Origin of the sequence: Trebonia kvetii, from assembly GCF_007827045.1 — a bacterium.
Classification (GTDB): Bacteria; Actinomycetota; Actinomycetes; order Streptosporangiales; family Streptosporangiaceae; genus Trebonia; species Trebonia kvetii.
The window spans coordinates 19835-75252 of sequence record NZ_RPFW01000005.1 but is presented as its reverse complement, the minus strand read 5'-3'; the positions used below and the strand labels follow the sequence as shown (position 1 = coordinate 75252).

The following is a 55418-nucleotide window of genomic DNA, read 5'->3' as shown; positions in this document are numbered from 1 at the left end:
CGGGTCCCTGACGCACTCGGGGCACCAGTGGCCCGCGGTGAGGATGAGCCGCGGGCTGCCGTCGAACTCATGTCCATCGGCACAGCGCCACCGGAGAGGCGTGGCGATGTCACCCGGGTTGACCGATTCCGACAGCAGCACGCCGCCGCGGAAGTCGGCGACGTCGGCGTAGTCGTCGCGCGTCCACCGCGCTGGCTCCTTGGACTCGTCGTAACCGTGGTCGAGTAGGCGCGGGGTCCGGTCGGGGCTTGGCGACGCAAAGGACGACCAGTCGCCGATCTGCTCCCACTCCCGCCGCGAGCCGAAGTAGGCGCTGATCTTGTCCTGGTCGTTGTCGCGGATGAACGCCATCGTGCCCCGGGGCTGAAGTGACAGCGGCTTCATGACGAGGTTCTTAACGATCGACGCGGGCACCTTGCCCGCCATGCGGACGCTGAGCGGCGCGCTGCGCACGGCGCGCTCAAGCGCGGACTCGAATGTGTCCTGCCGGAACGGCACCAGGTCCTCAAGGCGGTCGGAATCGGTGTACCACTGTCCGTGGAAGTTCCTTGTAGCGAACCAGTTGCGGTTGTACCACTGGCGTACGTCCTTCACGCCCATAGCCGACGTCATCCTCGTCTGGAGTTCCCAGTTGGTCAGCCGCCAACCCGCGCCGCCGCCGATGTTGTAGATGCCACCCCAGAACTCCTCCGGCACGCCGTCTTCGCAGATATTGGCGAGCAGCCGTGCGGAGTCCGCGTCGGAGACCCATTCCATAACGTCGCCGAGCACAGCGTGCGTGATGATCGCGTCGCGGATTTCCAGCATGCCGGGATGGAAGATCCCTGTCTGGCGCAGCCATACCCAGCGCGGCAGGCCGGCCTCCACGACCGCCTTCTCCGCGGCGACCTTGCTCTGTCCATACTCGTCGTACTGGGACACGCGCAGCGGGTCGCCCACCCGCCCCCAGTGCACGGGCGGCCGTCTGTCGCCGGTCTCGGCGACCGATCCGATCCCGACGAAGCCGACCGCCGCCGGGTCCGGCAGCGCCAGGATCGCCTTGACGATGTTCTTGTTGCTGCCGACGTTCACCTGCCATGCGAGGTCCGGGTGGTCGTCGGCGGCGGGAGAGACCAGTGCGCCCACGTGCAGGACGTAATCGGCGCCGCGCACGCACGATTCGACGGTCGGGTAGTCAGTCAGGTTTCCGTAGACCACCTCTAGATTAGGCATGTCAGCGTATTCGCCGATCACCTTGCGGTCCTTCTCGGACGGCAGCACCAGAGCCACCACCTGGAACCGTTCCGAGCGCCCGGCGAACTCGCGCAGCACGCGGCGTCCCCAGTTCCCTGTCGCCCCGGTTAGGAACACCCGCTTCTTACCGCTCATTGTTTCCCTTCATGCCGGGTCCAGGCACCACATAGTTCCTTTACAAGGATACTAGCGCGCGCTAGTTATCGTCCCGACAAGACTCAACGGAGGCGGTGGCCCGTTGGCGCCCCGTTGATCCGGGCGCGATGCGGAACTTAGAGTTCATCAAGCAATCGCTTGCTAAATCGCATGAACCGGGAGCTTACGGTAAGGCGTGCCTGGGCGTGAGGGACATTGCCGCCGTGGCGGCGGGCAAGGAGGGAGATGCCGATGAGCGGCAACGAGACCGGTCCGCGGGTAGCGGTGGTGACCGGCGCTAGCCGGGGTGCGGGACGTGGGATCGCACTCGCGCTTGGAGATGCAGGGGCTACTGTGGTGGTGACCGGACGGTCGCTGACCCGAGGGGACTCCGAGCTTGGCGGGACCATCGGCGAGACCGCTGCCGAGGTCACCCGCAGGGGCGGACGGGGCATACCGATCGCCTGCGACCACTCGGACGAACGCCAGGTCGCCACGCTGTTCGCCGAGATCAAGGAGGCCCTCGGCGGCATCGACATCCTGGTCAGCAACGCCTTCTCCGTCCCAGACGGCCTTACCAGCCCGGAGCCGTTCTGGGAGAAGCCGCTGAGCCTGCTGTCGATGATGGACGTCGGCCTGCGTTCCACCTACGTAACCGCCTGGTACGCGGCACCGCTGCTCATCGCCAACCCCGGACGGCGGCCGCTCATCGTGCACACTTCGGGATTCGGCGCTGTCAGCTACATGCACGGCCCCGCGTACGGCGCGGTGAAGGCGGGCGTCGACAAGCTGGCGCACGACATGGCCGTCGACTTCCGCCCCTACCAGGTGACCGTTGTCTCCATCTGGATGGGGCTGCTGCGCACCGAGCGCACTCTGCGCAAGATGGCTGAGGACCCTAGTCAGTTCGAGTACTCCGGACAGCTAACCGAGTCTCCGGAGTTCACTGGCCGCGTCATCGCCGCGCTTGACCGCGAGCCGACGAAGCTCGACTACAGCGGCCGTGTCCTCATCGGCGCCGAACTCGGCGAGAAACTCGGGGTCCTGGACGTTGACGGCACGCAGCCGGGGTCGCGGCGCCCCCTGCTTGGCGGGCCGCCCGCTTTCCATTCGGCTGTCGTGCGTTGACATGTCCCCGTCGCCTGCTATGCGCGCGATCCTGGACTTGCCATCGGATCAGTCAGGGGCATGGTAAGTCCCTATGCTGCGCCCTCCGTCGGCGGTCAGGACCTGTCCGGTCAGGCCCCGGACCGGGACGAGATATCTAGGGTGGTCACCTCGCGGCCGAGAATCTTTTGCCCAGGCGGATGTCAGGTCCACCGCTAGCGGCGTTATGCGGTCGTGCGCCGACGGCTCGGCCGCGAGTTGGTTCAGGCGACCGGAGTCCCGGGCAGCGGCGTAGACGGCCGCACCCCGCGACGCGAGCCCGATCGCGATCATCATGCCGATCCCCCGGCTGGCGCCGGTGACCAGCGCCACCCGGCCGTTGAGGCTCGCACCGGCGCCAGCCTCATCTGCCCCACCGCTCACGACGCGGACGCTTTCTGAACCGCAGGCCGCCCGCTAAGGGGCGACCCAGTTGAAGGGGTTCCGCTCCCGTCCCGGCCCGGTGAAGACGTAGTCGAGTTCGACAACCGAGCCGAACATGGCCAGCCCGGTGGCGAACAGGTCGGTGCGGATATGCACCTGGACCGCGTGCCGACCGTAGGCGAAGGCGTCGGCGCCTGAGAAAACCGGGGATTCCGCCATCCGCTTGGCGATCGCGTAATCACCGTCTCCACCGCGCGCCTTAAGCAGCTGGATGCTGTCGACGCGGGCACCGAACGCGGGGTCGGCCGCCGTCTCCGTCCGTATCCGCAGCACCGCCGCCTCAAGCTCTCCTAGCTCCGCGAAGTGCAGGCCAAAGTGAAGGTAGGACTCGGGCCATCGCGACCGGTGGTCAAGGAACGCCTTCAGCGCGGGATGCTCATCGGAGGTACCCGCGCCAAGGGCCTCGCCGATGGCGCGCTCGAGCTCGATCTGCGCCGGCTTCAGCGAGAACAGGAAGATGATGTTGTCGGCCCGGTCCGGGTCGGCGCTGTCCAGCGCAACGATGTACAGCGGCTCGTCGGAAGACTGGTTGGGGTACTCGCTTACCCGGGCGCCGAGAAGGCGGAAGAACCGCGTCGCGATCTCGGCCTCTCCGGGCCTAAAGTGCAGGGCCAGGTGCCCCACGCTGCGCACCGCCTGTGCAGGGACAAGCGAAGCCGACTCGCTGGTCCGCACCGATGCCGTGGATGTCATGGCGTCAACCCCTCGCTCGATTCACTGCCGCATCGCCACTCTCGACTGTAAGCGCGTCAGGACGGCCAATCAAGCGCTTGCTATCTCCAGGGCAGTCAGTTGCCCGCCGCTCCGATTCACCCTATGGTTTCGTCAATCAACCAACCGCTTGCTCAAGAGCGATGGCCGCTAGGAGGTCACCATGAGGTTTGAGGTCGGCATGCCGGGCCGCAACCACATTCCGCCGGTTAACGGCCATGTGCCCGAGGCGCCGGAGTGGGCGACCCGGCTGGCCGCGCCCGACTTCCAGATCATCGCCGAGGTGATCGACAGGCTCGGCTACCACTCCATCTCGACATCCGAGCACCTGGCCATGCCCTATTTCGAGGTCCCCAGGCTCGGCGCCTACTGGCCGGACGCGCTGACGGTCATGGCGTTCCTGGCCGGCGCCACCAGGCGCGTCCGGGTCGGCGTTAGCGTCCTGGTGGTGCCTTACCACCACCCGCTGATCCTCGCCAAGGCATTGTCCACCATGGACGTACTCTCTGGCGGGCGGCTTGAGGTCTCGGTGGGAGTCGGCCACGCGGTCCGCGAGTTCGAGGTGCTCGGCGTCCCTTTCGCGGAGCGCGGCGCGATCACCGACGAGACGCTCGAGGCCATGATCGAGCTCTGGTCGGCTGACGAGCCGACCTACAGCGGCAGGTACTTTCAGATTGACGGCCTTGCCTTCGAGCCGAAGCCGGCGCAAAGCCCGCGGCCGCCCGTCTTCGTCGGTGGCAACTCCAAGCCGGCGCTGCGCCGCGCGGCCCGCTACGACGGCTGGGAACCCAACCCGACCGAGTTCTCCGTCGAGGAGATACCGCCCCTCGCCGATTACGTCCGCGCCCAGCGGCAGCTCGCGGGTAAAGAACCAGACTTCCAGGTCCGCTGGGTGGGCACCCTGCCCGGGCTTGACCGGCCGGTCTTCCGCGAGCTCGCCGGGCCCGGCCTGCGGGCTTACGCCAATCAGATCGCCGAACGAGTGGCCTACCTGGAGAACGTGGGTGTCACCACCGTGTGGGTGCCCGAACCCATTACTCAGTCGATCGGCGAGTACCTCGAATTCATCCACTGGTTCGATGAAGAAGTCATCGCCAGGGCCGGGTGACCAGTGCCGGGACCGCGCCGGGGCTCACACCCGTTCAAAGAACTCCACGAGGTGCCCCTCCGGGTCCTCCACGAACGCGACCCTGATGTTCAACTCGGGCATATCGTAAGGCTCCGTGGTCACCCGGCCGCCGGCCGCCTCGGCGCGGCGGACCACATCGTCGATGCCGGTCACCAGGAACCCGAGGACCACAGAGCCCGTCGGCGGCACCGGCTGGTGACGGTAGTGCAGCAGCACGAGCGTCTGCTCGGTGCCGTCAGTTGAGGTCATGAGGATCTCTTCGAGTGCGCCCTCGCCCTCCTCGACCGCGTAGCGGCTTCTCTCCACCCGCCCGAGGGCGGCCGAATAGAAGGCGTACTCCTTCTCGACGTCGGCGACGCGGATCTTGGTGAACTGGAAACGTGTCGTGCCTGCCACCGCATGTTCCTTCCTGTTGACCCGGCTGAGCCGGCGTGGACGTTTCCCGCGCTGGCCCTGCATCAGAGCGGGCCCGGGCAGGGAACTTCCCGGGTCACCGACGGCGCTTACCCAAAATTACGATGACAGCACGAGCCAGTCAAGCGCTTGCTTGGTGAGGATGGCCCGAGGCGCACCGCCGCCTTCGGCTAGCGCTTCAAACAAGCGCTTGGTAGGCTGCTGGGACAAGCGACCGGCAGCGCTGGCGTGCGGCAGGGCCGCCGTCGACGACCCCGGCATACACTCCCTAGGAGCCCGAATGGTCAACTTCGCAGCGCTCGGGAAGGCGGGCACGCCGTTCCAAGTGCGCATCGAGCGAGGCAAGATCAAGGAGTTCGCGGCCGCCACCCGATCGGAGAACCCCGCCTACTGGGCGGACGAGCATCCGGTTATCCCGCCCACATTCCTCACCACCCAGATGTTCTGGCAGGAATGGGCCGGGCAAGACGCCAGTCCGTGGCAGGCCGTGGAGTTCGACCAACGCCGCGGCATGCACGCGGAGCAGGAGTACGTGTTCCACGGGCCGCCGCCGCGGGCCGGCACGACCCTGACCGCGCGGTCCCGTATCACGGAGATCTACACCAAGCAGGGCCGGCGCGGCGGGACGCTGACGTTCGCGTCAATGGTCACCGAATTCCGCGACGAGTCGGGCCGGCTGGTCGCCGAGGCGAAGCTGACCGGCGTGGAAACCGCCCAGGTACCCGGGGAGGGCGTGTGACGCCACTCGCACCCAAGCCGCTCGTCTTCGGGCCGTTGACCCGGACCGACATTGTCCGGTACCAGGGCGCGTCGGGCGACATGAACCCGCTCCACCACGACGAGCCGTTCGCCCGCGCCGCAGGGTACGAGGCGCCCCTCGCCATCGGCATGCTCGGCGCTGGCTTGCTCGGCACCTACGCGACCGACTGGCTCGGGGCCCCGAACGCGCGCCGGTTCCGCATCCGGTTCCGCGCGCAGGTGTGGCCGGGCGACACCCTGACCTGTTCCGGCCAGGTGGTGAAGGAGTACGACGGGGAAGACGGGCCGCTGGTAGACGTCGAGCTGGCCTGTGCGCGGCAGACCGGCGAGGTCGCCGTGCAGGCGTGGGCGACGTTCGCCCGCGAGCGAGTTCGCGAGGATGCAGTTCACGAGGAGGCCGGGGCATGGACCTGACCTGGTCCGCGCGTGAGGAGGCGTTCCGGGCCGAGGCCAGGGCCTGGCTCGCCGCGAACGTGCCGAACGACTTGGCATCGGGCAACACGCGCGCCGGGTTCGCCGCTCACCTTGAGTGGGAGCGCAAGCTGCACGCGGCGCGCTGGGCGGTCGTGTCCTGGCCGGAGAGGTACGGCGGACGGGACGCCTCGCTGTGGGAGTGGCTGATCTTCGAGGAGGAGTACTACCGAGCGGGCGCACCGCCCCGGGTGACGCAGAACGGCATCTTCCTGCTCGCGCCGACCCTGTTCGAGTTCGGCACGCAGGAGCAGCAGGACCGATTCCTCCCCCGCATGTCCTCGGCCGAAGACCTGTGGTGCCAGGGCTGGTCGGAGCCAGGCGCGGGCAGCGACATCGCGGCGGTGCGCAGCAGCGCGGTACGCGACGTGGACCGCGGCGGCTGGCGGCTGTCCGGGCAGAAGACCTGGACGACACGCGGCGCCTTCTGCACGCACCTGTTCGGGCTGTTCCGCACCGATCCGGCCGCGGAACGACATCGCGGGCTGACGTACTTCCTCGTCCCGCTTGATACCCCGGGCATAACGGTTCGCGGCTTCGCCAGGCTCGATGGCGACGAGGAGTTCGCGGAGGTGTTCTTCGACAACGCGTTCGTCCCCGATGCCAACGTTCTCGGGGCCGTGAACGAGGGATGGCGAGTGGCCATGTCCACCACCGGCTCAGAGCGGGGCCTCACCCTCCGCTCCCCCGGACGCTTCCTGCGCAGTGCCGACCGGCTGCGAGAGTTGTATCAGTCCATGCCATCCCGGGCCCAGCGCGACGGCGTAGTCAGAGCCTGGATAGACGCGCAGGCCTACCAGATGTACACCCTGCAGCAGGTCACCGGCATCACAGAGGGGCAGCGGGTCGGGCCCGAGTCAAGCATGAACAAGCTGTTCTGGTCGGAACTGGACCTCCGGTTGCAGGAGACAGCCCTGGCGCTGCTCGGCGAGGAGGGTGGGCTGGACTCTCCGTGGGCCCGCAGCTTCATGTTCTCGCTGGCCGGGCCGATCTACGCGGGCACGAACGAGGTCCAGCGGAACGTGGTGGCCGAGCGCGTGCTCGGCTTGCCGAGAAAGTAGGCGACTGCGATGCGATTCGGTCTCGATGAGACGGCGCTCGCCCTGCGCGACGCCGCCGCAGGCCTGCTGGCCAGCGAGGTGACTCCGGCAGTGATCAGGGACGGCTGGCCGGGCGGCACCGGCAAGCTGGTCAGCGCCGCCTGGCAGCAGCTGGCCGGGGTGGGCGCCCTCGGCGCTCTGGTTCCCGAAGAACGTGACGGCCTCGGGCTTGACGAGAACAGCCTGGTGCCCCTCCTCGAGGAGGTCGGCCGCAGCGGGCTCCCTGGACCAGCGGCCGAGACGATCGCGGTGGCGGCACCGCTGCTCGCCGAAAATCACCTGGCGGGACTGCTCGCCGGCGAGGTCACGGTGGCCGCCCAGCTCACCGACGGTTCCCTGGTGCCGCACTGTCTGGTGCAACACGGGGCGACCGCGCCGCTGATCGTGTTGCGCGCCGGGGGCGCCCTGCGGCTGTACGAGCGTGGCGAGCTTGAGCTTGAGCCCGTGACGACGGTCGACGGATCGCTCGCCGCCGCGCGCCTCGCTCGGCGGCCCGCCGCGGGCGGTACTCTGCTGTCCGATGATCCCGCCGTGGTGGAGGCCGCATGGCGGCGCGGCGTCCTGGCTACGTCCGCGCTGCTCATCGGCCTCTCCAGCCGGATGCTTGACCTGACCGTCGGCTACGTGAAGCAGCGCGAGCAGTACGGCGTGCCGATCGGCAGCTTCCAGGCGGTCAAGCACGCGCTGGCCAACGCCCTCGTCGCCGTCGAGTTCGCCCGGCCGCTGGCCCTCGCCGCCGCCTGGTACCAGACGGCCGGCGCGGAAGATGCCGCGGCATACGTCAGCGCGGCCAAGGCGGCGGCGTCTGACGCCGCCGCGCTGGTGGCGCGGACGGCCATCCAGTGCCACGGCGCGATCGGCTTCACCATCGAATACGAACTACACCTGTACGCCAAGCGGGCCTGGGCGCTGATCCCCGCCTGGGGCAGCCCGGACTGGCACCGCGGCCGGCTTGCAACATTGCTTGGAGTGTCCGATGACTAATTTTCAGAACCGGGAATGCCCGCAGTATCCCGAACGGGATCGGCTGACTCCCGGCCGCCCGGGCGCTGACGGGAGGCCGGCATGACGGACCGCGTGGTGATCGTCACGGGCGCCGGGCAGGGCCTTGGCCGGGAGCACGCGCTGGCCTTCGGCAGGCACGGTGCGAGGGTCGTCGTCAATGACATCGGCGGGGCGGCGGAAGGCACCGCGAAGGAGATCCGCGCCGCGGGCGGTATCGCTTTCGCGAGCAGCGGCGACGTGAGCGACTGGGGGTACGCGCAGTCCCTGGTCGAGCAGGCCGTGGCGGAGTTCGGCGTGCTGCACGCCCTGGTGAACAATGCCGGGATCAACCGTGACCGGATGCTCGTCAACATGTCCGAGGCCGAGTGGGACACCGTGCTGCGGGTCGACCTCAAGGGCCACTTCGCGCCGATGCGGCACGCGGCCGCCTACTGGCGGGACCTGGCCAAGTCGGGTCAGCGGGTGGCCGCCCGCGTTGTGAACACGAGCTCGGGAGCCGGGCTCATGGGCAGCGTCGGGCAGGGGAATTACGCCGCGGCCAAGGCCGGCATCGCAGCGCTCACAATCAATGCGTCGGCGGAGTGGGCGCGCTATGGCATTACGGTCAACGCCGTCGCGCCGAACGCCCGGACCCCGATGACCGAGGCGGTGTTCGCGGACAAGATGCGCGCACCCGAGTCCGGCTTCGACGCGATGCACCCAGGCAACGTCTCTCCGCTGGTGGTCTGGCTCGCCAGCGAGGAAGCCGGGGATGTCAGCGGGCGCATGTTCGAGGTGGGCGGGGGCGAGATCAGCGTGGCCGACGGCTGGCAGCACGGCCCCAAGGTCGTCAAGGACCGCCGCTGGGAGGTCGCCGAGCTGGGAGCCGCGCTGCGGGAGCTGCTGGCAAGCGCCCCCCGACCTGCCCCCGTCTACGGCGCATGAGACCGGCGGGCCCCGGCGCATCGCTCCGGGGCCCTGCACCCGGGCCCCGTCCGTCACTTTCCGAAGCCCGCGTCTCCGCGAGAATCTACCAAGCAAGCACTTGCTCAATAATTGATCTGGAGTTAGGTTCGTGGCAGTCCCGGCGGTCCGGGCGAGATGACTTCTGAGACCTTGCGGATGCGAAAGGACGAAACTCGATGACATCGACGGCCACGCCAGGGACCGATCTCGGTCCGTCCGAGGTACGTGACAGCCTCGCCAAGGCCGACCTGGCGCTGCTGCTGAACTGCCTGGTGCAGATCACCGGTGACGTGTCGCTGCTTGAGCGGTACGGCCAGGGGACCGTGCAGCGGCCCAACCCGACCCGCAGGCTCATGCCCGACTCCCATATGCCTGCCGACAGCGCGGCCGCGGTCGTGGACCGGCTCACGGCACTGCTCAGCGGTCCCGGCCGTGGCGGGGATGTCGCGATCGCACTACCGGATCCCGGTCTGTTTCGCCGGATGACCGAGCTGGCCGTGGGACAGCAGGTGGCGCCCGAGTTCGTGCCCCTGCTGCTCGAGCAGGCGGGCTTCCAGCTCGATCAGCCGGTGGTCCCCGTCACCCGCCGACCGCCGGAAGACCTCGATATCGTCATCATCGGCTCGGGGATGAGCGGGATCCACGCCGCGATCTCCGCGGCCCGGCGCGGCTTCCGGTACCGCATCTTCGAGCGCGCCGATGACATCGGCGGCACCTGGCGGGTCAACACCTACCCGGGCGTCGCCGTCGACACGCCGAGCCTGTACTACTCGCTGTCCTATGAGCTCAGCCCCGACTGGACCCACTTCTACCCGGCGGGGCCGCAGTACCAGGCGTACATGCAGCGGGTCGTCGACCGCTACCGCCTGCGCGACAACATCACCTTCGGCACCGAGGTGACCGCGCTGGCGTGGGACGACTCCGCCCAGCGCTGGGACGTGTCGGCGCGCGCGGCGGACGGGACCGTGACCGCCACTACCGCGGCGGCCGTCGTCACCGCCGCTGGCTTCCTCAACCGGCCATCGGTTCCCGACATCCCAGGCCGCGCCGGCTTCGCGGGCACGCAGTTCCACACCGCCCACTGGGATCCGGACCTCCCGCTGGCCGGCCGCCGGGTCGCGGTGATCGGCGCGGGGTCGACGGCCGTCCAGATCATCCCGTCGATCATCGACGAGGTCGGCAAGCTGGTCATGTTCCAGCGCCAGCCGCACTGGGTGGTCCCTAAGTACTCCGGCGAATCCGAGGTGCCAGACCCCGTCCGCTGGGCGCTGCGGCATGTCCCCTTCTACCTCCAGTGGGCGCGGCTGAAGGCCTACTGGTTCATGTCCGACAACCTTTACCCGAACATCCGGGCAGACAGGGACTGGATGGCGCGCAACAGCGGCTCCATCTCACCGGGTAACGAGCGGGTCCGGCAGCTGTGCCTCGGCTACATCCACGAGATGTTCGGCCATGACCCTGAGCTCGAGGCGGCAATGACACCGGACTTCCCGCCGATGGGCAAGCGCATCGTCAAGGATCCCGGCGGCTACTACGCCGCCCTCCGCCGCGAGCATGCCCGCGTGGTGACCGACCCGGTCGAACGCATCGTGCCTGAGGGGATCATCACCAAGTCCGGTGAGCTCTTCGAACTCGACGTCATCATCTGGGCCACCGGCTTCACGCTGGACTTCCTGTCCCCGATCGAGATCACCGGGCGCGACGGGCGCACGCTCAACGAGCTGTGGCAAGGCGGCGCACGCCCCTCGTCCTACCTCGGCGGCCTGGTGCCGGGGTTCCCGAACCTGTTCATCATCTGCGGCCCGAACTCCAGTGCCGGCCACGGCGGCGGCCACAACTTCATGACCGAAGCGGTGACGCATTACCACATGGAATGCCTGCAGCTGGTGCTTGAGCGCGGAGGCCGCAGCATCGAGGTCACCCAGGAGGCACACGGCGCTTTCAACGCCGAGGTCGACACCGCGATGGCGGAAACCATCTGGTGCAATTCCCCGAACGCCCACACGTACTACCGCGACAAGGCTGGCCGCCCGGTCCTGCCCTCGCCATGGCGCATGGTCGACTTCTGGACCAGGCTGCGCATCCCCGTCGAAGACCACTTCACCGTCCGATAGGAATGCAGCCCGACCTCTTCAGGGAGCAAGCATGGACAAATACCGGTTCGACGGCCAAGTCGCCGTCGTCACGGATACCACGCCGGCCCCCGCGCCCAGCCGTCGCCAGAAGAAGTGAGCGACAACTTCGCCGAGATCATGGACATCACCAACTTCGTCATCCCGGAAAAGGCCATGGACCCCGCGGTCGGGATGTTCCACGGTCCCGAGTGGGACAGCTTCCTCCGATTCAAGAAGCTCAAGTAAGCAGCCGCCCACGTACCCACGCATGCAGGGTCCAATGGCAGACTTAACGGAAGGGCGGGCTCCATGACCACGGCTTCACCGCAACCGCACTGTGCCACCAGGCACCCCGGCCGCGGGGGGCAGCGCCATGCGTGAGCTGGCCGGACGGGTCGCGGTGGTGACCGGGGCCGCGAACGGCATCGGCCGCGGCCTCGCGACGAGGTTCCTTGGCGAAGGAATGAAGGTTGTCCTGGCCGACAACGACCGCGGCGACCTCGCGCGGGCGGAGAAGGAGCTGGCCGGACTCGGCCCGGTGCTCGGCGTCTGGACCGACGTTGCTGACGTCGAGTCGGTGCGGGCCCTCGCGGATGCCGCGGTCGAGCGGTTCGGTGCCGTGCACGTCCTGTGCAACAATGCCGGGGTCGGCGGCCAGCAGCGCTTCTCGAAGACCCCGCTTGCGACGTGGGAGTGGACGCTCGGGGTCAACCTGTGGGGCGTCATCAACGGCTGCCACGTCTTCCTGCCCGTCCTCGCCGCCCAAGACGAGGCGTACATCATCAACACGGCCTCCATGTCCGGGTTCCTGACCGGCGGTCACCTCATCCCCTACAACGTGTCCAAGGCGGGCGTGGTGTCGCTGTCTGAGGGCCTGGCCGCCGAGTTGGCCGCGGACGCGCCGCACGTGGGCGTCGCGGTGCTCTGTCCCGCGCATGTCTCCACGGCCATCGCGAACGACGAGCGCAACGCGCCCGCCGCGCACGTTCCTCGCTCGCAGGCAGATCCGGAACTTGAGGAACTCAGGGAGGCGGTCGACCGGCAAATCGCCGCCGGCCTGTCCCCTGCCGCAGTCGCCGATCTCGTGATACGCGCGATGGCGGAACGCAAGACGCACATCTTCCCGCATCCTGAATGGCTGGTCCGGTGGACCGAGCGAGTGGAACGAGTCCGGGCACAAGCCGTGCCGATGACAACCTGAGAGTAAACCAAGCGCTTGATTGGTGGCCCCGGGCTCGCTATTGTGGGGCCGAGGCGAACGGACGGCCGGCGTGCTCGCGTCCGCACAGCGAAGGAGACCCCGATGCCGAGTGTCCAGGAAACGCCGTCGCTCCGACGGCTGAATCACGTCGAGCTAGTATACGCGCCAGGTGAGCGGCAGCTAGCAGCACGGGTGTTCGGATTGCTCGGGTGCCGCGTCGAAGACAGAGGCGGCACGTTCCTGACGGCCTACGTCGAGCAGGCCGAGGCCGACATCGCCAACAACGTGATGTACGCGTCAGAGGTCACCGCCGAGCAGTGGGCCTTCGAGCAGGCATTGTCCAGTGCCCTCAAGCAGGCCGGCACGCTCGGCGACACGGCGCGCGGATATCAGGGCCGGCTCTCGAGCGAGCCGCAGCGGTCGTGTCATTTCGGCATCAGGTTCTCCCGGTATAACGCGTACGAGGCCACCCTGGCCAAGATCCGCCGTGTCGACGAGGACGACCCCCAGCTCAAGGGGCGGGTCACCCTTTCCGGCGTGTTCCGGCCCGGCGACCCCGGCGCGTACAGCAAGATCATGATCCAGGCATTCGTCCGGACCGACGTCATCGCCTCCGGGATGCTGTCGCTCGGGCAGCACATCGAGCTGCAGTGGCAGCTCCCGAGAGTCTGACGCGCATAGATGGACGACGAGGAGTTTCGCGCGACCGTCCGCGCCTGGCTCGCTGACAACCTCACCGGTGAGTTCGCCGGGCTGGTCGGCAAGGGGGGCCCAGGGCGAGAGCACGAGTTCGTCACCGAGCGGCTGGCCTGGGAACGCCGCCTGGGCGAGGGCGGCTGGATCGGCCTCGGATGGCCGGTCGAGGACGGCGGCCGCGGCCTGCCATGGAGACAGCAGGTCATCTTCTACGAGGAGTACGCGCGCGCGGGCGCGCCCGGGCGGGTCGGCCACATGGGCGAGCAGCTCCTCGGCCCGACCCTGCTGATTTTCGGGACGCCGGCACAGAAGGCCAGGTTCCTGCCCGGCATCCTGTCCGGCACGCAGATGTGGTGCCAGGGGTACTCCGAGCCCGAGGCGGGCTCCGACCTGGCCTCCGTCCGGACCCGCGCCGAGCTGCGCGACGGGGAATGGCACATCACCGGGCAGAAGGTCTGGACATCGCTGGCGCACGTCGCCGACTGGTGCTTCGTGCTCGCCCGCACGGATCCCGGGGCCGAACGGCACCGGGGACTGTCGTACCTGCTCGTCCCCATGGACCAGCCGGGCGTTGAGATCCGCCCGATCGTGCAGATCACCGGCACCTCGGAGTTTAACGAGGTGTTCTTCGACGGTGCGCGCACCGACGCCGACGCCGTGGTGGGCGCGGCGGGTGACGGCTGGCGCGTCGCGATGGGCACGCTCGGCGTCGAGCGCGGCGTGTCCACGGTGGGCCAGCAGATGGGGTTCCAGCGCGAATTCGAATCCGTCCTCGCGGAAGCACGCGCGAACGGGGCCATCGACGACCCCGAGATCGCCACGCGGATCACCGACGCCTGGATCGGGCTGCAGGTACTGCGCTTCACCGCCCAGGCCACCCTCGGCGGTCCGGCGGGCGTCGCACCTGGAACCGAGGCGAATATCGCCAAGCTGCTGTGGGCGCCCTGGCATCAGCGGCTCGGTGAGCTCGCCGCGGACGTGGCCGGGCCCGACGCCACCGGGGCAGGCCCCGGCTACGAGCTATCGGACGCGCAGCGCCTGTTCCTGCATACACGGGCCGACACCATCTACGGCGGCTCCAACGAAATCCAGCGCAACATCATCGCCGAGCGAGGGCTCGGCCTACCGCGGGGATAGACGGCTGATGTACGAGACTGACTCATCTGAGCAGGCAGCGCTGCGCGAGACCATACGAGACTTCTGCCGCCAGCACGCCGATGCGACCGCGTGGAAACGCCTTACCGGAGAGCTCGGGCTGACCGCCCTTGCCGTCGACGAGCGCTACGACGGCATGGGCGCCACCTTCGCCGAGGTGGCCATCGCGGCGGAGGAACTCGGCCGCGTCCTGCTGCCCGTGCCCTACCTGTCCACCGCACTGGCGGGCGCGGTGCTCTCTGATGGCGACCGGGCGGCGGCGGAGGCCTTCCTGCCTGGCATCGTCTCCGGGGCGATGACCGCCGCCTTCATATTCGGCGGCATCGCGGCGACGGATGGACGGCTGGACGGCACGGCACGGCACGTGCTTGACGGAGCCGCTGCCGGCGTCTTCCTTGTCCGTGTCCAGGACGTTCTATACACGGTCCGGGCGCAGGACACGATCGTGGAGGCGGTTGGCACGCTGGACCAGACGCGCTTCCAGGCGACGGTCACGTTCCAAGGAGCGCCGACCCTGGTTGTCGGGCCGGACGACGGGCGTGCGGAGAACCTGATGCGGGTGCTGATCGCGGCCGAGTCCGCCGCCGCGGCGGTGCACTGCCTGGACTCGACTGTCGCCTACCTCAAGGCGCGCAGGCAGTTCGGCCGTCCGATCGGCTCCTTCCAGGCACTCAAGCACCGCTGCGCTGACCTCGCGGTGGGCGTCGCGTCGGCGCGGGCCGCCGCTCACGCCGCGGTGTCCTCCGCCGTCGCCGGCACAGCGGACCTCGCAGTCATGGCACCGCTCGCCAAGCTGTACTGCACCGACATCTTCTGGCGCGCCGCGGCAGAGATGGTGCAGTTGCATGGCGGCATCGGCTTCACCTGGGAGCATGAGGCGCACCGCTACCTCAAGCGCGCCAAGACGTCGCAGTTGCTGCTTGGCGCTCCCAGCGAGCTGCGCCGGCTGGTCGCCGATGTCGCCGGCCTGCGCTGAGGCCAGGCTCATGGGGTCTGCGCCGGCACCTCATCGGACTGGCTGGCACCTATTCCGGGACGGGCAGCGAAGCCTTGCAGGAATATCGAGGTGATGGCGTCGGCGAGCCGCTCGGTGGAATACCCGGCGTCGGAGTGCTGGCCACGTCCAGACAGCCAGACAGCGTCTCGGATGAGCCGGTGGAATATCCGCGGCGAGATGTCATCCCTGAAGGTGCCGTCGGCGACCCCGCGCTCAATGACCCCGGCCCAGACCCGTTGCACGTCGGCCGCAGCCGCCTGTACCTCTTTGTACTGGGGCGTCTCGCGGAGGTAGCGCAGTTCGTTCTGGTAGATCACTGTCGCGTCTGGCTGCTGCTTGGCGACCCTGAGGGAGGCAAGGACCACGGCTCGCAGTGTCTGCGAGGCGTCCTGTCCCTGGGCCAAGACCTCCCCGTACCTGTCCTGGATGGCGGCAAGGAAACCCATGAGGATCTCTTTGACGATTTCATCCTTAGAGCTGAAGTAGTGGTACAGGCTGCCTGACAGGACGCCTACCGAGTCGGCGATTTCTCGCACCGTGGTCGACCTGATTCCCTTGCGGGCGAACATCTCCGCCGCAGTCGCGACAATGAGTTCGCGGCGGTCCTGAGGCTCTGTCATTCGGAATACCTTCCAGCGAGAGGTTGTGCCGTCTGGAACTGTAGCTGTCGGCAGCTGCTACTGGGTGATGGTCCACCCGCCGTCCATCGTGAGCAATATGCCGTTGACGTACGACGCCAGCGGAGACAGCAGGAAGAGGATGCCCCACGAGATCTCGTCTGGGGACGCCATCCGGTGCAGTGGGATACGGCCGAGGATCCGCTTCCCGAGGTCGCTGTCCGCGTAGCCGGCCATCCGGGCGGTATCGGTCAGTCCAGGGGCAACGGCGTTCGCCCGGACGGCGTCCGCGCGGTAAGCGGCCAGGTGGCGGGTGTACCCCATGATGGCCGCCTTCGTCGCCGGATACCAGTCAGGTGCGCTGCCGATCAGGTTGCCTGCCACCGACGCGACGTTGACCAGAGCGGCCCCGCTTACCGGACCCCTCGCCAGCCACGCGGTCGTCACCCGGCGCATGCTGCCGATCCCGGCCAGCATCGCCTGATCGAAGTCAAGCTCGGCTGCGCTGGCCGGGCCGGCGTTGTTGACCAGGTAGCGCACATTCCCCATCTGCGCCGACGCCGCCAGTGCCGCCTCTACCTGGGCGTCGTCGGTGACGTTGGCGGTTACAGAAACGGCCTTGCCGCCAGCCTGCTGGATGTTGCGGACTGTCGCCGCGGCCCCGTCCGCGTTGACGTCCCAGACCGCCACCGTCAGCCCGACGGCGGCGGCATTGATCGCAGTGGACCGGCCGATCCCGCTCCCTGCCCCCGTCACGATCACCGTTTCACCCGGGGTGAACCCGAGCATCACCTGTCCGGTAGCAGCCATACTGGTCGCCTTTCCCCGCAGCGCTTCTCACATCTATTCTGATAGACTACCAAGCGCTTGGTTGTAATAATGGCACCCACGGCCGGAGAGAACTTGTTTCTAATGCACAACGCGGGATCGGTGTAAAGCCTTGCTTGTTAAGAACGATGACAGCGAGGCCGCTCGCCCCTCGCCCTCAGGCAGTCGGCCTGACCAGGGCGTCAGCCGACGAGACATCATCTTGAGGGAGGCGGCGGCGCTTTTCGCCGCGCAGGGGGTGGCCGCCACCACGGTCCGCCAAATAGCGGACCAGGCAGGCGTGCTCTCAGGCAGTCTTTACCATCACTTCCCCTCCAAGGAAGTGATGGTGCAAGACATCGTCATCGGCTACCTCGACGACCTGCTTGCCCGGTACCAGGGGTTGCGCGAGCGCGACACCGACCCGGTCAAGCGCCTCAGGCAGCTGGTGCTTATCTCGCTCCAGGTGGCCACCGACCAGCCGCACGCCGTCGAGATCTACCAGAACGAAGGTGCTGTGCTGAAGTCCCTCCCGCGCAACGAGTACGTCAGCGGGCTGGCACATGAGATCCACCAATTCTGGGCGGACATCATCACGGCAGGCGTCGACGCGCTCGAACTCCGGTCTGACGTGAGCCCCCGGTTGTTCCACCGCCTGCTCCGCGACGCCGTGTGGCTGTCGCCCCGCTGGTACCGGTCGACGGAAGGGTACCCGCCGGCCAAGCTCGCCGACGACCTGCTCGCCGTCTTCCTCGACGGCTTCACGGCCGGCTGACCGGGGATACGGCCGCCCCAGGAGGAGGCCCTCCACCTTCCGCTCGCGCGATGACTTCTTGAGCAAGCGCTTGGTAGACTGGCCTCGAGGCTGATTTTACTTTCCGGGAAAGCTGAGAATGAGGCACAGAAGATGCGTCTAAAGGGCAAGGTGGCTCTTATCACGGGGGCGGCGAAAAGCCAGGGCAGGAGCCACGCCATCCGCCTCGCCGAGGAGGGGGCGGACATCATTGCCATCGACATCTGCCGCCAGATCGGCTTCGTGCCCTACCCGATGGCCACCGAGGACGACCTTGCCGAGACCGTGGGCGCCGTCGAGGCGCTTGACCGCCGGATAGTAGCGGCGGTAGCGGACGTCCGCGACAGGGCCGCCCTGAAGGATGCCGTGGACAGAGCGGTGGCCGAACTCGGCCAGCTGGACATCGTCTCCGCTAATGCGGCTATCACGAGCGTGCAGAAGTACAGCGACGTCACGGACGAGGTCTGGGACACCACGCTTGATGTCAACCTCAAGGGTGTCTGGAACACCTGCTCCGTCGCAATCCCGCACCTGCTCGCGACGGGCGGCGGATCGATCACGATCACGAGCTCATCGGCGGGCATCCGCGCGCTTCCGTTTTACCTCCCGTATGTGGCGGCGAAGCACGCGCTGGTGGGGCTGGCCCGTACGCTGGCGCTCGAGCTCTCCGACCGCAACATCCGGGTCAACACCATTCACCCGACCGGCGTGGACACGCCCCAAGGGCACTCAGAAGTCCTTCCCGTACTGCTCGACGAGCGCCCCGACCTTAGGCCGCTGTTCATGAACTCGCTGCCCGTCTCGCACGTCCAGCCGGTTGACATCAGCAACGCGCTGCTGTACCTATCATCGGACGACGCCCGCTACGTGACAGGCACCACGCTGGTCGTGGACGCGGGCAGCACGATCAGGTAGCGCGTGCGGAGTAACCCCGCCCCCGTTCTGGATCATCATGAATATCCGGACGGGAGCGAGGTTATCCGGCGAGCTGGACTAGGGCTCGCTCGGGCGCTGGGCCGAGGATGCCTGCTTGCCGAAGTAGGCGTCGCGCAGGATCGTCATGTCGTCCACTTCGCCTGCCTTCGCGGTGAGCACGACCTTCCCGACGTCGAGGACGGCCACGTGGTCGGCGTACCCGATGGCGGCCTCCACCGCCTGCTCAACGAGCAGGATGCCGAGCCCCTGCCCGCGGAGGGCGCCGATGCGGTCCATGACCTCCGCGACGATCACCGGGGCGAGGCCGCCTGACGGCTCGTCGAGCAGCAGCACCGAGGGCTCGGCCATGAGCGCCTGCCCGATCGCCAGCATCTGCTGCTGGCCGCCGGACATGCTGCCCGCCGGCAGCCTGCGCTTCTCCCCCAGCACCGGGAATAGCTCGTAGACGCGCTCGGCCTCCTTGCGCAGGTTCGCACGTCCCTGCTTGCGGACGTAGCCGCCGAGGATCAGGTTCTGCTCGACGGTCAGCCGGCGGAAAACCCGCTTGCCCTCCTGCACGTAGGCCATGCCCATGCGCACCCGCTGGTACGGCGGGACGCGGGTGATGTCCTGCTCACGGAGGCGCACGGTTCCGCTCTGGACTTTGTTCAGCCCGGAAATCGCCCGCAGCGTGGTCGTCTTGCCCGCGCCGTTGCGGCCGAGCAGGGCCGTTAGCTGACCGGGCCAGACCTTGAGCGAGACATCCCAGACGGCACGCAGGTCGCCGTAGCCGGCCGCGATGCCGCTCACCGTGAGCAGCGGGGCGCCGTCAGCCGCAGTTGTCACTGGTCCTCACCTCGATCGCCTGCCAGGCTCGGGTCGCCGGCGATGCTCGCTAGTTCTTCCGCGATCGTGAGCTCCTTCGATTCGCCACTGGTGCCCAGGTACTCGCTGAGCACCCGCGGATTCCGCTCAATCTCGGCCGGCGGTCCCTCGGCGATGACCTCGCCGTGAGCCAGCACCACGATGTGGTCGGCGAGCTCAAGCACCAGCCGGAAGTTGTGCTCCACCAGGATCACGGTCGCGCCCGCGTCCCTGATCCGGGTGAGCAGGGACGCGATCCGGTCGACCTCGTCCTCGTCCAGGCCCGACGCCGTTTCATCCAACAGCAGTAGCCGGGGACCGGCGATCAGCGCCCGTGCGAGCTCGAGCATCCGGCGCATGCCAAGCGGCAGCGCGACCGCCTGGGTGTCGCGCAGGTGCAGCAGGCCGGCCAGCTCAAGCAACCGGTCCGCCTCGGCGAGATCCGCCCGGCGGACCTTGCGGTATCCCGGTGTCCGGAAGATCGCCGACCACGTGGACGCGCGCGATGTCATGTAACGGCCCGAGCTGACGGCCTCGGCGACGGTGATGCCGCCCGGCAGGTTGGGCGTCTGGAAAGTCCGGGAGATGCCGATCCGCGCGCGACGATGCGGCGGAAGCTGGTCAAGCCGGTCCTTGCCCAGGGTGATCTCGCCCTGGTCGGTCCGGTAGAAACCGCAGACCATGTTGAGCAAGGTCGTCTTGCCCGAGCCGTTGGGACCGATGATCGCGGTGACCTTGCCGGGTTCGGCCAGGAGGTTAACGTCCTTGAGCGCCTGGTTGCCGCCGAACAGCTTCGAGACGCCCCGAACCGCCAGCGACGCGCCCGACAGCGGGGTCATCTCCCGCGGGGCCCCAGCCGCCGGCACCGGTGCGGCCCTGACGCCGGCTGCCCTGTCAAGGCGCCGCAGCAGGTCGCGCCCGAGACGGGCGATCCCGCCCCGCAGCAGGACGCCGCCGATGACCAGGAACGCGCCATAGAAGATCAGCGAGTACTGCTGGAACGCGGTGGAGTTGTTGGGTCCCCACTGCATGATGGCCGCGCCGACGGCGGCGCCATACACGCTGGCGGAACCGCCAAGGATGGACGCGGCGAGGACGCTGGTCGCGAGCGTGAAGTTGAACGCGTCCGGAGAGATGTACTGCTCAAGGTTGGCGAACAGGGCGCCGGCCAGGCCGGCCGGGATGGCACCGAGCGCGTAGGCCGCGAGCTTCATGCGGAAGACGGCGATGCCCTGCGAGGTGGCGAGCACCGGGCTCTGCTTGAGCACCTGGAACGCGATGCCGTGCCGCGAGGTCACGATGTTCCGCATCAGGGCGAACCAGAGGACGGCCACGACGATGATGGCCATGTACAGGTCGCCTGAGGACAAGGTGATGCCGAACAGCGTGACGGCCTGGATGCCGCTCAGGCCGTTGGTGCCGCCGGTCTGGCTGCTGAAGATCTCCAGCAGGTCGGGGATGATCAGCACCAGGAAGAAAGAGGTCATCGCAAGCGACCAGCTGTTGAGCCGCAGCCCGGGGATGCCGGTGACCACGCCGACCAGGAGTGCGACGGCACCGGAGACCGCGAGCTGGAGCAGCAGGTCGGTCTGCCCGTGCTCGGACAGGATCCCCGCGGCGTATGCCCCTGCGGCGTACATCGCGGCCTGGCCGAGCGCCAGCTCTCCGGCGTACCCGAGGCTCAGGTTGAGGCCGCTGACCACCAGGGCCAGGATGGCCGCGAGCTCGACCTGCAGGGTGGCCGCGTAGGGGAGCCCGAGCTGCGGCAGGAACAGGATGATGAGCGCGCTCAGGGCCGGCCAGGTCCAGGTCGGCGCCGAGCGCAGCACGCGCCATGTCTTCATGTCACACCACCCGTTCTCGGGTACGCACGAACAGGCCAGCCGGACGGGCGAACAGGACTATCAGCAGCACGGCGAATACGCACAGGTCGCTGTACTGGGTCCCCAGGTAGCGGGACGCGACCGCTTCCACAAGGCCGACGATCACCGCGCCCACCAGCGAGCCCCCCATGGAGCCGAAACCGCCGATCGCGAGGACGACGAACCCCTTGAGCGCCAGCTCGGAGCCGAGCGTCGCGACCGCGAACGTGTAGGGGCCCACTAGCAGGCTCACCAGCCCGGCCACGGCGCCGGCCAGGGCGAAGGTGCCCAGCGCGAGCAAGCGGACGTTCACGCCGCGCAGGATCGCCGCCTCGCGGTCCTCGGCCATGCCGAGCAGCGCGAGTCCCACGGTCAGCCGGCGGCTGAGGTACAGGTAAATGAGGACCAGCACGACAGGAGCGGCCACGAGGCCGACCTCGTAGGGGTATATCCGCCCGCCGAAGACGGAGATCACGTTGGACGATCCCGGAAACGGGACGCTGAGCGGCTGGCTGCCCCAGATGAGCTGGGTTCCCCCGCTGAGCAACGTGGCGACGCCGAGCGTGGTCACCAGGAGCGCGTCCGGCTCGGATACCGGCCGGACGGCGACCCGCTCCTCCACCGTGGCGAGCGCGAGCACCGCCGCCGTCGCGATCAGGGCGACGGCCCAGAGCGGCAGGTGCCAGGTAACCGATGCGTTGTAGGCGACGAACGCGCCCACCATGACCAGTTGGGCCTGCGCGAAGTTGAAAGTCTGCGACGAGACGAAAACGATGTTGTAGCCGATGGCGACTAGGGCGTAGACGGCACCCGAGGCCAGCCCCGACCAGATCAGCGTCATCATCGGTCGGCCCTCCGAAGGAGCGTTCCGCTTGCGGTACCAGTAGGTGCAGTCCGCCGCCTGACCACGGGTCCGGGCCGTGCCGGGAGACCCGGCACGGCCCGGCAGCGCATCATCCGCTGTGCCCGAACTGCCCGTTGACGACGAGCGACGGCGGGATGAAGACGAACTCGCCGGACTGCTGCTGCGGTGAGTGCTCGGCTGCCGTGAACCCGTAGTGGGTCACGATGGCGGTCTGCGCGCTGTCGAGCACGGACGGGTTCACCAGCTCCTTGGCGATCGCTGTCGAATCGACCGAGTTTGCGGCCTTGGCCGCCGCCGCCACCAGCGGGAAGGCGTCGTAGTTGTAGGCGAGGATAAGGGTCGACTTGATGGGGCCGAGTTCTGTCATCGTCTTCACTGCGGTGTTCACCAGTGCGGCGGAGGCCGTGTAGACGGTGCTCTTGAAAACCTGCATCTTCAGGTTCTTGACGAGTGCCGTCCCCTCGTAGCCACTGGGTGCCGGGGTAGAGATGAGACCGGTCGCCGACACCGAGTTGTCCGCGAGGACCGGGATGTTCCAGCCCAGCTGCTGCAGGCTCTTGAGCAGGTAGCCGACGGGTGGGCCGTAGGCGTCCATGACCAGTACGTCGGGCTTGGTCGCCTGGATGGCCTGCAGCTCCGGTGTCATGCTCAGCGCGTTCTCGTCGTACTGCTGGCTGGTGGTGACAGTGAAGCCCGCCGCGATGAACGCGGTTTCCAGCTCGCCTCCGAAGGCGGTGCCGTACGCGTCGCTGCCGTGGATGATGCCGACCTTCTTGTACCCGGCCGCCTTCATCGTGGGGATGAAGCCCTTGACGTAATCGGACGGGCCGGGCGAGAGGTCGAAGTTCAGCGGGAAGTCAGCCGGGTTGGACGAGGTCGTCGTGGGCCCGATATTGAAGGAAAGGATGCCGTTCGCCTTCAGGATCGGCAGCACAGCCGCGGCGACGGTCGAGGGACCGGAATCGAGGTAGAGGTCGGGCTTCTTCCCCGAGTGAACGGCGTTGAGCAGGTCCGTGACTGCCGTGGCCGGGTTTCCCCCGTCGTCGTCCACGGTGACGACGACCTGGTGGCCGTCTATGCCTCCCTCGGCGTTGACCGCATCCGCGCCCGCCTTCGCGGCAAGGACTGAGGTGGAGGCGTTGTCTGCGAGCACGCCCGCGGCGCTGAGGCCGCCAGTGATAAGGACCCGGTACGGCGTGGCCGAGCCTTTGCCGGTCGCCGCGGCGCTTGTCGAGGCCGTCGGGGTGCCTGTGCTCGAGCTACTGCTGCATGCCGCGACACCGACCGAAGCGGCGAGCGCCACCGTGGTGGCGACCAGTCGACGTCTCATGTCTCACTCCTATGGTGTATCAAGCGCTTGCTTGATTCAGCAAGACTAGTGACGCGAGTAGCCAAAGGTCAAGGTGGCGAAACACAGAAATGACATACCTGTGGCATCGCCGTTACAGACTCGTCGCATATTGCTCATGTCTGGTCACTCACCGTCGAGAGCGGTATTTGTCCAGTTCGTGCCGCGCGACGGTGCGGACGTGCACCTCGTCGGGACCCTCCGCTATCCGCAGCGTCCGCGCGGACGCCCACATGCGGGCGAGCAGCAGGTCGTCGGTGACGCCGAGACCGCCGTGTACCTGAATCGCCCGGTCGAGGACCGAACTGGCAACCCTCGGCGCCACTACCTTGATGGCGGCGACCTCAGGCTGAGCCCCCTTGACGCCGCAGGTGTCGATCAGCCAGGCCGTCCGCAGCACGAGCAGCCGGGCCTGATCGACCTCCATCCGCGACTCGGCGATCTGTTGCCTGACCACGCCCTGATCCGACAAGGGCCCGCCGAAGGCATGCCTGCCGAGCGACCGCCTGGTCATCATCTCCAAGGGCCCGCTCGGCCATCCCGACGCAGCGCATCGCGTGGTGGACGCGCCCCGGGCCGAGTCGGGCCTGCGCGATGGCGAACCCATCGCCCTCGCCGCCAAGCAGGTTCGCCGCAGGCACGCAGACGTTGGCGTAAGTGATCTCGCAGTGCCCGTTCTGGTCGTGGAACCCGAAGACGGGAAGCGCCCGGACGATTTCCACCCCCGCGGTGCCCACCGGGACGAGGATCATCGACTGCTGGCGGTGCGCGGGCGCGTCCGGGTTGGTCTTGCCCATGACGATGAGCAGCTCGCACCGGGGGTCTGCGGCGCCCGTGGTCCACCATTTCCTGCCGTTGATGACGTAGGCGTCGACATCACGCACGATCGACGTCTTGATGTTGCGCGCGTCTGAGGAGGCGACATCGGGCTCGGTCATGGAGAAGCCCGAGCGGATACGGCCGTCGAGGAGCGGGTCGAGCCAGAGCCTCCGCTGCTCCTCGGTGCCGAACAGATGCAGGAGCTCCATGTTTCCCGTGTCCGGCGCGGCGCAGTTCATCGCCTGCGGTGCCAGGTACGGCGAGCGCCCGGTTAGCTCGGCCAGCTGCGCGTACTCGACGTTGGTAAGTCCCGAGACCGCCGGCAGGAACAGGTTCCACAGCCCCAGTGAGCGCGCGGTCCGCGTCAGCCTCTCCAGTACGGGCGGAACGCTGTGGTCGCCCGGACCTGCCGCTTGCCGGTAAGCCGTGTATTCCGCCTCAGCGGGATACACGTGCTCTTCCATGAATTGCAGGAGCCGCTCGCGCAAATCCCGCGCCGCCGCCGACAGCGAAAGGTCCATGACTCCTTCTCAGGTTGGTTCTCCTGGCTCGGGACCTGCGCACCGAGTTCTCGCGACGGACGCGGCGGCGCGAATGGCCGGACTCGACGTCACGGCGTCATTGAGCCACACTTTCAACTATAAGCAAGCGCTTGATAAGGGGAGGTGCAATGCGATGCACCCACGCCTGTCCGTGCACACGGTGGGTTTCGGCAACCGGTCCGCCGTGGAGATCTTCCGGCTTCTCGCAGCCGCCGGGCTGTGCCGTGCCGGAGTAACCCTGGGCCAGCTTGAGCTTGGTGGTATCGCGCGGAGCATCGAGGCCGCCCGCGAGGCGAACGTCCGGGTCGTCGACATCGCCGCGCCGGCCGCGTTCGACCTGCAGGCTCCCTCCACCTGGGCCGCCAGCCAGAGCCGTCTGCGTGCGTGCGCGGACGCAGCCGCCGGCATCGGGCGTTATCCCGATCGCCCGGCAGCTCAGGTGGCTGCGGGAAGCGGGTTACTCAGGGCCGATCGAACTGGAACTGCTTGGCCCGCGGATCGAGGCCGAAGGCGTGGTTGAAGCCTGCGGGCGCGGTCTGGCAGCCATCGAGGCATTGATCTAACAAGCGCTTGATAGGTAATGTGACCCGGAAATCAGCTAAGCAGAAGGTGGTGGGTCCGATGGGTGCGCTTGACGGGCGCGTGGTCGTCATTACGGGAGCTGGCCGCGGTCTCGGCCGGGAGTACGCGCTCCTCGCGGCGGCCGAGGGGGCCTCGGTGGTCGTCAACGACAACGGCTGTGCCGCGGACGGCAGCGGCTTCGACCCGGCCTGTGCCGAGATCGTGACCGCGGAGATCGTCGCTGCTGGCGGCAGTGCGACAGCCTCGGCGGCCGACGTGCGGGACCGCGCGGGGGCTGGGGCGCTGCTTGAGCAGGCCCTCGGCACCTACGGATCCGTCCACGGGCTTGTCACGAACGCGGGCGTGCTGCGTGACCGCATGTTCGCCAACATGTCCGACGACGAGTGGGATGACGTGATCGCCGGTCAACTGCGGTCAACCTTCAGCCCGCTGAGCGTGTTCGTCCGGCACTGGCGGGACCGCAGCAAGGCAGGCGCCGCCGATCAGCCGTCCATCGTGACGGTCTCATCGACGTCGGGGCTGCTTGGCGCGGCGGGGCAGTCGAACTACGGTGCGGCCAAGGCGGCTATCGCCGCGCTTTCGAGCATCCTTGCCGGCGAGGTGAAGCGGTACGGCATCCGCGTGAACACCCTGGTGCCGGCCGCCCGGACCCGGATGACCGAGGAGGCGCCTGGGGTGAAGGACATGGTCGCCGCGCCGGTGGACGGGTCGTTCGATGTCTACCATCCCTCCAACGTCGCCCCGCTCGCCATCTGGCTGCTCTCTGCCTCGAACCAGTTCTCCGGGCGGACTTTCTTCGCGAAAGGTGCCGAGGTCCGCGAGTTCGTGCCCTGGCACTATGGCCGGGTCATCGACAACGGCGCCGCCCGCTGGACGGTGGCGGAACTCGACAAGCGGATGACCGAACTGGCCTTACAGGCAAGCCGCCAGGGGGCGCGCGTGCGACGCCACCGACGCCGCCTGGCGAGCGTAGCTGTCCAGGGGACGGGCGAGCCGCTGGCGCTTGCGGGACGCGCGCGCCCAGACGCCCTCGATGATGCAGGCAAGCTTCCACCATGCGAAGGCGACGAAGAAGGCGAAGTCGGTGTCCGCGGGCAGTCCGGAGGCTGTCAGGTAGGCGGCGGCCATCTCGGCCCGGCTGGGGAAGCCAGGAACAAGGGTCAGCGGGTCGTTGAGCGCGGTGACCTCGTCGCCTGGTTCCGCCCAGTACGCGAGCAGCACGCCCAGGTCGGCAAGGGGGTCGCCGAGCGCGCAGATTTCCCAGTCCACCAAGCCAATTACGCCGCCATCCAGGTCGAGGACGCAGTTGTCGAGCCGGAAGTCTCCGTGCACAACGGACGCGCGCCGCTGCGGTGGCACGTGCGCGGACAAGATTGCGTGCGCCTCATCGATGTCCGGCGTGGGCCGGCGTCGGTCGGCGTCAACCTGGCGTCGCCACCGGCGGAGCTGACGTGCCACGTAGTCTTCCCTGGGCCCGAGGTCGCCAAGGCCGATCGTGTCGGGATCGAGGCTATGCAGCCTGGCGAGGGTCCGCGCCAGGTTCTGGCCGGCGGCCCGGCGCGCCGCCGGGTGAAGTGAGCTCGCGTCCTGTGCGCCATGGCAGTGCATGCCGTCGAGGTACCGCATGACGAAGAACGGCGTGCCGATGACGCCCGCGTCCGCTGGCTGGCGGAGTCCGCCAGCAGCACGGTGATGTTCGAGTTCCCGCCCGCGAGAACAGTGGAGGTGAAGGGCGGGCGGATGCCGGGCACCCGGCCGCTAGCCACTTGGTGAGCCGCTCGCCTGCCTGGTCGTCGAGCCACCCGGGGTGCAGGTCACGCCGTCGCTCACCGGCTTCCCTCGGCGTAGCTACCCGCCACCGCCGACGCATGGTCGGGGTCGGCGGCGGGATCGAGCGGCAGGAACTTGACGATGGGGATGTCCACGCCGGCCCGCCGGTAGGCGTGCAGCGCGGCGGCGCACTGCGCGGGTGTACCGTGCACGATCAGGTCATCGACCACCTCGTCGGGCACGGCGGCGGCGGCGCCTTTCCTGTCACCCGCGTCCCACAACTGCCACATGGGCGACAGCGCCGCCTCGCGGCCAAGCCAGCGCTGGAAGGCGGCATAGCCGGGGACGGTCAGGTATCCGGCTATCAGCCGCCGCGCCGCTGCCCTGACCACCTGGGAGTCCTCGGAGCAGCAGACGAACACGCGTGCCGCGACAAGCGGGCGGTCCCCGACGACCTGCTTCACCGTATGCACGTCGGAGGCGCCGAGCCAGTTCAGGACCACGCCGTCTCCCTCGGCCGCCGCGACCCTGAGCATGCCGGGGCGCAGCGCCGCGATCAGCAGTGGCGGTACCCGTTCTGGGGGCTGCTCAAGCCGGAACCGTCGCACGGCGAAGGTGTCGTATTCCTCGTCCACCAGGTCACCCGCGAGCGCGGCGCGCAGGAACCGCGCGGTATCGCGTACGCGTTCAACCGGCCGCTCGTACGTCGCGGCGTTCCAGTCCCTAGCCAGCACGGGCGAGGAGGCGCCGATGCCGAGCAGGAAGCGGCCGGGGGCAAGGCATGACAAAGCGGCGGCGCTCATCGCGAGCATTGCCGGGCCGCGGGCGAACGCCGAGGCGACGGCCGTCCCAAGCCAGGCTGACGGAACGGCGCTTGCTGCGGCGGCGAGCGGGGTGAACGCGTCGAACCGGGACGTCTCGGCGGTCCAGAAGTCCGTATAGCCCTTCGCGGACAAGACCGCCAGCTCATCGGCCGGGTCAATTCCGCTCTTCAGCGGAATGGTGAGCCCGAGCCGCGCGACCGCCCCTTCTCGCATGCGTCTCCAATCAAGCGCTCCGGGATCGCCCCCGTCGGGTACTGGACCAGCGAGGGAGGGGCGCCGCGGCGGAAGATGCCCGCGGCGGCCTCCCCGGCGGTGCGCAAAGCTTGCCTACTTCATCGTCTTGATGGTCTGACCGCCCAGCGGGTCGCCGCCTACTTCCGCGTTGTGCGCGTGGGCGACGTGGTGCAGACCGAAAACCGAGTCCATCCCGGTCTGCAGACCCATGATGTCCTCCACCTGGTTCACCGCCTTCTTGGTCAGGGCCAGCCCGAGGCGGGGCATCTGGGCGATCCGCGCGGCCAGCGCCATCGTCTCTGTCTCCAGTTCTGCCCTGGGCACCACCCTGTTCACCATGCCCAGCTGAAGGGCGCGGTCGGCGTAAACACGGTCACCGGTGAAGAGAAACTCCTTGGCGAAGCGCGGGCCCATCACGAACGGGTGCGCGAAGTACTCGACGCCAGGGATCCCCATTTTGACCACCGGGTCGGCGAAGAAAGCGTCATCGGCAGCGACGATGAGGTCGCAGCACCAGGCCAGCATGAGCGCGCCGGCGATGCAGGCGCCCTGCACCATCGCGATGGTCGGCTTAGGGAGTTCCCGCCACCGCCGGCACATGCCAAGGTAGACCTCGGACTCGCGCGCGTAGCGGCTCTCCGCCCCCTCTTTGCCGACGTGATCCCACCACAGGCCGGCATGGCGGTCGAACGACTCGTGCATGTCCCGGCCGGGCGTCCCGATGTCATGGCCGGCCGAGAAGTGCTTTCCCGCTCCGGCCAGCACGATCACCCTGACCTCGTCGTCGTCCGCAGCCCGGTAGAAGGCGGCGTCAAGCGCATAGGTCATCTTCGAGTTCTGGGCGTTGCGGTACTCGGGCCGGTTCAGCGTGACCACTGCGACGGCCCCGTCCTTGCGGTAGAGCACTACCGGGTTCTCGGCTGCCGCGATGTCGCCCTGCTGGCTATTCGCTGTGCTGGTCATCGTGCTGCTCCTCAGGAACCGTGCTTGCCGTCGGCGACGAACGCGTCCCTGGCCCGGTCGCCGGCGCCGGCCAGGTTGAGCTCGAAGGTAAAGCCCTGCTCGTAGCGGTAGCTGCGGTTGACGTCCCACAGGTCGATCCCGTTCAGCGACTCCTTGGCACGCCGGATCACAAGCGGGTCCTTCGCAGCGATCTGCTCGGCGAACTCAAGAGCCGTCTCGCGGAGCTTGTCACGTGGCACAACCGCATGGACCGATCCGAAATGGTGCAGTTCGGCAGCGGTCGCCGTGGCCGAGGTGTAAACCATGGCGCGCATCTTGTGCTGCGGGACGAGCCGTGACAGGTGGGTGGCCGCGCCAAGAGCGCCCCTGTCGACCTCGGGCAGTCCGAATGTGGCGTCCTCGGACGCGATGATCACATCGCTGTTGCCGACGAGCCCAATGCCGCCCCCGAGGCAAAACCCGTGCACAGCCGCGATCACCGGGACGGAGCACTCATAGATCGCCTTGAACGCCTCGTAACAGCCCCGGTTGACCCCGAGAAGGGCGGCGAAGCCCTCGGTGCGCTGAATTTCCTTGATGTCCACGCCGGCGTTGTAGCCGCGCCCTTCGGCGCGCAGAATGACCGCGCGCACGTCGGGGCTGGCTCCGGCCTCGTCGACCCGCCTGGCAACATCGAACCACCCCGCCACCGGCAGCGCGTTGACCGGCGGATTGTTCATGATGATCTCGGCGATGCCGTTTCCTGCCAGCTCCGTGCGCACCATGGGCACGGGTTGCTCAGCGTTCATGAGGACACCTCGCTGGCGCTCGGAGTGCGCATTCGCGGACGGACTGTACTTGCTGGTTCACTCGCATGCTCGCTCACAATGCGCTCCTTATGTCTTGGCGTTGTCTCAAGCGTGCTGGCTGCTCACCGACACGACCTCGCCGGTCATGTAGGAGGAGTAGTCGCTGGCCAGGAATACCATCACGTTGGCGACCTCCCACGGCTCGGCGGGACGGCCGAAGGCCTCCCGCGAGACCAGCCGGGCCAGGTTCTCTTCGGTGGTGACCTTGGACAGGAACGGGTGCATGACAATGCTCGGGGACACCGCGTTGATCCGGATGCCGTATTGTGCCACGTCCATGGCAGCACACCGCGTCAGCGCCATGACGCCTGCTTTCGCCGCGGCGTAGTGCGCCTGGCCCGCCTGTGCACGCCAGCCGAGCACGGACGCGTTGTTGACGATGACCCCGCCGCGGCGCGGGACCATGTGCCGCAGGACGGCCCGTGTGGCGCGGAAGGTGGCGGTCAGCGTGACGTCAAGTACCGTGCTCCACTGGTCGTCGGTCATGTCGAGGATGCTCACCTCGCCGCCGAGCCCGACGTTGTTGACCAGCACGTCGATCCCGCCGAGTTCGGCGTCGACGGTATCGATGAGGTGGTCGACCTGCTCCTGGACGGTCCCGTCGCAGGGCACGGCGAGAGGAAGCTTCCCCGTCTGCTCTTCGAAGCTTCTGGCCGCCTCGCCGAGCCGGCGCTCGTGCCGGTCGCTGATGGCAACTATGGCGCCCTCGGCCGCGCAGCGCAGCGCCGTGGTGAACCCGATGCCAGTGCCGGCGGCCGCAGTCACCAGCACCGTCTTGCCGGCCAGCAGTTGATGCCCGTCATCCGGCCCGGCCGGCCCTGACCTAGCTGGCAATGCGCTCATCGCGGGCCTCCGAGCCGGGCGAGGACCTCATTGGCTTCTCGCACGATGCGCTCGATCAGCTCGGCGCAGCTCGGGATGTCGTCGATGAGCCCGACGACCTGCCCCGAGGCACTGACGCCGATGTCGGTCCTGCCGTTGAGCAAGACCGAACGGTACAGGACGGGTGCGTTCGCGGCCATGATGACCTGAGTCCAGGGCAGGTCATGCTCCTTCTTCATCTCGATGCCCTCGCGGATCATGTCCGGCCAGGACGTGCCGGAGATCTGGTGGAACAGCACAGCGCTGCGGATGGCGCGGGCTACCCGCCGCGGCGCGCTCGTCGCCTGAAGCCTGCCGATCTGGCCTGCGTTCAGCAGCCGCTGGGGAACTCCGTCGATCTCGCTGGTGACCACGGTGTCCGTCACCTTCTTGGTCAGGTACAGCTCCTTGACCGCCGGGGCGACCGGCGACTCCCTGGTCAGCAGGAATCTGGTGCCCATGGCGATGCCCGCCGCCCCGTAGGCGAGGGCGGCGACCAGGCCGCGGCCGTCGAAGAAGCCGCCAGCGCCGATGACCGCGATGTCGACAGCCCCGGCCACCTGAGGCAGCAGCAGGCTGGTCGGTACCACGCCGGTGTGCCCGCCGCCCTCCGCGCCCTGGACGACGACCGCGTCTGCCCCCCAGGCCTTGACCTTCTCCGCGTGCCTGACGGCACCGATCGACGGCACCACGACAAGGCCGCCGTCCTTGCACCTCGCGATAAGGTCCTGCCGCGGCGCCAGGGCGAACGACGCCACCTTGACCCCGCACCTGATCAGCAGGTCAATCCGCTTCTCAACGTCGGGCTGGTTAGCGCGGACGTTGACGCCGAACGGCTTGTCCGTCAGCGACTGGACGGTGGCGATGGCCTCGGCCAGTTCCTCGTACGACATCAGGCCGCTGCCGATGATTCCCAGGCCGCCCGCCGCGGAGGTCGCGGCTGTCAACCGAGCGTCGGAGACGTACCCCATCCCCGTCTGGACGATCGGGTAGTCGATGCCGAACAGCTGGGTGATCCTGGTCTTTAGCGCGGGGTGCGGCGCGATCGTGGTCGTCATGCGGGCACCTCCTGGTAACGCAGGCCCTTCGGGTCGATGACTTCCCTGATCAAGCGCAGCTCCTCGGCGCTCGGCTCACGCGTGGTCGGCACGTGGTCGCCGATCACGAGACCGAACCCGGTCGCCGCGACAACCTCATCGACGCTGACCCCGGCGTGGACCGAAAGGAGCCGCATCTGCCGGGTCCCGGGTTCCCAGTCGAATGTGGCCAGGTTAGACACCACCCGGCGGAGCTGCATGTACCGGGTGGCCGCGGCTCCTGCCTTTGCCCCGTTGTCCCACCCTACGCCGGCGACCATATCCACCCTGGGGGTGAAGACGCGTGCCGAGTGCCTGGGCACCCAGTAGCTCGTAGGATGCGAGACCGAGTTCCCGGGGGCGCCGCGGACGCCAAGCAGCTGTGCCTTGGGTCTGGCATGGCTGCCGATCGCGGAGATGTTGGCGTTGCCGTGGGCGTCGATCTGGCTCGGCGTCATCATGACGTGCCGGTCACCTCGCCAGACGATGTCGAAGACGGCCCTGTAGGGCAGCCAGCTCTCCACGGTGCCGGGGGCGGGGGTACCGACCGGCCACGTGCCCTCCACGATGTGGGCTTCGCCGTCGGTGACGAGGAGCAGCGGCTCGAACGTGTGCCTTGCCAGCCGCACCGCGATGGTGGGAATCAGGCCAATGGGGGCGGCGAGGATCTCGCCGTCGCCGCGGAACGCCTCGGCGCAGGCGATGACGCACGCCTCGGCACGGTCAGCGGCCAGATCGGTAGCCGGCATCACGCCTCCTTCCCCGCGGCGAACGCGGCGACCTCACGCTGGTAACCGGCCTCACCGCTGGCAAGAAAACGCTCTGTGAACGCGGCCCATTTGCCTGGGTCCCCCGCCGCCTCCACGTACATGCGCTGGAATGCCTCGTCGCGGTCGTAGTCGGGTACGCAGGAGGTGAAGTGCGCGCCGTTCGGCGCCTCGACGACCCCGGTAACCAGCATGCGGGAGATCCGGACCGTGACCGGGTGGGCGGCCTTCGTCAGCTCCTCGGTGGGCACGATCTGCTCACACGACACGTAGGCGCGCTCGGAGGCGGCGCAGAAGAGGTCATCGAAATACGGGTCAGGCCCGAGGAACTGGGCGTTGCCCTTCTCATCGGCCCGGTTCATGTGTACGAGCGCGGCGTCAAGCTTCAGCGGCGGCATGGCGATGAACTCCTCGCCCCCGTAGGGGTCCAGGACAGTGCGCAGGCCGGGGTTGGTGTCGGCGACCAGCGAGCCGAGGCCGACCCTGGTGGGCACGAACGGCAGCCGGGTCGCCGCCGCGTAGAGGCCAAGCTGGACCATGCCCTCGTCGTATTCGGCAACTTCGATGCTGCCCTGCTGCCGGGCGGCGCGGAAAAGCGGGTCAAGCGGGATGCTGTCGAGCGAGACGAAGCCGAACACCAGCTTCTTCACCTTGCCGCCGGCGCACAGCAGCCCAATGTCGGGACCGCCGTAGCTGACCACGGTCAGATCAGTCAGATCAGATCGCAGAATCGCGCGGACCAGGGACATTGGCTTGCGTCGCGATCCCCATCCGCCAATGCCGATGGTCATGCCCGACCGGAGCTGACCGACTACCTCTTCCTCGGTCATCCTTTTCCCCGCCACACTCGCCTCCTATCAATCAAGCGCTTGCTCGGTAAATGTCAGGATGGAGCGTAACACGTTTCCGCCAAGCCGTCACCCGGTCGTGGCCGCGCCACCTCACCGCGGCCACGACCGGGATCCCTCATGACCGGCCAGGTCGCGGTACTCGCGCAGCGGCACGGCTCGCTCCCGGCGGACGCCCAGCTGCCTCGGGCCCGGGGGCAGTGCGTACAGCGGGTCCGTCTCCTTCAGCGAGGCCAGGCTCCGGGCGGCGAGCTCCTGGTAGACCATGGGACCGTTCGACTGCCAGGCGATCTCGGCGTCCCTCAGGGCGCGGACTTCTTTGGCTGGCGAGCCGAGCGCCAGGTAGCCGTCCCTGACCGTCGTGTCGGCCGGCACGAAGCTGTGCGCGCCCACGAGCGCATGTGCCCCGATGCGCGCGCCGTCCATGACCGTCGCTCCGATCCCGATCAGGGCGCCATGGCCGATCTGGCAGCCGTGCAGCGTTGCCCGGTGCCCAATGTGGCCGCTTGGGCCGACGCTGGTCTCCCGGCCGGGAAAGCAGTGCAGCACGCAGCCGTCCTGCACGTTGGCGCCGGCGGCGACCGTAATGCGGCCCATGTCGCCGCGCAGCGAGGCGCCCGGCCCGATGTAGCACCCTGCCCCGATCACGACGTCGCCGATCAGGACTGCCGTGGGGTGAACGAACGCCGTCGGGTCGACGACAGGGATGACGCCGTCGATGGCATAGGCGGGCACGTCAGCTGAGCCGCTCGACGACCATGGCCATCCCCTGGCCGCCTGCGGCGCACATAGTCACGACGCCGACCTGCGCGTCCCTGAACTTCAGGCCGTTGATCAGGGTTGTGGTCATCCGTGCGCCGGTTTGCCCGAAGGGGTGCCCGAGGGCGATGGCCCCTCCGTGCACGTTTACCCTCGCCGGGTCAATCTTCAGCTCGTCAATGCTCGGCAGGACCTGCGCCGCGAAGGCCTCGTTGATTTCCCACAGGTCGATATCCGCCGCGGACATTCCCGCGTTGGCGAGGGCCCGGCGCGATGCCTCGACCGGGCCCATGCCCATGATCTCGGGCGATATGGCGGACACTCCGGTGGCGACGATCCGGGCCAGTGGCGTGACGCCCAGTTCGGCGGCGCGGGTGTCGGACATGATGACGAGTGCCGCCGCTCCGTCGTTGAGCGGGCAGCAGTTGCCCGCGGTGACTGTCCCGTTCGGCCGGAACACCGGCTTGAGTCCCGCGAGGGACTGGGCCGTCACGTTGGGCCGCGGTCCGTCGTCGGTGCTGACCACGGTGCCATCGGGCAGTTCGAGGGGGGTGACGTCGAGGGCGAAGAACCCGCAGGCGATCGCCTGCTGTACATTTTGCTGGCTGCGAGCAGCGAACTCGTCCTGGCGGGCGCGACTGACATTCTTGAGGGCGGCGACGTTCTCTGCCGTCTGACCCATGGCGATGTAGACATCGGGCAGCCGGCCGGCGTCCCTGGGATCGGCCCACTCCGTTTCATGGCGGACTGCGCGCGCCTCGGTGACCCGCATGGCCGGCGTGAAAATGGGGTTCTTCGTCTCCGGCATCCCGTCGGACTTGCCGTGCTCGAAGCGGGACACGGACTCGGCGCCCGCCGAGATCAGCACGTGCGCCTCGCCGGCCCTGATCGCGTGCATGGCCATCCGGCTGGTCTGCACGCTTGAGGCGCAGTAACGCTGGCTCACGGTGCCCGGTACGTCGTCCAGGCCAAGCATCACCGCCACGACGCGGGCCATGCCGTACCCCGCCTCGCCGGCCGGCTGCGCACAGCCGAGCATGATGTCGTCGATCGTGTGCGGGTCAAGCGCAGGCACTTTGGCCAAGGCCGCGCGGATCATCGCCGCCGCCATGTCGTCGGCGCGCATCCCGCGCAGCGACCCTTTTACTGCCCGTCCGATCGGCGAACGGGCGGTGGCTACTATGACGGCCTCAGCCATCGGTCCTCCTCGCGGCTGCCTGTGAGGGGCGGGGCAGCGTACCGCCTTGGCCCGGCTCGCCGGCCGGCGCCATGTCGGCGGCGGGGACCATGAGCCGGAACTTCTGCACCTTGCCGAGCGCGGTGCGCGGCAAGGCGTGGACGACCGTGACCCCGCGGGGCACCTTGAAGTTGGCGATCCTGGCGCGGGCGAACGAGATCACCTCGTCCGGCTCTGGCGAGCAGCCCGGCCGGGGCACCACGAACGCGTGCCCTACCTCGCCGAGCCTTGTGTCTGGCACACCGATCACGACCGCCTCGGCGATCATCGGATGGGTGGCGAGAAGTTGCTCAACCTCGACCGGGTAAACGTTGAAGCCACCGGTCTGGAACACTTCCTTGATTCTGCCGGTGAGAGTGAGGTATCCGTCCTCATCCAAATGGCCCACGTCGCCGGTGTGCAGCCAGCCGGCAGCGTCGATCGCCTCCGCCGTCGCTGCCGGATCCTCGAAGTACCCGAGCATGACGTTGTACCCGCGGATCACGATCTCCCCGTCCTCGCCCGCTGGAAGCGGCCGGCCCTGCTTGTCGACGATGGCCAACTCAGTCCCGGGGATCGCCTTCCCCACGGTGGTCGACATCTTCTCGATGCTGGAGTCCGGGGGGCACGTGGTGGCGGTTCCCGCAACCTCGGTGAGGCCATAGGGACTCTGGACGGTCTCCACGTTCGGCAGTTCCGCCCGGACCCGGTAGAACAAGGCCTCGGGCACGGTGGCGGCGCCGGCGATCACGATGCGCAGCGCACTGAGGTCGAAGTCGGGAAAGCGAGGGTCGTCCAGTATCGAGTGGTAGAGGGTGGGCGGGCCGGGCAGCACGGTAATGCGCTCGGCCTGCGCGACCTGAAGGGTTGCCTCGACATCGAACACCGCGAGAGGGAACATAGTCGCTCGTTTCAGCACGCAGGCGAGCATGCCCGCCCGGTAGCCAAAGCTGTGGAAGAACGGGTTGATGATCAGGTACCGGTCTCCCGCCCGCAGCCCAACGCCGTCCGCCCACGCAAGCGATGTGCGGACGGACGCCTCGTGGCTGGTCATGACCCCCTTGGGGACGCCGCTCGTTCCTGAGGTGAAGACGAGGTCGCACAGCGTTCCCGGGGCCAGGGCGTCAATGCGCTTGTCTACTTCCTGCGGCCCGGCCAGGGCGGCGCCCTCAAGGAACTTCTCGTAGGGCAGAGCCACCGGGTCGTCGTCGGGGCGCAGCGTGACAACCGAACGCAGGAAAGGGAGACCAGGCAACGGAACCGCTCCGGCCCCCGTACCTGATTGGCCGCTGTCCGCAGGGCCCGCTTCCTGGCCGGCTTCGCGCAGCATGCCAAGGTAGTCGTTGCCGAGGAACCCGTTGTCCACGACAAGCAGTACGGCCCGCGCCTTGGCGAGCAGATAGCGTGCCTCGGCGCCCTTGTAACGGGTGTTGACGGGCACCAGCACTGCCCCCGCCGCCAGCACGCCGAGGGCGTCAATGATCCAGGTCGCGGAATTCGGCGCCCAAAGCGCGACCGCCTCTCCCTGTTTCACCCCTGCCGCGATCAGGGCGCGGGCAAATTCCTCCGACCGGGAGCCCAGGTCCGCGTACGTCAGCCGGACGCCGCCGTCCACCACTGCCTCCACGCCGGGGCTATCGGCAGCTGCCGCCCGCACACACAGCGGCACCACAAGCGGGACCGGCGACGCATCCATGTCCTGAGCCTCCTCGCGCCTGGAACTGCGGTCGTCCTCAGCATAACCTACCAACCAAGCGCTTGATAGCGCAGCTGTGACGCCGGTGAATACAACACTTCGGCGGTTCCGCCCGACCGCCGCGCGCCGCTAGGCGCCGCCCGGGCTCGCGGCCGCCGTCTTGCCCGCGGCACCGAGAGGCAATCAGGGATTTACCCGCATTTATCTCTCCGCCCGCGGCGGGCAGATATCTGTCTGGTAAACTAGCAAGCGCTTGGATAAAGATCGCCACAAACGCAGCGTCGCGACGAGCTAGGAACGGGGAACGGTCATCATGACGCGAGGTAGCGGCGGTATTAAACGGTCGGGTCAGCGGGGCCAGCCGGGCATTATCCGCGAGCCGGCGCAGCAGGGCATCAGCCGACGGGACGTTATCCTCACGCAGGCGGCGGCCCTCTTTGCCGACCAGGGCGTGACGGCCACCACTGTGCGGCAGATAGCCGAAGCGGCCGGCGTTCTTTCTGGCAGTCTCTACCATCACTTCCAGTCAAAGGAAGAGATAGCCCAAGAGGTCGTGATCACTTACCTGGATGACTTGCGTGGCCGCTATCGCGCTCTCGGCCAGCGCGACCTCGACCCGCTTGGGCGACTGCGATCGCTCGTCCTGGTATCACTCGAGGCCGTGGCCGAATACCCCTACGCGGTCGCGATCTACCAGAACGAGGCGGCAGTCCTTCGCTCCATTCCCCGCCGGGCGCACATCACGGCGGTGGCCGCTGAAATCGACCAGTTCTGGACCAGCGTGATTACGGCAGGCGTGGATTCAGGGCACATCCGCTCCGACGTGGGCCCGAGACTGCTCCGCCGCCTGCTGCGAGATGCGGTATGGGTATCGCCTCGCTGGTACCGGCCGTCGCCGGCCTGCCCGCCTGCCATGCTCGCGGACGACTTGCTCAGGGTCTTCCTTGAGGGCTGCTCCGCCAGGGACCCGCGGCGCCTGACCTCCCGGGTGGCTGACGGCTGACCGGGTACCCGTCCGGGCATGTAACCTCCGTGTCGCTGTCACGCTTGCCCTAGCCTGCCAACCAAGCGCTTGATAGAGTTGCAAGCGCTTAGGTGACGAATGGACAGTGAGGACATGGGCATGGCAGAGGCATATCTGGTGGAAGCCGTGCGAACACCGGTAACGCGCAGGGGAGGCGCACTGGCCGGGGTGCACAGTGCTGATCTTGGCGCGCACGCGATCAGCGCTCTGGTGCAGCGCTCGGGCGTCGACCCCGCCGCCGTCGAGGACGTGATCTTGGGCTGCACCGAGACGATCGGCTCGCAGGCCGGCGACATCGCGCGCACCTGCTGGCTGGCGGCCGGCCTGCCAGACCATGTCCCCGGGGTTACCGTTGACCGCCAGTGCGGTTCCTCTCAGCAGGCGGTGCACTTCGCGGCACAGGCGGTGATGTCAGGGACCGCCGACGTCATCGTGGCCGGCGGCGTGCAGAACATGAGTTCCATCCCCATCTCCGCCGCGATGACGCTGGGCGAGCAGTTCGGCTTCCCCGACCCGTTCTCCGGGTCGGTCGGCTGGCGCAACCGGTACGGCGACGTGCCAGTGACGCAGTTCCGCTCGGCCGAGATGATCGCCCGCAAGTGGGATGCCACCCGGCTGGACATGGAGGAGTTCGCGCTGCGCAGTCATCAGCGGGCCGTCGCCGCGATCGACGCGGGGTACTTCGACCGGGAGATCGCCCCGCTCGGGGACGCCACCGACGACACGTGCCCGCGGCGTGACACGTCCCTGGAAAAGATGGCCGCGCTGCCCGTCCTTCCCGCGCTTGAACCGGACGGCCTGATCACCGCGGCCGTCTCCAGCCAGATCTGCGACGCCTCGGCTGCCCTGCTGGTGATGTCCGAGCGCGGCGTCCGCGATCACGGCGTCACGCCGAGGGCGCGCATTCACCACATCTCGGTGCGCGGCGCCGACCCGGTGTGGATGCTTACCGCGCCGATTCCCGCCACCGCGCACGCGCTGGCGAAGACCGGGCTGACGATCGATGACATCGACCTAGTCGAGATCAATGAAGCGTTCGCCTCGGTCGTGCTCGCCTGGCTGGCGGAGACCGGCGCGGACACGGCGCGGGTCAATGTCAGCGGCGGCGCCATCGCCCTCGGGCACCCGATCGGTGCGACCGGTGCCCGGCTGATGACCACGCTGCTGCACAACCTGGAGCGGACCGGCGGCAGGTACGGGCTGCAGGTGATGTGCGAGGGCGGCGGCCAGGCCAACGTCACCATCATCGAGCGCCTGTAATGAGCCCACTCGACGGAAAGGCCGCCATCGTCACCGGCGGTACCAAAGGAATCGGTGCCGTCATCGCCGCGCGACTGCTCGGCGCCGGCGCATCGGTCGTCGTCTGCGGCCGCAGCGAGCCGGAAAGACTCCCGTCGGCCGGAACGGCCACGGCGGAGTTCATCAAGGCGGACGTCCGAGAACCGGACCAGGCGGCCGCGCTCGTCAACTACGCGGCCGAGCGGTTCGGCCGGCTCGACATCGCCGTCAACAACGCCGGCGGGTCGCCCAATGCGGACGCCGCGACCATGTCACCCCGTTTCGCCGCCAAGATCATCGCGCTGAACCTGCTCGCTCCTTTCTACGTGGCACAGGCCGCCAACACGGTGATGCAGCGCCAGTCCGGGGGCGGCGTCATCATCAACATCGGCTCGGTGGTCGCTGCCAGCCCCGCGCCAGGCGTCGCCGCGTACGCGGCGGCCAAGGGCGGCCTGACTGTGCTGACCCGCGCCCTGGCTCTCGAGTTCGGCCCCAGGGTGCGGGTCAACCAGGTCACGGTTGGGCTGGTGCAGACCGAGATGTCCGACGACTACTACGGGGACGACGAGGGCCAGCGCGCCGTCGCCGGGCTCATCCCAGCCGGACGGATGGCCGCTCCTGCCGATATCGCGGACGCGTGCCTGCTGCTCACCTCCCCCCTGGCCGGCTATATCAGCGGAGCTGAGCTTAGGGTCGACGGCGGCGGCGAGGTGCCCGGCCGCTTCGCGGTCGCCCACCCCTGGGCCGCCGGGCAGCCAGAATAGGAGCTCTCTTGGTTGAGGACTTTACCGGCCACAAAGGCACGGCCATTGTCACCGGCGGCTCAGGCGGCATCGGCGCGGCCATCTGCCGACGGCTCGCGGCGGCCGGCTCAGCGGTGGCGTTCACCTTCTGTCGTTGCCGTGACCACCGCGGCGACGCGGCGCCACCCTGCTCGTGACGGCTTGTCCACCGGCGCGAAGGGAGCGGTGGAAGCCCTCGCGCGCGCGTTCGCCGTTGAGGAGGGACGCTACGGCGTCCGGGTCAACTGCGTGGGCCCCGGCATGCTCACCGACGGCATGTCAGCCGAGCTCATGAGCAGCGGCCAGCTCGACCAGCGCGCCTTTGAGGTCACCCTGCGCAACATCCCGCTGCGGATGTTCGGCGACTCAACGGACATCGCGGAGGCCGTCTGCTTTCTGGCTTCCAACCGAGCACGCTTCATCACGGGACAGAAGCTCGACGTGGACGGCGGGTACGCGGCGTGATCGCCGACGACGGGGCGAGGCTTGCGGACCGCCAGCAGATTCACGACCTGATCGTGACCTACTGCCGGGGAATCGACCGGCTGCAGCTTGATCTGGTCCGCGGCGTCTATCACCCCGGCGCGGTCGATCACCACACCGGCTTTGACGGGCCCGTTGAGGAGTACCTGCCCTGGCTGCGGCCCATGCTTGAGAAGTACGACGGGACGATGCACGTCGTGGCGAACCACTTCGTCGAATTCGCTGGCCCGCGCGCGGTCTCGGAGACATACGGGTTCGCGGTGCACTGGGGCAGTCCCCCCGACGATCCGCGGGTCAACTTCACGAGCGGGTTCCGCTACGTCGACCTGCTGGACTGCCGGGACGGCCGGTGGGGCATCATCGAGCGGCACGCCGTGCGGGAATGGACGCACTCCGACGTGCAACTGCTGATGTCTCCGGAAGACCGCGGGCCACGTGGTGCCCGCACTCCAGACGACGTTGTCTTCAAGCAGCTTGCCCGCATCCGTTCGGGATCACCGGAATCTTCTTCCGGAACGAGCGCGACGTAAGTCAGGCCTCGTTCGGCAGGTTCGTGAAGCCCTTGCCGTCCGCCCGGCCGTACCAGCCGCTGGCCGCGAGCGTCCCCCCGTCGACGGTGATCGTGTGGCCGGTGACGAATCCGGCGGCGGGTGAGGCGAGGAACTCGACCACGGCCGCGCAGTCGTCGGGGTCACCGAACCGGCCCAGCGGTACCCAGCTCCGCACTGACTCCTCCGGCCGGCCCCGCAGCATCGCCGCCCGCGGCGTCTGCTCGGTGTTGATCAGGTCGGGGCCAATGGCGTTGACGCGGACGCCGTGCTGCCCCACCTCGACTGCGAGCGAGCGGGTGAACGCCACGACCCCGGCCTTGAACGCCGAGTACACGGCATGGCCGGGGATGCCGCGGAACGCTTCCACCGTGGACACGTTCACGATTGAGCCCGCCTGGCGGGCGATCATCAGCGGGAGCAGCGCGTGCGTCAGCCGGAAGACATGGAGCAGGTTGAGCTCGTACATCTGCTGCCAGTTGGCGGGCGAACTGGCGGTGAAGGTGCGGGTCGCCGGCCTGAAGTCGCCGACGTTGTTGACAAGCAGGTCGATCCGCCCGCCGCGGGCATCCGTGATCAGCCCGCGGATCTCTTCGCCGACCCGCCGTTCGTGCGCGGCGCCGACCACGAGCGCGCACTGGCCGCCCTCCTGCCTGATCCGGGCGGCCGTCCGCGCACCGGCGGGTCCCTCGATGTCGTTGACGATGATGTACCAGCCGTCACGGGCGAGGCGGCGGCATATCGCGGCGCCGATTCCGGCACCGCCCCCGGTGACCACGCCTGTCTGGACAGGCGCGCTCCCGCTTTCAGGCACGGTTCGCCATCCGGGTGAGCGGCGCGATGCCGAGACGCTCGGCGCACGCGGACATCTCGTCCTTGACCCGCTCGAGATCTGCCGTCGGCGTCGGTGACAAGAGAATCCGGTGCGCCCCGAGCTCGGCGAGATCCGCCGCGCGGCTGCCGGTGATACGCCCGACGTGATGACCGAGGGTGATTTCCAGGAGGCCGGGATCCCGCCCGGCGCGCTCGGCGGTGGAGCGCATCAGCGCGATGCGGTTCATCAGGTCGGCCTTGGGCAGGCCGAGCGGCTGGAAGCCGTCGCCGCGCAGCCCGGCCCGGCGCGCTGCCGCGGGCGAGTGGCCGCCGATGTGCACGGGCACGCCCGAGGCCCGCGCTGGCTTGGGAAACGACAGCGCGCCGGCAAAGGCGAAGAACTCGCCCTTATGGGTACCGCCACCCGGCGCGGACCCCGCCCACAGCGCTCGCATGGCGTCGATCGATTCGTCAGCCCTGCGGCCGCGGGAGGCGAAGTCGATGCCGCATGCTTCCGTTTCCTCGCTCATCCAGCCGACGCCAACGCACAGCCGGACACGGCCACCGGACAGCCGGTCCAGGGTCGCTACCCGCTTGGCCAGGATGACGGGATGGTGGTGCGGCAGGATGAGGACGCCGGTGGCCAGGCCGAGAACGTTTGTGCGGGCGGCGATGAACGCGAGCAGATCGATCGGATCCGGAATATCGCAATCCTCCGCGAGCTCGAACCTCCCGGACGGATCGTACGGGTACCTGCTCTTGTAGTCGGCGATGACGACCGGATGATCGACCGCGACGATGGACTCGAAACCGCAGGCCTCGACGTGGCGGGCGAACTCGGTTATCCACTGCGGGTCGGCGGTAACGTTCGCCCCGACCGGTGCCAGTACCGCGTACTTCACTCCACCTCCGGCGTTCCCTGGGAGGCCGCTGAGCGGGCGACCTGACCTGACCATCATGGCCCGGCACCGTCAATTGATCAAGCGCTTGATAGATCCAGCGCAGGGCCGCTCAATCCGTGACTCAGCTGGCGCACACGGGAACCAGGAGCCCCACAAGGCCCACCCACGCTTGACCCTCTTGTCCCGGGCCCGTACGGTTAATTTCGAGCAAGCGCTTGTTTGAGGAGTGTGGGTGCGTTATCGGACAATCGGCAATGACGCCACCGGGCGGGCCGAGGTCAGCGTCATCGGCATGGGCTGCCTCGCCCTCGAGAACCGGCCCGGCCACCTTGAGCGCGCCGAGCCGACGGTGCGCGCCGCGCTTGCGGCGGGCATCACGCTGTTCGACACGGGCAACAGCTACGGCAACGCCGTGCACGGCAGCGCGGCATTCGGGGTGAACGAGGCGCTCGTCGGCGAACTGCTCGGCCGGCTGGGGGTTGCGGCCAAGGTATTCGTGGCCACCAAGACCGGCCACATCCGCACCCCCGAGGGCGGCTGGGACCTCGACGGCTCGGCCGGGTACATCCGCAAGTCGGTCGACGGCAGCCTGCGCCGGCTCGGCGTGGAGCAGATCGACCTCTACCAGCACCACCGGCCCGATCCCAAGGTGGACTACGCGGAGAGCATGGGCGCGCTGCGCGAGGTGTTCGAGGCGGGCAAGGCGCGGATGATCGGGATCTCCAACGCGAACCCGGCGCAGATACTCCTGGCCCGCGAGGTCCTCGGGGATGCCCTCGTGGCGGTGCAGAACGAGTACTCGCCCGCGTTCCGCACCAGTGAGCCGGAACTAGCCCTTTGCGAGAGGCTAGGGCTCAGCTTCCTGGCTTTCAGCCCGCTGGGTGGCATGGGCGCGGCCAGGCGTCTCGGGCAAGCGCACGAAAGCTTCGGCGCGGTGGCGGCCGACCTCGGCGTGAGTCCGCAGCAGGTTTGCCTCGCCTGGCTGCGCACCCGTTCCACCGAATTGATCCCGATCCCTGGCGCCAGCAGGCCGGAGTCAATCGCCGACTCCGCGCTGGCGGCCGAACTCGAACTGCCCGCCGAATACCTGCAGCGACTGCCTTAGGGTGTGCCATGACACTGACGCCAACGTTGAAATCACGCATCCGCCTCACCGACCATGTCGCCTTCACCGTGCCGGACCTGGAGGAAGCGGTCGCGTTCTTCACCGACGTCCTCGGGGCTACCGAGCTGTACCGGTTCGCCCGGGCGGACGATCCGCGGCTCATGGTGGAAGACATCGGGGTGCACCCGCAGGCGGCGCTCAGCGCGGCCATGCTGCGGCTAACGGACGAGATCCGCGTCGAACTGTTTCAGTGGCGTGCCCCCGACCAGAACCCGGCGATGCCCCAGCCATCCGATATCGGCGGCCATCACCTCTGCCTGGTCGTGGACGACCTGGACGCCGCGGCCGACGAACTGCGCGGCCATCCGGACGTACGGGTGTACGGGAACGGGGGCAAGCAGACCGTGGGCCCTCGCGCAGGAGGCCGCTGGATCTACTTCCGCACCAAGTGGGGCCTGCAGATCGAGCTGGTAGCGGACCCGCCACGGCGAGGACCACAGTAACCGAGGCACAGGAGGTCGGTAGCGATGTCATTCCAGTCATCGGAGCACGACGAGCTGGCGCAACTGCGGGCACGGCTGCGAGAGCTTGAGGACAGGGCCGCCATCACACAGCTTGTCGCCGAGTACGGGCCGGCCGTGGATTCCGGAGATGCCGCCGCGGCGGCGGCGCTCTGGACCGACGACGGCTGCTACGAGACGGATCCCTCGCCGCTCATCGGCGCGCGCGCGATCGCGGACATGGTCGATGGCCCGCTACACCAGGCCATCATCGGCGGCGGGGCCGGTCACATCCTGGGACCGGTGGCCGTCACGGTCAGCGGAGACACGGCCGTCGCGGTCGGGTACTCGCTGCTGGTTCGGTACTCCGCGGAGGATGGCGCCTTCTCCGTGTTCCGCTGCTCGGCAAACCGCTGGGAACTGGCGCGGGCCGATGAGGGCTGGAAGGTGGTGTCGCGGCGCAACGCGCTGCTCGACGGTAACCCATCGGCCCGCAACCTGCTGCGGACGGGCCGGCCCGCGTGAGCTCCGGCGAGACGGTCCCGGCCGCAGGGCGCCCAGTCGCCCTGATCACGGGGGCGGCTTCAGGCATGGGGGCCGCGTGCGCCCGCACACTGGCGGACCGCGGTTACAGGGTCGTCGCCGCGGACTTGAACCCCGACGCCACCGCGCTTGGCAATCTCGCGCGATCCGCCGACGCCCTGGTAGTCGCCGCGGACGTGAGCGATCCGCGGCAGGCAGCCCAGATGGTCAAGTCTGCGACCGACAGGTTCGGCCGCCTGGATGCCGCCGTGAACGCGGCGGGCGTCAGCCAAAGCGTCTTCCTCCGCACGGCTGACCTCGGCGACGATGAGTGGCACCGGGTCATGTCGGTGAACGCCAGCGGGATTTTCTTCAGCATGCGCGCCGAGATCCCTGCCATCCTCGCGAGCGGCGGTGGTGCCATCGTGAACTTTGGTTCAACCATGAGCGTCGCGGGCAGCGCGTCAGGAAACTGCGCCTATGTCGCCTCCAAGCACGCGGTGCTCGGGCTGACCAGAGCGGCCGCCCTGGAGTACGCACAGGATGGCCTGCGGGTGAACGCGGTGGCCCCCGGGATCATCCAGACCCCGATGACGGACTGGTGGGAGGCGGACAAGCGCGCCTCGCAGCTCGCCAAGCACCCGGCGGGCCGCTTCGGGACCACCCACGAGGTGGCGGCGCTTGTCGCGTTCCTCATCTCCCCTGAGGCCGGCTTCGTGACCGGCGCGATGTATCCCGTGGACGGCGGGTTCGGAGCTCAGTGAGCATCGGAGCCCCATGACGCCTCGGGGAACAGCGCGGTAAGTGCCCGCATTTGCTCGACGCACTCATCAGGGCTGTCGTGCAGGAACGCCACGTTGACGATCGTGGCCCCGGCATCGACCCTGGCACCAACCTTCCTCGCCGTCTCCTCGGGCCTGCGCAGCGGGTCGAGGCCCGGGCACTCGAGGATGACGTCGAATCCCTCGGGCAGCGTCGTGCCGTCGATCAGGCGGCGCAGGTCTTCCGTGGTGAGACCGAACGGGACCCAGCCGTCACCGAACTCCGTCGCTCTGCGCAGCGAGCGCGAGGTCGAGCCGCCGATCCAGATCGGCACGTGCCGCCTGTTGCTGTGCGGCTCGATGACGAAGGCCGGGTAATCGTAATAGGTCCCGTGGTACTCAGCCACGCGCTCACCCCAATTGGTGCGCAGGGCAGCGAGCGCGTCGTCAGCGCGCGCCCCCCTGTCACCGAACGGCGCGCCGAGAAGGTCGAACTCCTCGCGGAGTGTCCCCACGCCAAGCCCGAGGATCAGCCTGCCGCCACTGAGCCTGTCCAGGGTTCCGTAGCGTTTGACTAGTTCCAGTGGGTGATGGTAGCCGAGCACGAGCACGTGCGTGGCGAGCCGGATTGTGGTTGTCGCAGCGGCGAGGAACCCCAGGGTCGCCAGCGGGTCCCAGTACGCCGCACCGCGCCGCCCGGCCGCTACAGCCGGGATGCCCACGTGCTCACTGCACGTCAGGTGGTGATAGCCGATCTCATCCGCCGCCCGTGCGACTGTCACGATGTCCTGAACGTCCGCTTGCGCTTCCCAGGCGTTCGCCTGCCCGGGCGGCTGGCAAACCACGGGGGTGGTAAGGCCGAATCTCATTAGTGCCTCCTGCACGGGCTCGGCAGCACTTTCGCGACTAGTCTATCGAGCAAGCGCTTGGTAAAACGGCCATATCCGGCAGTGCAGCGCTCACCGCCGGCAGCCCACTGGGCGAGGCATGCCGCCAGGCGCGTCTGGAGACAAGTCGCAACCATGACGACCCCACCTGGCTGGCCTACAGCGTGTACGGCGACCCAGCAGCCAAAGCAATTGCGGCCCGCCAGGAATGACGGGGCCAAGCCATGGAAGTGAGTGATACAGGCGTAGCCGTCGACGAAGTCGTCGATGCCGCCAAGAACGTGATCAAGCTCGCCGGCATCTAGGCAACCGAGACGGGCAAGGACCTGCGAGTCGCCTCCAGCCAGCTGATACTTAACACCGTGGCGATCGTCACTGGAGGCGGATTGGACTTCCGTGTCCCCTTTGTGGGCCTGAGACTCGACGTGGGCGGCACCATCACCAGACGCGACACACATGATCGACATCACCCTGATACCGCCGCGGCTGCAGCATGAGGTACGAGCCACTGCCCGGCCGGTCTGCCAGGCATTCGTGTGGACGCGATGGGCGTCTACGGGTTGCCTGAGGAGGTGCTCACTGACAGCGGGACCGTGTTTACCGGCCGGTTCATCAAGCCCCGCCTGAGCTGCCTGCCTGTTGGTCATGCCCGACGCGACCAGGCGGGCGACCTCTTGTTCGCGTCCGAGGCAGGCCCGGAGCGGTTTTCGTCGTATCATTCGTCTTCCGGGTCATCGGCCAGGAGATTCCTGACAGCATCACCCCCAGGACCGGGCCTGGCTCGTCGCCGGTCACCACCTGGACGTACCCATCGGGGTACTCGATGAAGACGTTCGCCCCGCCCGGCATCGGGGTCACCGCAACGGAGCTGCCGGCTGGCATCTGACCGTCCAAGACCGCCCTCAGGGCCTCGGCGTCTTCGGGCGTCACCGCTGCCACCCGTAGACCCTCGCCAGGTGCCCGACGAGATCCGTATACGTCGCCACGGTCACGAGCTCCCTCTCGGGGTCTGCGACCTTCCAGCCCTCGCGGCAGACGGCGATCTCCAGCCCGTGCTCAGCCTGGTAGTAGCGGAGCGTGGCGAGTGCGGATTCCTCGGGGTGGACGGGCACGTGGTTCTCGGGTCCCATGGACAAAGCAACGCATGGCAATGCAGTGCATTGCAAGGTCTAGCAGGGTAATAGCTGGTCATGGCAGGTGAGACGGTTTCCTGCATGGCAGTGAGGTGGGAAGACTTCCAAGAGCGACCGGGCGCTACGCCCGTCTATGTCCAGCTTGCCGACTTCATAGCCGCTGCCATCGAACGCGGTGACCTAGGAGCGGGCAGCAAGCTCCCCGCCGAACGTGACCTAGCGGACCTCATAGGCCACTCGCCCGAGACCGTAGCCAAGGCCCGTCGCCTGCTCGTTGAGCGTGGCCTTGTCGAATCCCATGTCGGCAGAGGGAGCTACGTCACCGTGCCCGGAGAGCCGTAGCTCCCGTAGAACCTCGCCACGGGAGAACGGGATCTACGGGATGCACAGTTACCGGGCACCCTAAGTAGTGCCATGAATCCTTTGGTCTATCAATTGTCGTGCTTGTCCTCGGGTTCCGCGACGCCCAGGACGCGGAGGGGCGTCCTAGACCTCACGGCGTGGGGCACGCGTCCTCGTCGTCGAAGGTCAGGCGCTCGTCCTTCGTCGCGCCGTTCGCGATGGCGGTCTCGTACTCGGGATTGAGAACGCACGGTCTCCGGAAGCCACTCCCGCCCTAGTACGTCTACCGGGTAAGGACCTGTGAACGCGACCGCCCGCACCGCTGCCACCCGCTTCGCACGTCTCTGCGGCAAGGTTCCGGGCGAGCTGCTGATCGGCCCACCCGTCCAGCATCGCCGTGAACACCTACTCATCAGCCCGTAGCAGCGACACCCCGGGCACCAGATGCAGCGGCGCAGCGCCCGGTGCCCGACGGTCCAGTTCCATCCAATGTAAGTACATCGCAATCAGGCCAGGTCAGCGGCCACCGACCGCGCCGTGGCCTCCTCGGTGCCCAGACCGTCGCGAGAGCCGCGCCTGCCGGCAGCGGGAACCCGTCGCCGCGAACGCGGGCGGGGCATGCTCCCAGAGTTTCATCAGATGCAATTCCCAGCACAGAAAGCAAGATATGCATAAGCCCGACTTATCTATAGTCCGGGCGCGGATTATAGATACACTGATTTCCGCGTCGCTGCCGCGAAAATTCGCAAGAGACAAGTCGCGCCGAGGATGACGGAGGCGTTCGATGGCTGTGCGAGAAAACGGGATGGGCGACGTCGGGGACCTACCCGGAAATGGCGATTCACAAGGCGGGCGCAGGGCGCGCCTGGGGACGGGGCGGCCGCACAAGGTCGAGATGCGCCTTACCGCCGAGGAGTTCGCGTTGATCGAGGATGCGGCCAGGCGGGCGGGTCTTGCCCGTGGCGCGTATGCGGCGGAGGCTGCTCTGGCCGCTGCCCGCGGCATCCCGAAAGCGCAGGCAAGGGACACGGATCTGGCAGATGCGCTCAGCGAGCTTGTCCGCGCGACGGGGCTTGTGCGCAGGATCGGCGTGAACTTGAATCAGGCGGTTGCGCGGCTCAATGCGACCGGCCAGAGATCTGGCGATCTTCTCCCCTATGCCAGGGAAAGCCTGCGCAGGGCGGAAATGCTTACCAGGGCAGCGGAAGATGTCCGGAAGGCGCTCCGGTGATATTCCGGATTCCCGTTTCCTGCTGGCGGAGCGTCAATCCGTTCGGAATGCATTCCTGCCCTAACGCGGCACAGAAAAGCATGCGGCGAATGACGACGGAATCTTGCTCCTGCGGGACGGATAATATTCCGCAGTCGTTCAACGGCTCATTCCTTGGGCGGGCGGGCAGCGGAATGCGTTCCGGGCGAGCGGACAGGTAGACGGATGATCGGGAAGATCAGCGCGCCGCGAGGTGAGCGTGTCGAGCCGCTGATCTACTACCTGTACGGTCCGGGGCGCCGGGAGGAACATACCGACCCGCACATCGTGGCGGGCTGGTGGCATCCGGCGGAGCTGGAACCGCCGCTGCATGCCGACGGCAAGCGTGACTTCCGGCGGCTGCTCGGGCTGCTGCGGCAGCCGCATGCGGCGATGGGCACCCGGGCGCTGGAGCGCCCGGTCTGGCACTGCGCGGTGCGCGCGGCGCCGGAGGACAGGATGCTGTCGGATGACGAGTGGGCTCAGATCGCCTGCGACGTGATGCACCGCACCGGCCTTTCTCCCCTGGGCCAGGAAGACGATGCGGTCCGCTGGATCGCCATCCGGCACCGGGATGATCACATCCACATCGTGGCGATGCTGGCCCGGCAAGACCGGCAACGACCGCGACTGTCGAACGACCGGCACCGCGTCCGGGAAGCGTGCCTTGCGGCCGAGGAGCGGTACGGGCTGCGCCGGACAGCGGCCGGGGACCGGACGGCGGCACCGCCTCCGTCACGCGCGGAATCGGAGAAGGCGGCGCGGAACGGCCGGGGTGAACCACCGCGGGTGACACTGCGGCGAGCAGTGAACCGCGCTGCGGCCGCTGCCGGGAGCGAGCGCGAGTTCTTCGACTTGCTCCGGTCATCCGGCGTGCTGGTCCGCACCCGGGATAGTGCGCGGAACCCAGGTGAGGTCACGGGCTACGCGGTTGCCCTGGACGGTGGTTAGGACGGTCGGGGCAGCCTGTCTGGTTCGGCGGGGGGAAGCTCGCGCCGGATCTGACCTTGCCTAAGCTCCGGCAGCGGTGGCCGGGATCGGCGCCTCTGAGTGGTTTGTTTTCGCCCGCGGAGCGGGTCGCAGCCTGGGGTCAGGTCCTTCGTGCTGTCGATATCGCTACCGCACATATACGTCAGATGGCTTCGGGCGACCCGGACGCGGCATCCGATGCGGCGTGGGCCGCATCCGGAACGATGCACGCTGCGGCTGCTTTCCTAGGAAGCCGGGTTCTCCGGGAGGCCGCCAATGCCTATGACCGGGCGGCCCGGGCGCCCTACGTCCGCATTCCAGCTCCCACCCAGACGGGGAACAGTTTGCGGGCCGCTGCCCGGCTGCTGTCTGTCCTTGCCTTCGTCAGCGGCGATCCGTCGCTGCGGCCGGTCCTGCTCGTCGCGCGGCTTGCTGTGCTCGCCGAGGCGGTTGGCCGGATGCGCCAGTCCCAGGAGCGGGCAGCTCAGGCGGCCAGCGCACTGGATGCCGCACAGCGGATGCACGACGCCATGGCGGAGGGGCAACCGGTCCAAGCATCTGCAGTCGCGGCTTCTGCTGACACGACGGCAGGCCTGGCAAGCACCGGGTTTCCAACTATGCCGGGCGTTGTTCCCAGGCCGTCTCCGGCTCCCCGACCACCGAGAGCCGCCTCAGCACCGCCTCGACGGCCTCCGCGGCCACGCCGCTAGCAAACCTAGACACCTGGAACTACGGAAAGAAGGAAGAGTCCATGGATCCGTCGGAAGTACATCCAGACCTGATGGGGGAAGCGCTCAGCCATTCGGCGCAGCAGCTGGCGCAGTTGGGGTCGCTGCTCGTCTCCTGGGCGACAGTGCAAGCCCGTCGTGCTGAGCGGCGCGCAGCCGCGGAGGCAGCACGTGACGAACAGCAGTTCCGTGAGCTCCGCGACCAGGAGATAGCGGCTCGGCGGCTGGCACGCGCCGGGTGGGCGCCGACACGAGACCGGCAGTGGCTGGGCAGGGCCGACCTGCTCGATGCAGGGCGCGCGTGGAGCGCCGCGGCGGCGTGGGCGGATGCTGAGCCGGATGCCGCGGCCGCGATGGGCGCGTGCGAATCCCGGATGCGTGACCTGCACCCGTATGCCATGGCCCGGTACGACCGGCTACGCGCTGAGGGGGCGGGGCCGTTCGAGGCGATGCGGGATGTCGTGGCGCTGTTCGGGCGCGCGCCCAAGGCCCGGCCAGGGGAACCTGCGTGTTGCCCGGCGTTCAGGATGCCGATGACCCGGGCGTTGAGGATGCCGATGGCTGGAGACGAGATCGCCCCGCCGGGCTTGGCCGGCGGGGCGATCTGGTTGGCGAGGTGTCGCCGGCTGTCGGCGAGGTGCCGGTGTCAGTCGATGACCTCGCTGACGGCGGAGCGGGCGGCGGTCTCGTCGACGAGGTTCTTGCCGGCGGCGAAGGCTGCGACGAGGGATTGCAGGGCGAGGTTGTTGACGGCGCGGGGGTAGCCGCGGCCGGTGGAGTGGATCAGGTTCATGGCGTCCTCGGTGAAGAGCTGGTCGGCCCGGCCGGCGAGGTTCACGTGGTGGGCGATGTAGCTGGCGGTCTCGGCCTGGGTCATGCCGGGCATCGTGTAGCGCAGGGCGGTGCGCTGCTCCAGGGCTGCCAGGACGGCGAGCTTCATGGTGCGCCGCAGGGTCGGCTGGCCGACGAGCAGGCAGGCGAGCGGCGAGTCCTGGTCCATCGAGGTGTTCGTGAGCATGCGGATCGTCTCCAGCTGCTCGTAGGACAGGAGGTGGCCTTCGTCCAGGACCAGGACCGGGGTGCGGCCGCGTTCCTCGCGCTCGGCGATGAGGGCCTTGCTGACCTGGGTGAACAGCCGGGAGCCGAGGTGGGACGGGGACTGGCCGAAGACGTTGAGGATCTCCTCGTGCATGCCGCGGACGCCGATCATCGGGTTGGGCAGGTAGATGATCGTGTGCCTGGAGGGGTCCAGGCCGGCCAGGACGGTGCGGACCGAGACGGTTTTGCCCGCGCCGACCTCGCCGGTGATGACGCCGATGGAGCGCTCGCTGATGCACCAGGCGATGCGGGCGACGGCCTCGTTGTGGGCGGCGTGGCGGTGCAGCATCCCGGGGGCGAGGTTGCGGCCGAAGGGCATGCGGCTGAACCCGTAGTGGGCCTGCAGCTTCTCGATCATCCGGTGTCTCCTGGCTGTTCGTCGCGGCGCTCGATGCGGGCGATGAGGTTCTTCTTGGCGTTCTGGAAGGCTGCGAGCTCGGCGGGGCTGGCGTTGCGGATGCCGGCGTCGGACAGGCGCCTCATCCAGGCGATGAGGGCGGAAACCTCGCCGGGGGACGGGGCGGCGGGCCGGGTCACGGCTCCTCCGGCCCGGCGAGGGCGGAGTAGTTGACCTTGCCGGCCAGCTCGGCGGTGTGGCGGGCGTCGACCAGCGCGAGGGAGTCGATGCCCGTCGTGGGGACGGGCGGCTCGGCCGGGACCTCGGGCCTGGCCTTGGGGTGGGAGTGGCGGCTGACCTGGAACGGCTGGGCGGTCCCGGCGTCCTTCCCCTCGCTGCGGACCCGCAGGAAGGACAGGTCGAAGGGGTCGAAGACCAGCTCGACCTTGCGGCCCGCCAGTGACGGGTCGACCTGGTAGCGGTTGCCGTGCAGGGACACCAGGCCGGTCTTGGCGACGGTCCGGTACTCGCCCCAGCGGAACGCGTCGGCCAGGTCGCCGGGCGACGGGACGGGGAACGGGGCGCCGGCCATCCAGCGGGCGAGAGGAGCCATGCCGGTCTCGCTGTGGACGCGGCGGTGGTAGACGTTCTCCACCCAGGCGGTGAACAGCCTGTTCATCTCGGCCAGGCTGTCCACCTTGCGTCCCGGCTGGCCGTCGCCGGCGGCGATCTCGACGGTGAACTCGCCGTTGACGGTGCGGAAGAACCGCTCGATCTTGCCCCTGCCCTGCGGGCGGCCCGGGGCGGAGTGGACCAGCTTGATGCCGAGCCGTGCGCAGGCCCGCATCAGCCACGAGTCGACGAACGCACTGCCGTTATCGACGTAGACGTAGGAGGGGACGCCGCGGGCGGCCAGCGCCGGGCGCAGCGCGGCGGCCAGCCGGACGGTGTCCTCGGCGAACCCCCACCGGTGTCCCGTGACCGCCCGGGAGTGGTCGTCGACGAAGGCGAAAAGGTATGTTTTGCGCCCTCCGATCCTCGGCCCGTGGAGGGCATCTCCGGTCCAGAGCTCGTTCGGGCGGTCCGCCTCGAACCGGCCGAAGACCGCCGGCTCCGCCGGGGCCCGCAGCGCGGTCAGCCCGGTGCGGACGAACATCCGCTGCAGGGTCCGCTCGTCCGGCGCCCACCCGTGCTGGGCCTCCAGGATCCGCTTGACCTGCGCTGCGCTCCGGTCCGGGTTCTCCTTCTTCAGTGCGGTCGCCAGCTCGAAAACCTCCGGCGGGGTCCGCGGCTGGGACTGCCGCGGCGACGGCACGAGCGCGTCGAACCCGCCCTTGCGCCAGTCCTGGATCCACCGGTCCAGAGTCCACCGGGTTATCCGGACCGTCCGCCCCTCCGGGTCGGTATGCGGGACCGCCGCGATCGCCCGCACCATCGCCCCCCGCTGCCGCCCCGTCAAAGTGGGGTCGGCGGCCTCCCGGATCAGCATGTAGCGGAACAGCCCGATCGCGCGGGCGCGCTCCAGCCGCACCGCCTGGTCGTCGTCTCTCCTTGTCAAGGAAAACCTCTTTCACGAGATGCCAAAACGGACAACCCGCGAAGATTCCCAGGCCAGCGGCACCCCGCATCAGGGGGAACTCGTGTTGGACAGCTACCGGGGCCAGCCCGGCGACAGCAGCCGGCCGCCGCTGGCCGCGCTCGCCGCCCGCCACGGCGACACCCTGCCGATGCCCGGCCAGCGCGAGGAAACCGCCGACGCGGCCCCGGCAACCGCCGCGACCGCGTCGGCGAACGGCGACGGCCCCTGCGCCGGCGGGACCGGATCGACCCCGGTCTCCACCAGCAGCCCGGTGAAGAACACCCGCACCGCCTCCGCCCGCGCCCCGAACCGCCGCAGCCAGCCCCGGACCGTGGCCAGCGCCCGCCCGGACGCCGTCGCGATCGGCCGCGCCCCCTTCCCCAGGGCCCTCGCCGCCAGCGCCGCCCCGATCACCTCGGCCAGGTCAGCCCGCCTCAGCAGGGCGAAAGCCGGCAGCAGCACGTGAGTAGACCCGCACCCCGAGCAGCGGGCCCGCCGCGGCCGCAGCCGAACCGGCCCCTGCCCGCCCCTCAGCACCCGCGGCCGCGCGTGCCCCCACCGCGCGAGCACCCCGCCGCACAGCGGGCACTCAAGCTCCCCGCCCGCCAGCGACCGTTCGACCTCAGCCGGATTTGCCCCTACCGTGACCACAAGCGCCTCCGAGCGCTTCACGGCCCTCCCGGGCGCACTCGGCCAAGAGACACCGGGAGGGCCTACTCATGCCCCCATCGGCAAGGTGCCGCCGCCGACGAACACCCAGGCCAGGGAAACACGCAGCCCAACATCATCGGGAAACACAATGCCGGAAACCCGGAACTACGTGAGCACCCAGGGTGCCGCTCAACAG

At 68.4% G+C, this 55418-nt stretch carries 59 protein-coding genes and 2 pseudogenes (1 of these 61 cut by a window edge); 31 read left to right on the top strand and 30 right to left on the bottom strand.

Translation table 11 applies throughout. The features are described 5' to 3' along the window. A protein-coding gene (locus tag EAS64_RS25355) for an NAD-dependent epimerase/dehydratase family protein (protein ID WP_145856907.1) crosses the window boundary here: on the bottom strand, positions 1-1368 show its 5' portion. Its footprint begins 90 nt before the window's first position; 1368 of the gene's 1458 nt are visible here — the first part of the coding sequence; the start codon lies at positions 1366-1368; its stop codon lies off the left edge, out of view. A 252-nt stretch (positions 1369-1620) separates the two neighbouring features. Here EAS64_RS25355 and EAS64_RS25350 point away from each other — a divergent pair, with 252 nt between their 5' ends. Beyond that, complete coding sequence (locus EAS64_RS25350; RefSeq protein WP_145856905.1) at positions 1621-2496, top strand: SDR family NAD(P)-dependent oxidoreductase; 876 nt, start codon at positions 1621-1623, stop codon at positions 2494-2496. Between the two features lie 48 nt (positions 2497-2544). On the opposite strand, the gene EAS64_RS25345 is transcribed toward EAS64_RS25350, so the two are convergent. Beyond that, complete coding sequence (locus tag EAS64_RS25345; protein ID WP_281283333.1) at positions 2545-2847, bottom strand: SDR family NAD(P)-dependent oxidoreductase; 303 nt, start codon at positions 2845-2847, stop codon at positions 2545-2547. Between the two features lie 84 nt (positions 2848-2931). Then, positions 2932-3651: a hypothetical protein gene (locus EAS64_RS25340; RefSeq protein WP_145856901.1), complete on the bottom strand. Its 720-nt coding sequence runs from the start codon at positions 3649-3651 to the stop codon at positions 2932-2934. A gap of 181 nt (positions 3652-3832) precedes the next feature. Between EAS64_RS25340 and EAS64_RS25335 the strand changes: the two genes are divergently transcribed. Further along, positions 3833-4777, top strand: coding sequence for a TIGR03619 family F420-dependent LLM class oxidoreductase (locus tag EAS64_RS25335; RefSeq protein ID WP_145856899.1), 945 nt, complete (start codon positions 3833-3835; stop codon positions 4775-4777). A gap of 24 nt (positions 4778-4801) precedes the next feature. On the opposite strand, the gene EAS64_RS25330 is transcribed toward EAS64_RS25335, so the two are convergent. Beyond that, the gene (locus tag EAS64_RS25330; RefSeq protein WP_187366168.1) at positions 4802-5194 is read right to left on the bottom strand and encodes a VOC family protein; all 393 of its coding nucleotides are present in this window, start codon (positions 5192-5194) and stop codon (positions 4802-4804) included. 298 nt (positions 5195-5492) lie between these two features. Here EAS64_RS25330 and EAS64_RS25325 point away from each other — a divergent pair, with 298 nt between their 5' ends. The 11 genes from EAS64_RS25325 to EAS64_RS25280 all read left to right on the top strand — a co-directional run bounded on the left by EAS64_RS25325 (position 5493) and on the right by EAS64_RS25280 (position 15634). After that, the gene (locus EAS64_RS25325) at positions 5493-5951 is read left to right on the top strand and encodes an FAS1-like dehydratase domain-containing protein (RefSeq protein WP_145856895.1); all 459 of its coding nucleotides are present in this window, start codon (positions 5493-5495) and stop codon (positions 5949-5951) included. Then, on the top strand, positions 5948-6385 hold the full coding sequence (locus tag EAS64_RS25320; RefSeq protein WP_145856893.1) for a MaoC/PaaZ C-terminal domain-containing protein: 438 nt from the start codon (positions 5948-5950) through the stop codon (positions 6383-6385). Before EAS64_RS25325 ends, EAS64_RS25320 begins: the two co-directional genes overlap by 4 nt. Next, the gene (locus tag EAS64_RS25315) at positions 6376-7503 is read left to right on the top strand and encodes an acyl-CoA dehydrogenase family protein (RefSeq protein ID WP_145856891.1); all 1128 of its coding nucleotides are present in this window, start codon (positions 6376-6378) and stop codon (positions 7501-7503) included. Before EAS64_RS25320 ends, EAS64_RS25315 begins: the two co-directional genes overlap by 10 nt. 9 nt (positions 7504-7512) lie before the next feature. Next, positions 7513-8526 carry an acyl-CoA dehydrogenase family protein gene (locus EAS64_RS25310; protein ID WP_145856888.1) on the top strand — a complete coding sequence of 338 codons (1014 nt, stop codon included), beginning with the start codon at positions 7513-7515 and terminating at the stop codon, positions 8524-8526. A gap of 81 nt (positions 8527-8607) precedes the next feature. Continuing rightward, entirely contained in the window at positions 8608-9471 is an 864-nt protein-coding gene (locus EAS64_RS25305; RefSeq protein ID WP_145856887.1) for an SDR family oxidoreductase, read from the top strand. Positions 9472-9668: 197 nt separating this feature from the next. Continuing rightward, positions 9669-11606: a flavin-containing monooxygenase gene (locus tag EAS64_RS25300; RefSeq protein ID WP_145856884.1), complete on the top strand. Its 1938-nt coding sequence runs from the start codon at positions 9669-9671 to the stop codon at positions 11604-11606. A gap of 114 nt (positions 11607-11720) precedes the next feature. Continuing rightward, positions 11721-11852, top strand: coding sequence for a hypothetical protein (locus EAS64_RS46865; protein WP_281283319.1), 132 nt, complete (start codon positions 11721-11723; stop codon positions 11850-11852). A 127-nt stretch (positions 11853-11979) separates the two neighbouring features. Continuing rightward, positions 11980-12807, top strand: coding sequence for an SDR family NAD(P)-dependent oxidoreductase (locus EAS64_RS25295; protein WP_145856882.1), 828 nt, complete (start codon positions 11980-11982; stop codon positions 12805-12807). A 102-nt stretch (positions 12808-12909) separates the two neighbouring features. Beyond that, complete coding sequence (locus tag EAS64_RS25290; protein WP_145856880.1) at positions 12910-13479, top strand: hypothetical protein; 570 nt, start codon at positions 12910-12912, stop codon at positions 13477-13479. Between the two features lie 9 nt (positions 13480-13488). After that, positions 13489-14640, top strand: a complete 1152-nt coding sequence (locus EAS64_RS25285) for an acyl-CoA dehydrogenase family protein (RefSeq protein ID WP_145856879.1) — start codon at positions 13489-13491, stop codon at positions 14638-14640. A 7-nt stretch (positions 14641-14647) separates the two neighbouring features. Then, complete coding sequence (locus EAS64_RS25280) at positions 14648-15634, top strand: acyl-CoA dehydrogenase family protein (protein WP_145856877.1); 987 nt, start codon at positions 14648-14650, stop codon at positions 15632-15634. A gap of 8 nt (positions 15635-15642) precedes the next feature. Here EAS64_RS25280 and EAS64_RS25275 read toward each other — a convergent pair whose 3' ends face one another. Both EAS64_RS25275 and EAS64_RS25270 read right to left on the bottom strand, forming a co-directional pair. Then, positions 15643-16275, bottom strand: coding sequence for a TetR/AcrR family transcriptional regulator (locus EAS64_RS25275; RefSeq protein WP_145856875.1), 633 nt, complete (start codon positions 16273-16275; stop codon positions 15643-15645). A 57-nt stretch (positions 16276-16332) separates the two neighbouring features. Next, positions 16333-17082: an SDR family NAD(P)-dependent oxidoreductase gene (locus EAS64_RS25270; RefSeq protein WP_145856873.1), complete on the bottom strand. Its 750-nt coding sequence runs from the start codon at positions 17080-17082 to the stop codon at positions 16333-16335. A gap of 220 nt (positions 17083-17302) precedes the next feature. Here EAS64_RS25270 and EAS64_RS25265 point away from each other — a divergent pair, with 220 nt between their 5' ends. Next, positions 17303-17854 carry a TetR/AcrR family transcriptional regulator gene (locus EAS64_RS25265; protein ID WP_187366167.1) on the top strand — a complete coding sequence of 184 codons (552 nt, stop codon included), beginning with the start codon at positions 17303-17305 and terminating at the stop codon, positions 17852-17854. Between the two features lie 132 nt (positions 17855-17986). Continuing rightward, positions 17987-18787, top strand: a complete 801-nt coding sequence (locus EAS64_RS25260) for a mycofactocin-coupled SDR family oxidoreductase (RefSeq protein ID WP_145856869.1) — start codon at positions 17987-17989, stop codon at positions 18785-18787. Positions 18788-18865: 78 nt separating this feature from the next. On the opposite strand, the gene EAS64_RS25255 is transcribed toward EAS64_RS25260, so the two are convergent. The 5 genes and pseudogenes from EAS64_RS25255 to EAS64_RS25235 all read right to left on the bottom strand — a co-directional run bounded on the left by EAS64_RS25255 (position 18866) and on the right by EAS64_RS25235 (position 25066). After that, complete coding sequence (locus EAS64_RS25255) at positions 18866-19633, bottom strand: ABC transporter ATP-binding protein (RefSeq protein ID WP_222849594.1); 768 nt, start codon at positions 19631-19633, stop codon at positions 18866-18868. Continuing rightward, on the bottom strand, positions 19630-21495 hold the full coding sequence (locus EAS64_RS25250) for a branched-chain amino acid ABC transporter ATP-binding protein/permease (RefSeq protein ID WP_145856867.1): 1866 nt from the start codon (positions 21493-21495) through the stop codon (positions 19630-19632). The genes EAS64_RS25255 and EAS64_RS25250 overlap by 4 nt, the downstream gene beginning before the upstream one ends. Before the next feature lies 1 nt (position 21496). Next, a complete protein-coding gene (locus tag EAS64_RS25245; protein WP_222849593.1) occupies positions 21497-22357 on the bottom strand; it encodes a branched-chain amino acid ABC transporter permease in 861 nt (286 codons plus the stop codon). Between the two features lie 109 nt (positions 22358-22466). Beyond that, the gene (locus tag EAS64_RS25240; protein ID WP_145856865.1) at positions 22467-23708 is read right to left on the bottom strand and encodes an ABC transporter substrate-binding protein; all 1242 of its coding nucleotides are present in this window, start codon (positions 23706-23708) and stop codon (positions 22467-22469) included. A 148-nt stretch (positions 23709-23856) separates the two neighbouring features. Continuing rightward, positions 23857-25066, bottom strand: a pseudogene (locus tag EAS64_RS25235) (acyl-CoA dehydrogenase family protein). Positions 25067-25467: 401 nt separating this feature from the next. Between EAS64_RS25235 and EAS64_RS25230 the strand changes: the two are divergent. Both EAS64_RS25230 and EAS64_RS47585 read left to right on the top strand, forming a co-directional pair. Beyond that, on the top strand, positions 25468-25650 hold the full coding sequence (locus EAS64_RS25230) for an apurinic/apyrimidinic endonuclease family protein (RefSeq protein WP_145856864.1): 183 nt from the start codon (positions 25468-25470) through the stop codon (positions 25648-25650). Between the two features lie 58 nt (positions 25651-25708). After that, positions 25709-26437 (top strand): annotated as a pseudogene (locus EAS64_RS47585) (SDR family NAD(P)-dependent oxidoreductase); the annotation flags it as partial. Between the two features lie 144 nt (positions 26438-26581). On the opposite strand, the gene EAS64_RS47580 reads toward EAS64_RS47585, so the two are convergent. Beyond that, entirely contained in the window at positions 26582-27295 is a 714-nt protein-coding gene (locus EAS64_RS47580; RefSeq protein WP_369333566.1) for a phosphotransferase family protein, read from the bottom strand. Between EAS64_RS47580 and EAS64_RS45010 the strand changes: the two genes are divergently transcribed. Beyond that, complete coding sequence (locus tag EAS64_RS45010; protein ID WP_222849591.1) at positions 27266-27442, top strand: hypothetical protein; 177 nt, start codon at positions 27266-27268, stop codon at positions 27440-27442. The genes EAS64_RS47580 and EAS64_RS45010 overlap by 30 nt on opposite strands. 53 nt (positions 27443-27495) lie before the next feature. Here EAS64_RS45010 and EAS64_RS25215 read toward each other — a convergent pair whose 3' ends face one another. The 10 genes from EAS64_RS25215 to EAS64_RS25170 form a co-directional block, all read right to left on the bottom strand. Next, positions 27496-28476, bottom strand: a complete 981-nt coding sequence (locus EAS64_RS25215) for an LLM class F420-dependent oxidoreductase (RefSeq protein WP_145856862.1) — start codon at positions 28474-28476, stop codon at positions 27496-27498. A gap of 114 nt (positions 28477-28590) precedes the next feature. After that, positions 28591-29460, bottom strand: a complete 870-nt coding sequence (locus tag EAS64_RS25210; RefSeq protein ID WP_145856859.1) for an enoyl-CoA hydratase — start codon at positions 29458-29460, stop codon at positions 28591-28593. 11 nt (positions 29461-29471) lie between these two features. Further along, positions 29472-30248 carry an enoyl-CoA hydratase family protein gene (locus EAS64_RS25205; RefSeq protein ID WP_246115861.1) on the bottom strand — a complete coding sequence of 259 codons (777 nt, stop codon included), beginning with the start codon at positions 30246-30248 and terminating at the stop codon, positions 29472-29474. Positions 30249-30353: 105 nt separating this feature from the next. Beyond that, positions 30354-31151, bottom strand: coding sequence for an SDR family oxidoreductase (locus tag EAS64_RS25200; RefSeq protein WP_145856857.1), 798 nt, complete (start codon positions 31149-31151; stop codon positions 30354-30356). Then, positions 31148-32227, bottom strand: coding sequence for an NAD(P)H-dependent flavin oxidoreductase (locus EAS64_RS25195; protein ID WP_145856855.1), 1080 nt, complete (start codon positions 32225-32227; stop codon positions 31148-31150). Before EAS64_RS25195 ends, EAS64_RS25200 begins: the two co-directional genes overlap by 4 nt. Further along, positions 32224-32994 (bottom strand): CoA-transferase subunit beta, encoded by a 771-nt coding sequence (locus EAS64_RS25190; protein ID WP_145856853.1) that lies wholly within the window; start codon positions 32992-32994, stop codon positions 32224-32226. The genes EAS64_RS25195 and EAS64_RS25190 overlap by 4 nt, the downstream gene beginning before the upstream one ends. Next, positions 32994-33857 (bottom strand): CoA transferase subunit A, encoded by an 864-nt coding sequence (locus EAS64_RS25185; RefSeq protein ID WP_145856851.1) that lies wholly within the window; start codon positions 33855-33857, stop codon positions 32994-32996. Before EAS64_RS25185 ends, EAS64_RS25190 begins: the two co-directional genes overlap by 1 nt. 96 nt (positions 33858-33953) lie before the next feature. Beyond that, complete coding sequence (locus EAS64_RS25180; RefSeq protein ID WP_145856849.1) at positions 33954-34595, bottom strand: gamma carbonic anhydrase family protein; 642 nt, start codon at positions 34593-34595, stop codon at positions 33954-33956. Position 34596: 1 nt separating this feature from the next. Beyond that, positions 34597-35817 carry an acetyl-CoA C-acetyltransferase gene (locus EAS64_RS25175; protein ID WP_145856847.1) on the bottom strand — a complete coding sequence of 407 codons (1221 nt, stop codon included), beginning with the start codon at positions 35815-35817 and terminating at the stop codon, positions 34597-34599. After that, entirely contained in the window at positions 35810-37531 is a 1722-nt protein-coding gene (locus tag EAS64_RS25170) for an AMP-binding protein (protein WP_145856845.1), read from the bottom strand. The genes EAS64_RS25175 and EAS64_RS25170 overlap by 8 nt, the downstream gene beginning before the upstream one ends. Before the next feature lie 313 nt (positions 37532-37844). Between EAS64_RS25170 and EAS64_RS25165 the strand changes: the two genes are divergently transcribed. From EAS64_RS25165 to EAS64_RS25145, 6 genes are all read left to right on the top strand, one after another. After that, positions 37845-38534: a TetR/AcrR family transcriptional regulator gene (locus EAS64_RS25165; protein WP_145856843.1), complete on the top strand. Its 690-nt coding sequence runs from the start codon at positions 37845-37847 to the stop codon at positions 38532-38534. 120 nt (positions 38535-38654) lie between these two features. Next, positions 38655-39815, top strand: a complete 1161-nt coding sequence (locus EAS64_RS25160; RefSeq protein WP_145856842.1) for an acetyl-CoA C-acetyltransferase — start codon at positions 38655-38657, stop codon at positions 39813-39815. Beyond that, positions 39815-40597, top strand: coding sequence for an SDR family oxidoreductase (locus tag EAS64_RS25155; protein WP_145856841.1), 783 nt, complete (start codon positions 39815-39817; stop codon positions 40595-40597). The genes EAS64_RS25160 and EAS64_RS25155 overlap by 1 nt, the downstream gene beginning before the upstream one ends. An 8-nt stretch (positions 40598-40605) precedes the next feature. Further along, a complete protein-coding gene (locus EAS64_RS45005; RefSeq protein ID WP_222849689.1) occupies positions 40606-40773 on the top strand; it encodes an SDR family NAD(P)-dependent oxidoreductase in 168 nt (55 codons plus the stop codon). Then, positions 40736-41080: an SDR family oxidoreductase gene (locus EAS64_RS25150; protein WP_222849590.1), complete on the top strand. Its 345-nt coding sequence runs from the start codon at positions 40736-40738 to the stop codon at positions 41078-41080. Before EAS64_RS45005 ends, EAS64_RS25150 begins: the two co-directional genes overlap by 38 nt. Beyond that, a complete protein-coding gene (locus EAS64_RS25145) occupies positions 41077-41628 on the top strand; it encodes a nuclear transport factor 2 family protein (protein WP_145856837.1) in 552 nt (183 codons plus the stop codon). The genes EAS64_RS25150 and EAS64_RS25145 overlap by 4 nt, the downstream gene beginning before the upstream one ends. Before the next feature lies 1 nt (position 41629). Here EAS64_RS25145 and EAS64_RS25140 read toward each other — a convergent pair whose 3' ends face one another. Together EAS64_RS25140 and EAS64_RS25135 are read right to left on the bottom strand one after the other, a co-directional pair. Further along, positions 41630-42460: an SDR family NAD(P)-dependent oxidoreductase gene (locus EAS64_RS25140; RefSeq protein ID WP_145856833.1), complete on the bottom strand. Its 831-nt coding sequence runs from the start codon at positions 42458-42460 to the stop codon at positions 41630-41632. Further along, a complete protein-coding gene (locus EAS64_RS25135) occupies positions 42453-43361 on the bottom strand; it encodes an LLM class F420-dependent oxidoreductase (RefSeq protein ID WP_145856832.1) in 909 nt (302 codons plus the stop codon). Before EAS64_RS25135 ends, EAS64_RS25140 begins: the two co-directional genes overlap by 8 nt. A gap of 232 nt (positions 43362-43593) precedes the next feature. Between EAS64_RS25135 and EAS64_RS25130 the strand changes: the two genes are divergently transcribed. The 4 genes from EAS64_RS25130 to EAS64_RS25115 are packed head-to-tail and all read left to right on the top strand — an operon-like array spanning position 43594 to position 46252. Then, positions 43594-44466: an aldo/keto reductase gene (locus EAS64_RS25130; RefSeq protein WP_222849589.1), complete on the top strand. Its 873-nt coding sequence runs from the start codon at positions 43594-43596 to the stop codon at positions 44464-44466. Between the two features lie 8 nt (positions 44467-44474). After that, entirely contained in the window at positions 44475-44969 is a 495-nt protein-coding gene (locus EAS64_RS25125; protein WP_145856831.1) for a VOC family protein, read from the top strand. 24 nt (positions 44970-44993) lie between these two features. Further along, entirely contained in the window at positions 44994-45491 is a 498-nt protein-coding gene (locus tag EAS64_RS25120; protein WP_145856829.1) for a nuclear transport factor 2 family protein, read from the top strand. Next, a complete protein-coding gene (locus EAS64_RS25115) occupies positions 45488-46252 on the top strand; it encodes an SDR family NAD(P)-dependent oxidoreductase (protein ID WP_281283318.1) in 765 nt (254 codons plus the stop codon). The genes EAS64_RS25120 and EAS64_RS25115 overlap by 4 nt, the downstream gene beginning before the upstream one ends. Here the strand turns inward: EAS64_RS25115 and EAS64_RS25110 are convergent. Both EAS64_RS25110 and EAS64_RS25105 read right to left on the bottom strand, forming a co-directional pair. Then, complete coding sequence (locus EAS64_RS25110) at positions 46246-47118, bottom strand: TIGR03619 family F420-dependent LLM class oxidoreductase (protein WP_145856825.1); 873 nt, start codon at positions 47116-47118, stop codon at positions 46246-46248. The two genes, EAS64_RS25115 and EAS64_RS25110, sit on opposite strands and share 7 nt — an antisense overlap. 944 nt (positions 47119-48062) lie before the next feature. Then, positions 48063-48266 (bottom strand): hypothetical protein, encoded by a 204-nt coding sequence (locus EAS64_RS25105; RefSeq protein ID WP_145856823.1) that lies wholly within the window; start codon positions 48264-48266, stop codon positions 48063-48065. Between the two features lie 60 nt (positions 48267-48326). Here EAS64_RS25105 and EAS64_RS25100 point away from each other — a divergent pair, with 60 nt between their 5' ends. From EAS64_RS25100 to EAS64_RS25085, 3 genes are all read left to right on the top strand, one after another. Further along, the gene (locus EAS64_RS25100; protein WP_145856820.1) at positions 48327-48611 is read left to right on the top strand and encodes a GntR family transcriptional regulator; all 285 of its coding nucleotides are present in this window, start codon (positions 48327-48329) and stop codon (positions 48609-48611) included. A 784-nt stretch (positions 48612-49395) separates the two neighbouring features. Continuing rightward, a complete protein-coding gene (locus tag EAS64_RS25090; protein WP_145856818.1) occupies positions 49396-49842 on the top strand; it encodes a plasmid mobilization protein in 447 nt (148 codons plus the stop codon). A 204-nt stretch (positions 49843-50046) separates the two neighbouring features. After that, positions 50047-50811 (top strand): relaxase/mobilization nuclease domain-containing protein, encoded by a 765-nt coding sequence (locus EAS64_RS25085; protein ID WP_145856816.1) that lies wholly within the window; start codon positions 50047-50049, stop codon positions 50809-50811. Between the two features lie 1392 nt (positions 50812-52203). Here the strand turns inward: EAS64_RS25085 and EAS64_RS25080 are convergent. The 4 genes from EAS64_RS25080 to EAS64_RS25065 form a co-directional block, all read right to left on the bottom strand. Next, positions 52204-53013, bottom strand: coding sequence for an ExeA family protein (locus EAS64_RS25080; protein WP_145856814.1), 810 nt, complete (start codon positions 53011-53013; stop codon positions 52204-52206). Beyond that, entirely contained in the window at positions 53010-53192 is a 183-nt protein-coding gene (locus tag EAS64_RS25075) for a hypothetical protein (RefSeq protein WP_145856812.1), read from the bottom strand. The genes EAS64_RS25080 and EAS64_RS25075 overlap by 4 nt, the downstream gene beginning before the upstream one ends. Further along, positions 53189-54550: a DDE-type integrase/transposase/recombinase gene (locus EAS64_RS25070; RefSeq protein ID WP_145856810.1), complete on the bottom strand. Its 1362-nt coding sequence runs from the start codon at positions 54548-54550 to the stop codon at positions 53189-53191. Before EAS64_RS25070 ends, EAS64_RS25075 begins: the two co-directional genes overlap by 4 nt. A gap of 93 nt (positions 54551-54643) precedes the next feature. Beyond that, entirely contained in the window at positions 54644-55243 is a 600-nt protein-coding gene (locus EAS64_RS25065) for a DUF6431 domain-containing protein (RefSeq protein ID WP_222849588.1), read from the bottom strand. Between the last annotated feature and the right edge of the window lie 175 nt (positions 55244-55418).

Excerpts from the sequence above, each read along its gene's own strand:
- EAS64_RS25125 (WP_145856831.1), top strand. The coding sequence starts at position 44,475 with ATGACACTGACGCCAACGTTGAAATCACGCATCCGCCTCACCGACCAT.
- EAS64_RS25205 (WP_246115861.1), bottom strand. The coding sequence starts at position 30,248 with ATGAACGCTGAGCAACCCGTGCCCATGGTGCGCACGGAGCTGGCAGGA.
- EAS64_RS25215 (WP_145856862.1), bottom strand. The coding sequence starts at position 28,476 with ATGCGAGAAGGGGCGGTCGCGCGGCTCGGGCTCACCATTCCGCTGAAG.
- EAS64_RS25305 (WP_145856887.1), top strand. The coding sequence starts at position 8,608 with ATGACGGACCGCGTGGTGATCGTCACGGGCGCCGGGCAGGGCCTTGGC.
- EAS64_RS25310 (WP_145856888.1), top strand. The coding sequence starts at position 7,513 with ATGCGATTCGGTCTCGATGAGACGGCGCTCGCCCTGCGCGACGCCGCC.
- EAS64_RS25160 (WP_145856842.1), top strand. The coding sequence starts at position 38,655 with ATGGCAGAGGCATATCTGGTGGAAGCCGTGCGAACACCGGTAACGCGC.
- EAS64_RS25350 (WP_145856905.1), top strand. The coding sequence starts at position 1,621 with ATGAGCGGCAACGAGACCGGTCCGCGGGTAGCGGTGGTGACCGGCGCT.
- EAS64_RS25275 (WP_145856875.1), bottom strand. The coding sequence starts at position 16,275 with ATGACAGAGCCTCAGGACCGCCGCGAACTCATTGTCGCGACTGCGGCG.
- EAS64_RS25175 (WP_145856847.1), bottom strand. The coding sequence starts at position 35,817 with ATGGCTGAGGCCGTCATAGTAGCCACCGCCCGTTCGCCGATCGGACGG.
- EAS64_RS25285 (WP_145856879.1), top strand. The coding sequence starts at position 13,489 with ATGGACGACGAGGAGTTTCGCGCGACCGTCCGCGCCTGGCTCGCTGAC.
- EAS64_RS25290 (WP_145856880.1), top strand. The coding sequence starts at position 12,910 with ATGCCGAGTGTCCAGGAAACGCCGTCGCTCCGACGGCTGAATCACGTC.
- EAS64_RS25250 (WP_145856867.1), bottom strand. The coding sequence starts at position 21,495 with ATGAAGACATGGCGCGTGCTGCGCTCGGCGCCGACCTGGACCTGGCCG.
- EAS64_RS25105 (WP_145856823.1), bottom strand. The coding sequence starts at position 48,266 with ATGGGACCCGAGAACCACGTGCCCGTCCACCCCGAGGAATCCGCACTC.
- EAS64_RS25325 (WP_145856895.1), top strand. The coding sequence starts at position 5,493 with ATGGTCAACTTCGCAGCGCTCGGGAAGGCGGGCACGCCGTTCCAAGTG.
- EAS64_RS25100 (WP_145856820.1), top strand. The coding sequence starts at position 48,327 with ATGGCAGGTGAGACGGTTTCCTGCATGGCAGTGAGGTGGGAAGACTTC.
- EAS64_RS25240 (WP_145856865.1), bottom strand. The coding sequence starts at position 23,708 with ATGAGACGTCGACTGGTCGCCACCACGGTGGCGCTCGCCGCTTCGGTC.
- EAS64_RS25315 (WP_145856891.1), top strand. The coding sequence starts at position 6,376 with ATGGACCTGACCTGGTCCGCGCGTGAGGAGGCGTTCCGGGCCGAGGCC.
- EAS64_RS25085 (WP_145856816.1), top strand. The coding sequence starts at position 50,047 with ATGATCGGGAAGATCAGCGCGCCGCGAGGTGAGCGTGTCGAGCCGCTG.
- EAS64_RS45010 (WP_222849591.1), top strand. The coding sequence starts at position 27,266 with ATGGCAGTGCATGCCGTCGAGGTACCGCATGACGAAGAACGGCGTGCC.
- EAS64_RS25120 (WP_145856829.1), top strand. The coding sequence starts at position 44,994 with ATGTCATTCCAGTCATCGGAGCACGACGAGCTGGCGCAACTGCGGGCA.
- EAS64_RS25165 (WP_145856843.1), top strand. The coding sequence starts at position 37,845 with ATGACGCGAGGTAGCGGCGGTATTAAACGGTCGGGTCAGCGGGGCCAG.
- EAS64_RS25190 (WP_145856853.1), bottom strand. The coding sequence starts at position 32,994 with ATGCCGGCTACCGATCTGGCCGCTGACCGTGCCGAGGCGTGCGTCATC.
- EAS64_RS25210 (WP_145856859.1), bottom strand. The coding sequence starts at position 29,460 with ATGACCAGCACAGCGAATAGCCAGCAGGGCGACATCGCGGCAGCCGAG.
- EAS64_RS25280 (WP_145856877.1), top strand. The coding sequence starts at position 14,648 with ATGTACGAGACTGACTCATCTGAGCAGGCAGCGCTGCGCGAGACCATA.
- EAS64_RS25155 (WP_145856841.1), top strand. The coding sequence starts at position 39,815 with ATGAGCCCACTCGACGGAAAGGCCGCCATCGTCACCGGCGGTACCAAA.
- EAS64_RS25300 (WP_145856884.1), top strand. The coding sequence starts at position 9,669 with ATGACATCGACGGCCACGCCAGGGACCGATCTCGGTCCGTCCGAGGTA.
- EAS64_RS25080 (WP_145856814.1), bottom strand. The coding sequence starts at position 53,013 with ATGATCGAGAAGCTGCAGGCCCACTACGGGTTCAGCCGCATGCCCTTC.
- EAS64_RS25170 (WP_145856845.1), bottom strand. The coding sequence starts at position 37,531 with ATGGATGCGTCGCCGGTCCCGCTTGTGGTGCCGCTGTGTGTGCGGGCG.
- EAS64_RS25110 (WP_145856825.1), bottom strand. The coding sequence starts at position 47,118 with ATGAGATTCGGCCTTACCACCCCCGTGGTTTGCCAGCCGCCCGGGCAG.
- EAS64_RS25195 (WP_145856855.1), bottom strand. The coding sequence starts at position 32,227 with ATGACGACCACGATCGCGCCGCACCCCGCGCTAAAGACCAGGATCACC.
- EAS64_RS25340 (WP_145856901.1), bottom strand. The coding sequence starts at position 3,651 with ATGACATCCACGGCATCGGTGCGGACCAGCGAGTCGGCTTCGCTTGTC.
- EAS64_RS25200 (WP_145856857.1), bottom strand. The coding sequence starts at position 31,151 with ATGAGCGCATTGCCAGCTAGGTCAGGGCCGGCCGGGCCGGATGACGGG.
- EAS64_RS47580 (WP_369333566.1), bottom strand. The coding sequence starts at position 27,295 with ATGCGGTACCTCGACGGCATGCACTGCCATGGCGCACAGGACGCGAGC.
- EAS64_RS25245 (WP_222849593.1), bottom strand. The coding sequence starts at position 22,357 with ATGATGACGCTGATCTGGTCGGGGCTGGCCTCGGGTGCCGTCTACGCC.
- EAS64_RS25295 (WP_145856882.1), top strand. The coding sequence starts at position 11,980 with ATGCGTGAGCTGGCCGGACGGGTCGCGGTGGTGACCGGGGCCGCGAAC.
- EAS64_RS25335 (WP_145856899.1), top strand. The coding sequence starts at position 3,833 with ATGAGGTTTGAGGTCGGCATGCCGGGCCGCAACCACATTCCGCCGGTT.
- EAS64_RS25270 (WP_145856873.1), bottom strand. The coding sequence starts at position 17,082 with ATGGCTGCTACCGGACAGGTGATGCTCGGGTTCACCCCGGGTGAAACG.
- EAS64_RS25090 (WP_145856818.1), top strand. The coding sequence starts at position 49,396 with ATGGCTGTGCGAGAAAACGGGATGGGCGACGTCGGGGACCTACCCGGA.
- EAS64_RS25260 (WP_145856869.1), top strand. The coding sequence starts at position 17,987 with ATGCGTCTAAAGGGCAAGGTGGCTCTTATCACGGGGGCGGCGAAAAGC.